This window comes from Reyranella sp., from assembly GCF_044224635.1.
GTDB lineage: Bacteria > Pseudomonadota > Alphaproteobacteria > Reyranellales > Reyranellaceae > Reyranella.
On record NZ_JBGAKA010000001.1, the window covers coordinates 169,143 to 224,916 of the forward strand.

53 protein-coding genes (2 of these 53 only partly in view) are annotated in these 55,774 nt (G+C 67.9%); 28 read left to right on the forward strand and 25 right to left on the reverse strand.

The genetic code is table 11. The features are described 5' to 3' along the window. From gpmI to ACILR9_RS00845, 3 genes are all read left to right on the forward strand, one after another. On the forward strand, positions 1-859 hold the 3' portion of the coding sequence (gpmI, locus tag ACILR9_RS00835) for a 2,3-bisphosphoglycerate-independent phosphoglycerate mutase (protein WP_395707974.1). It extends 731 nt beyond the left edge of the window; 859 of the gene's 1,590 nt are visible here — the last part of the coding sequence; its start codon lies beyond the left edge, outside the window; it ends in the stop codon at positions 857-859. A 191-nt stretch (positions 860-1,050) separates the two neighbouring features. Continuing rightward, positions 1,051-2,469, forward strand: coding sequence for a S41 family peptidase (locus tag ACILR9_RS00840; RefSeq protein WP_395708175.1), 1,419 nt, complete (start codon positions 1,051-1,053; stop codon positions 2,467-2,469). A gap of 223 nt (positions 2,470-2,692) precedes the next feature. Then, complete coding sequence (locus ACILR9_RS00845; RefSeq protein ID WP_395707975.1) at positions 2,693-3,193, forward strand: RNA pyrophosphohydrolase; 501 nt, start codon at positions 2,693-2,695, stop codon at positions 3,191-3,193. A gap of 83 nt (positions 3,194-3,276) precedes the next feature. Here the strand turns inward: ACILR9_RS00845 and ACILR9_RS00850 are convergent, their stop codons facing one another. From ACILR9_RS00850 to ACILR9_RS00880, 7 genes are all read right to left on the reverse strand, one after another. Further along, positions 3,277-4,095 carry a ferritin-like domain-containing protein gene (locus ACILR9_RS00850; RefSeq protein WP_395707976.1) on the reverse strand — a complete coding sequence of 273 codons (819 nt, stop codon included), beginning with the start codon at positions 4,093-4,095 and terminating at the stop codon, positions 3,277-3,279. A 362-nt stretch (positions 4,096-4,457) separates the two neighbouring features. Beyond that, positions 4,458-4,871, reverse strand: a complete 414-nt coding sequence (locus ACILR9_RS00855; protein ID WP_395707977.1) for a F0F1 ATP synthase subunit epsilon — start codon at positions 4,869-4,871, stop codon at positions 4,458-4,460. A 4-nt stretch (positions 4,872-4,875) separates the two neighbouring features. Next, positions 4,876-6,312 carry a F0F1 ATP synthase subunit beta gene (atpD, locus tag ACILR9_RS00860; RefSeq protein WP_395707978.1) on the reverse strand — a complete coding sequence of 479 codons (1,437 nt, stop codon included), beginning with the start codon at positions 6,310-6,312 and terminating at the stop codon, positions 4,876-4,878. Between the two features lie 36 nt (positions 6,313-6,348). Beyond that, the gene (locus ACILR9_RS00865; protein ID WP_395707979.1) at positions 6,349-7,236 is read right to left on the reverse strand and encodes a F0F1 ATP synthase subunit gamma; all 888 of its coding nucleotides are present in this window, start codon (positions 7,234-7,236) and stop codon (positions 6,349-6,351) included. A 16-nt stretch (positions 7,237-7,252) separates the two neighbouring features. Beyond that, positions 7,253-8,779, reverse strand: a complete 1,527-nt coding sequence (gene atpA, locus ACILR9_RS00870) for a F0F1 ATP synthase subunit alpha (protein WP_395707980.1) — start codon at positions 8,777-8,779, stop codon at positions 7,253-7,255. Continuing rightward, positions 8,780-9,343: a F0F1 ATP synthase subunit delta gene (locus tag ACILR9_RS00875; protein WP_395707981.1), complete on the reverse strand. Its 564-nt coding sequence runs from the start codon at positions 9,341-9,343 to the stop codon at positions 8,780-8,782. 185 nt (positions 9,344-9,528) lie between these two features. Next, positions 9,529-11,715: a primosomal protein N' gene (locus ACILR9_RS00880; RefSeq protein ID WP_395707982.1), complete on the reverse strand. Its 2,187-nt coding sequence runs from the start codon at positions 11,713-11,715 to the stop codon at positions 9,529-9,531. 124 nt (positions 11,716-11,839) lie between these two features. Here ACILR9_RS00880 and fsa point away from each other — a divergent pair, with 124 nt between their 5' ends. Genes fsa through ACILR9_RS00895 form a run of 3 tightly spaced genes read left to right on the forward strand, consistent with a single transcriptional unit; the run spans position 11,840 to position 14,223 of the window. After that, positions 11,840-12,496, forward strand: coding sequence for a fructose-6-phosphate aldolase (gene fsa / locus ACILR9_RS00885; protein WP_395707983.1), 657 nt, complete (start codon positions 11,840-11,842; stop codon positions 12,494-12,496). Positions 12,497-12,510: 14 nt separating this feature from the next. Next, positions 12,511-13,251 carry a DUF484 family protein gene (locus ACILR9_RS00890; RefSeq protein ID WP_395707984.1) on the forward strand — a complete coding sequence of 247 codons (741 nt, stop codon included), beginning with the start codon at positions 12,511-12,513 and terminating at the stop codon, positions 13,249-13,251. Positions 13,252-13,290: 39 nt separating this feature from the next. Then, positions 13,291-14,223 (forward strand): tyrosine recombinase XerC, encoded by a 933-nt coding sequence (locus ACILR9_RS00895; protein ID WP_395707985.1) that lies wholly within the window; start codon positions 13,291-13,293, stop codon positions 14,221-14,223. 324 nt (positions 14,224-14,547) lie between these two features. On the opposite strand, the gene ACILR9_RS00900 is transcribed toward ACILR9_RS00895, so the two are convergent. Together ACILR9_RS00900 and ACILR9_RS00905 are read right to left on the reverse strand one after the other, a co-directional pair. After that, positions 14,548-15,396, reverse strand: a complete 849-nt coding sequence (locus ACILR9_RS00900; protein WP_395707986.1) for a dienelactone hydrolase family protein — start codon at positions 15,394-15,396, stop codon at positions 14,548-14,550. A 41-nt stretch (positions 15,397-15,437) separates the two neighbouring features. After that, the gene (locus ACILR9_RS00905; RefSeq protein ID WP_395707987.1) at positions 15,438-16,325 is read right to left on the reverse strand and encodes an EamA family transporter; all 888 of its coding nucleotides are present in this window, start codon (positions 16,323-16,325) and stop codon (positions 15,438-15,440) included. A gap of 40 nt (positions 16,326-16,365) precedes the next feature. Here ACILR9_RS00905 and ACILR9_RS00910 point away from each other — a divergent pair, with 40 nt between their 5' ends. Next, on the forward strand, positions 16,366-17,223 hold the full coding sequence (locus ACILR9_RS00910) for a branched-chain amino acid aminotransferase (RefSeq protein WP_395708176.1): 858 nt from the start codon (positions 16,366-16,368) through the stop codon (positions 17,221-17,223). An 18-nt stretch (positions 17,224-17,241) separates the two neighbouring features. Here the strand turns inward: ACILR9_RS00910 and ACILR9_RS00915 are convergent, their stop codons facing one another. Both ACILR9_RS00915 and ACILR9_RS00920 read right to left on the reverse strand, forming a co-directional pair. After that, entirely contained in the window at positions 17,242-17,943 is a 702-nt protein-coding gene (locus tag ACILR9_RS00915; RefSeq protein ID WP_395707988.1) for a potassium channel family protein, read from the reverse strand. Between the two features lie 67 nt (positions 17,944-18,010). Then, positions 18,011-18,268 (reverse strand): hypothetical protein, encoded by a 258-nt coding sequence (locus ACILR9_RS00920; protein WP_395707989.1) that lies wholly within the window; start codon positions 18,266-18,268, stop codon positions 18,011-18,013. Between the two features lie 122 nt (positions 18,269-18,390). Here ACILR9_RS00920 and ACILR9_RS00925 point away from each other — a divergent pair, with 122 nt between their 5' ends. After that, positions 18,391-18,600 carry a bacteriocin gene (locus ACILR9_RS00925; RefSeq protein ID WP_395707990.1) on the forward strand — a complete coding sequence of 70 codons (210 nt, stop codon included), beginning with the start codon at positions 18,391-18,393 and terminating at the stop codon, positions 18,598-18,600. A 189-nt stretch (positions 18,601-18,789) separates the two neighbouring features. Here ACILR9_RS00925 and ACILR9_RS00930 read toward each other — a convergent pair whose 3' ends face one another. Beyond that, positions 18,790-19,704, reverse strand: a complete 915-nt coding sequence (locus ACILR9_RS00930; RefSeq protein WP_395707991.1) for a sterol desaturase family protein — start codon at positions 19,702-19,704, stop codon at positions 18,790-18,792. A gap of 153 nt (positions 19,705-19,857) precedes the next feature. On the opposite strand from ACILR9_RS00930, the gene ACILR9_RS00935 reads away from it, so the two are divergent. After that, a complete protein-coding gene (locus tag ACILR9_RS00935) occupies positions 19,858-20,436 on the forward strand; it encodes a TetR/AcrR family transcriptional regulator (protein ID WP_395707992.1) in 579 nt (192 codons plus the stop codon). A gap of 223 nt (positions 20,437-20,659) precedes the next feature. On the opposite strand, the gene ACILR9_RS00940 is transcribed toward ACILR9_RS00935, so the two are convergent. The 7 genes from ACILR9_RS00940 to ACILR9_RS00970 all read right to left on the reverse strand — a co-directional run bounded on the left by ACILR9_RS00940 (position 20,660) and on the right by ACILR9_RS00970 (position 28,760). Continuing rightward, positions 20,660-21,160 carry a MarR family winged helix-turn-helix transcriptional regulator gene (locus tag ACILR9_RS00940; RefSeq protein ID WP_395707993.1) on the reverse strand — a complete coding sequence of 167 codons (501 nt, stop codon included), beginning with the start codon at positions 21,158-21,160 and terminating at the stop codon, positions 20,660-20,662. Further along, a complete protein-coding gene (locus ACILR9_RS00945) occupies positions 21,157-22,317 on the reverse strand; it encodes an Acg family FMN-binding oxidoreductase (protein WP_395707994.1) in 1,161 nt (386 codons plus the stop codon). Before ACILR9_RS00945 ends, ACILR9_RS00940 begins: the two co-directional genes overlap by 4 nt. Before the next feature lie 391 nt (positions 22,318-22,708). Beyond that, on the reverse strand, positions 22,709-24,970 hold the full coding sequence (locus tag ACILR9_RS00950) for a xanthine dehydrogenase family protein molybdopterin-binding subunit (protein ID WP_395707995.1): 2,262 nt from the start codon (positions 24,968-24,970) through the stop codon (positions 22,709-22,711). Positions 24,971-24,978: 8 nt separating this feature from the next. Continuing rightward, positions 24,979-25,638: an ureidoglycolate lyase gene (locus ACILR9_RS00955; RefSeq protein ID WP_395707996.1), complete on the reverse strand. Its 660-nt coding sequence runs from the start codon at positions 25,636-25,638 to the stop codon at positions 24,979-24,981. Between the two features lie 42 nt (positions 25,639-25,680). Next, positions 25,681-26,439: a hypothetical protein gene (locus tag ACILR9_RS00960; protein ID WP_395707997.1), complete on the reverse strand. Its 759-nt coding sequence runs from the start codon at positions 26,437-26,439 to the stop codon at positions 25,681-25,683. Positions 26,440-26,837: 398 nt separating this feature from the next. Beyond that, complete coding sequence (locus ACILR9_RS00965; RefSeq protein ID WP_395707998.1) at positions 26,838-28,454, reverse strand: lysine--tRNA ligase; 1,617 nt, start codon at positions 28,452-28,454, stop codon at positions 26,838-26,840. Between the two features lie 66 nt (positions 28,455-28,520). Beyond that, entirely contained in the window at positions 28,521-28,760 is a 240-nt protein-coding gene (locus ACILR9_RS00970; RefSeq protein WP_395707999.1) for a hypothetical protein, read from the reverse strand. Between the two features lie 151 nt (positions 28,761-28,911). Here ACILR9_RS00970 and ACILR9_RS00975 point away from each other — a divergent pair, with 151 nt between their 5' ends. After that, complete coding sequence (locus ACILR9_RS00975) at positions 28,912-29,415, forward strand: NADAR family protein (protein WP_395708000.1); 504 nt, start codon at positions 28,912-28,914, stop codon at positions 29,413-29,415. Between the two features lie 159 nt (positions 29,416-29,574). Here ACILR9_RS00975 and ACILR9_RS00980 read toward each other — a convergent pair whose 3' ends face one another. Next, positions 29,575-30,297: an adenylate/guanylate cyclase domain-containing protein gene (locus tag ACILR9_RS00980; protein WP_395708001.1), complete on the reverse strand. Its 723-nt coding sequence runs from the start codon at positions 30,295-30,297 to the stop codon at positions 29,575-29,577. Between the two features lie 309 nt (positions 30,298-30,606). Between ACILR9_RS00980 and ACILR9_RS00985 the strand changes: the two genes are divergently transcribed. Together ACILR9_RS00985 and ACILR9_RS00990 are read left to right on the forward strand one after the other, a co-directional pair. Beyond that, complete coding sequence (locus ACILR9_RS00985) at positions 30,607-31,350, forward strand: SDR family NAD(P)-dependent oxidoreductase (RefSeq protein ID WP_395708002.1); 744 nt, start codon at positions 30,607-30,609, stop codon at positions 31,348-31,350. A 4-nt stretch (positions 31,351-31,354) separates the two neighbouring features. Next, positions 31,355-31,960, forward strand: a complete 606-nt coding sequence (locus ACILR9_RS00990) for a 2-hydroxychromene-2-carboxylate isomerase (RefSeq protein WP_395708003.1) — start codon at positions 31,355-31,357, stop codon at positions 31,958-31,960. Between the two features lie 205 nt (positions 31,961-32,165). On the opposite strand, the gene ACILR9_RS00995 is transcribed toward ACILR9_RS00990, so the two are convergent. Beyond that, positions 32,166-33,368, reverse strand: a complete 1,203-nt coding sequence (locus ACILR9_RS00995) for a CaiB/BaiF CoA transferase family protein (RefSeq protein ID WP_395708004.1) — start codon at positions 33,366-33,368, stop codon at positions 32,166-32,168. Between the two features lie 183 nt (positions 33,369-33,551). On the opposite strand from ACILR9_RS00995, the gene ACILR9_RS01000 reads away from it, so the two are divergent. The 5 genes from ACILR9_RS01000 to ACILR9_RS01020 all read left to right on the forward strand — a co-directional run bounded on the left by ACILR9_RS01000 (position 33,552) and on the right by ACILR9_RS01020 (position 37,715). Continuing rightward, entirely contained in the window at positions 33,552-34,058 is a 507-nt protein-coding gene (locus tag ACILR9_RS01000) for a winged helix-turn-helix transcriptional regulator (RefSeq protein ID WP_395708005.1), read from the forward strand. 297 nt (positions 34,059-34,355) lie between these two features. Continuing rightward, entirely contained in the window at positions 34,356-35,099 is a 744-nt protein-coding gene (locus ACILR9_RS01005) for an SDR family NAD(P)-dependent oxidoreductase (RefSeq protein WP_395708006.1), read from the forward strand. Between the two features lies 1 nt (position 35,100). Next, positions 35,101-35,772, forward strand: coding sequence for a glutathione S-transferase family protein (locus ACILR9_RS01010; RefSeq protein ID WP_395708007.1), 672 nt, complete (start codon positions 35,101-35,103; stop codon positions 35,770-35,772). Then, positions 35,765-36,553: a crotonase/enoyl-CoA hydratase family protein gene (locus ACILR9_RS01015; protein ID WP_395708008.1), complete on the forward strand. Its 789-nt coding sequence runs from the start codon at positions 35,765-35,767 to the stop codon at positions 36,551-36,553. The genes ACILR9_RS01010 and ACILR9_RS01015 overlap by 8 nt, the downstream gene beginning before the upstream one ends. A gap of 184 nt (positions 36,554-36,737) precedes the next feature. Beyond that, the gene (locus tag ACILR9_RS01020; protein WP_395708009.1) at positions 36,738-37,715 is read left to right on the forward strand and encodes an NAD(P)H-dependent flavin oxidoreductase; all 978 of its coding nucleotides are present in this window, start codon (positions 36,738-36,740) and stop codon (positions 37,713-37,715) included. Positions 37,716-37,967: 252 nt separating this feature from the next. On the opposite strand, the gene ACILR9_RS01025 is transcribed toward ACILR9_RS01020, so the two are convergent. Beyond that, positions 37,968-38,306 (reverse strand): hypothetical protein, encoded by a 339-nt coding sequence (locus ACILR9_RS01025; RefSeq protein ID WP_395708010.1) that lies wholly within the window; start codon positions 38,304-38,306, stop codon positions 37,968-37,970. 354 nt (positions 38,307-38,660) lie between these two features. Between ACILR9_RS01025 and ACILR9_RS01030 the strand changes: the two genes are divergently transcribed. The 7 genes from ACILR9_RS01030 (at position 38,661) to ACILR9_RS01060 (ending at position 48,366) form a co-directional block, all read left to right on the forward strand. Continuing rightward, positions 38,661-41,450, forward strand: coding sequence for an ATP-dependent DNA helicase (locus tag ACILR9_RS01030; RefSeq protein WP_395708011.1), 2,790 nt, complete (start codon positions 38,661-38,663; stop codon positions 41,448-41,450). Between the two features lie 578 nt (positions 41,451-42,028). After that, positions 42,029-43,216, forward strand: a complete 1,188-nt coding sequence (locus ACILR9_RS01035; RefSeq protein ID WP_395708012.1) for an FAD-dependent monooxygenase — start codon at positions 42,029-42,031, stop codon at positions 43,214-43,216. Positions 43,217-43,256: 40 nt separating this feature from the next. After that, complete coding sequence (locus ACILR9_RS01040; RefSeq protein ID WP_395708013.1) at positions 43,257-44,576, forward strand: SRPBCC family protein; 1,320 nt, start codon at positions 43,257-43,259, stop codon at positions 44,574-44,576. Then, positions 44,576-45,109 (forward strand): aromatic-ring-hydroxylating dioxygenase subunit beta, encoded by a 534-nt coding sequence (locus ACILR9_RS01045; protein WP_395708014.1) that lies wholly within the window; start codon positions 44,576-44,578, stop codon positions 45,107-45,109. The genes ACILR9_RS01040 and ACILR9_RS01045 overlap by 1 nt, the downstream gene beginning before the upstream one ends. A 14-nt stretch (positions 45,110-45,123) precedes the next feature. After that, on the forward strand, positions 45,124-46,047 hold the full coding sequence (locus ACILR9_RS01050; protein ID WP_395708015.1) for an aromatic ring-hydroxylating dioxygenase subunit alpha: 924 nt from the start codon (positions 45,124-45,126) through the stop codon (positions 46,045-46,047). Next, positions 46,047-47,006 carry an aldo/keto reductase gene (locus tag ACILR9_RS01055; RefSeq protein WP_395708016.1) on the forward strand — a complete coding sequence of 320 codons (960 nt, stop codon included), beginning with the start codon at positions 46,047-46,049 and terminating at the stop codon, positions 47,004-47,006. Before ACILR9_RS01050 ends, ACILR9_RS01055 begins: the two co-directional genes overlap by 1 nt. Positions 47,007-47,370: 364 nt before the next feature. After that, complete coding sequence (locus ACILR9_RS01060) at positions 47,371-48,366, forward strand: Bug family tripartite tricarboxylate transporter substrate binding protein (RefSeq protein ID WP_395708017.1); 996 nt, start codon at positions 47,371-47,373, stop codon at positions 48,364-48,366. A gap of 191 nt (positions 48,367-48,557) precedes the next feature. Here the strand turns inward: ACILR9_RS01060 and ACILR9_RS01065 are convergent, their stop codons facing one another. Further along, positions 48,558-49,607 (reverse strand): LLM class flavin-dependent oxidoreductase, encoded by a 1,050-nt coding sequence (locus tag ACILR9_RS01065; RefSeq protein ID WP_395708018.1) that lies wholly within the window; start codon positions 49,605-49,607, stop codon positions 48,558-48,560. A 109-nt stretch (positions 49,608-49,716) separates the two neighbouring features. On the opposite strand from ACILR9_RS01065, the gene ACILR9_RS01070 reads away from it, so the two are divergent. From ACILR9_RS01070 to ACILR9_RS01085, 4 genes are all read left to right on the forward strand, one after another. Beyond that, positions 49,717-50,808 carry an NAD-dependent epimerase/dehydratase family protein gene (locus tag ACILR9_RS01070; RefSeq protein ID WP_395708019.1) on the forward strand — a complete coding sequence of 364 codons (1,092 nt, stop codon included), beginning with the start codon at positions 49,717-49,719 and terminating at the stop codon, positions 50,806-50,808. Positions 50,809-50,984: 176 nt separating this feature from the next. Next, positions 50,985-52,583, forward strand: a complete 1,599-nt coding sequence (locus ACILR9_RS01075; RefSeq protein WP_395708020.1) for a GMC family oxidoreductase — start codon at positions 50,985-50,987, stop codon at positions 52,581-52,583. Positions 52,584-52,590: 7 nt separating this feature from the next. Continuing rightward, positions 52,591-53,043, forward strand: a complete 453-nt coding sequence (locus tag ACILR9_RS01080) for a hypothetical protein (protein ID WP_395708021.1) — start codon at positions 52,591-52,593, stop codon at positions 53,041-53,043. A gap of 29 nt (positions 53,044-53,072) precedes the next feature. Then, positions 53,073-53,576: a hypothetical protein gene (locus tag ACILR9_RS01085; RefSeq protein WP_395708022.1), complete on the forward strand. Its 504-nt coding sequence runs from the start codon at positions 53,073-53,075 to the stop codon at positions 53,574-53,576. Between the two features lie 384 nt (positions 53,577-53,960). On the opposite strand, the gene ACILR9_RS01090 is transcribed toward ACILR9_RS01085, so the two are convergent. Both ACILR9_RS01090 and ACILR9_RS01095 read right to left on the reverse strand, forming a co-directional pair. Beyond that, the gene (locus tag ACILR9_RS01090) at positions 53,961-55,046 is read right to left on the reverse strand and encodes a Zn-dependent alcohol dehydrogenase (RefSeq protein ID WP_395708023.1); all 1,086 of its coding nucleotides are present in this window, start codon (positions 55,044-55,046) and stop codon (positions 53,961-53,963) included. A gap of 96 nt (positions 55,047-55,142) precedes the next feature. After that, positions 55,143-55,774, reverse strand: partial view of a VWA domain-containing protein gene (locus ACILR9_RS01095; protein WP_395708024.1) — the 3' end only. Its footprint extends 3,940 nt past the window's final position; only the last 632 of its 4,572 coding nucleotides appear in the window; the start codon falls outside the window, past its right edge; its stop codon occupies positions 55,143-55,145.

The following is a 55,774-nucleotide window of genomic DNA, read 5'->3' on the forward strand; positions in this document are numbered from 1 at the left end:
GACGGACGGCGACGGCGTGCTTATGTTCAACTATCGCTCCGACCGGGCGCGCGAGATCCTGACGGCGCTGCTCGATCCGCGCTTCGACGGGTTCAACCGCGGGCGCGTCGTCAGGATCGCGACGGCGGTCGGCATGGCCGAATACTCGGCGGCGCTCAATCCGTTCCTGAAGACGCTGTTCCCGCCCGAGGCGATCAAGATGGGCCTCGGCGAGACCGTCGCCAAAGCCGGGCTGAAACAGCTGCGCATCGCCGAGACCGAGAAGTACGCGCACGTCACCTTCTTCTTCAACGGCGGCGAGGAGCGGCAGTTCGAGGGCGAGGACCGCATCCTGGTGCCCTCGCCCAAGGTCAAGACCTATGACCTGAAGCCCGAGATGAGCGCCGACGAGGTGACCGGAAGGCTGGTCGAGGCGATCGGCGCGGGGCGCTACGATCTGGTCGTCGTCAACTACGCCAACACCGACCAGGTCGGCCACTCCGGCGTCTACGATGCGGCGGTCAAGGCGGTCGAGGCGGTCGATGCCTGCCTGGGCCGGTTGATGGCGGCAGTCGAGCAGGCGGGCGGCGTGCTGCTGGTCACCGCCGACCACGGCAACGCGGAACTGATGTTCGACGAGAAGACCCATCAGAAGCACACCCAGCACACGTTGAACCGGGTGCCGGCGCTGCTGTTCAACGCCCCGGCCAACATCCGCTCGCTGGCCGACGGCAAGCTTGCCGACGTGGCGCCGACCATGCTGGCCCTGATGGGCGTGCGCCAGCCGGCCGAGATGACCGGCCATTCGCTGCTGTCCGAGCACGCCCGGCCGCACATCCTCGCGACGATACCAGGACAAGCCGCCGCAGCCTCGGCATGACCAGGAGATGTCCTCATGGCCGGGAGCGGACCCGGCGGCTCCCCATATCGTGAGAAGGTTCCCGAAGAGCCCCTGACAGCGCCTTGATAGTGCCAAAGACCGCCCTGTATCTTGCCCCCACGATCCGGAAACCCTGACCGTCCGGCCTGCCGGCCCGGCGATCCCACCTCGAAGGCTCGACAATGACCCGTATGCGTATCGCCTCCGCCGCCGCGATCATGGCTTTTCTTGCCGTGCCGGTCGGCATCACCGCCTGGTCGCAGGACAAGGCCGACCCCAAGGCGGGCGGCGACAAGAGCGAGCTTTACCAGCAGCTCAACCTGTTCGGCGACGTGCTCGAGCGGGTGCGCCGCGACTATGTCGAGCCGGTCGACGAGAAGACGCTGATCGAGAACGCCATCAACGGCATGCTGACCTCGCTCGACCCGCACTCGAGCTACATGAACCCCAAGACCTACAAGGACATGCAGGTCCAGACCAAGGGCGAGTTCGGCGGGCTCGGCATCGAGGTCACGATGGAGAACGGGGTCATCAAGGTGGTATCGCCGATCGACGACACGCCGGCCTCCAAGGCGGGCATCCAGTCGGGCGACCTGATCTTCGCGCTCGACGGCGAGCCGGTGCAGGGCCTTACCCTGCAGGAGGCGGTCGAGCGCATGCGCGGCAAGGTCGGCACGCCGATCAAGCTCTCCATCCGGCGCGGCGCCAAGGATCCGTTCGACGTCTCGCTGACCCGCGACACGATCAAGGTCAAGGCGGTGCGCTATCGCCTCGAGGGCGGCGACATCGGCTACATCCGCGTCACCTCGTTCACCGAGCAGACCACCTCGGGCGTGCTCGACGCGGTCGAGAAGCTCAAGAAGGAAGCCGGCAACAAGCTCAAGGGCTTCGTCATCGACCTGCGCAACAATCCGGGCGGCCTGCTCGACCAGGCGATCTCGATGTCCGACGCCTTCCTCGACAAGGGCGAGATCGTCTCGGTCAAGGCACGCAAGAGCGAGGACGTGCAGCGCTGGAACGCCAAGCCGGGCGACGTCGCGGGCGGCCTGCCGATCGTGGTGCTGATGAACGGCGGCTCGGCCTCGGCGTCGGAGATCGTCGCCGGCGCCCTGCAGGACCATCGCCGCGCCATCGTCCTGGGCACGCGCTCGTTCGGCAAAGGCTCGGTGCAGACCATCATGCAGGTGTCGGGTGGCGGCGCCATCCGGCTGACCACGGCGCTCTACTTCACGCCGTCGGGCCGCTCGATCCAGAAGGAAGGCATCAAGCCCGACATCGAGGTCGAGCCGGCCAAGATCGAGAACATCCAGGCCCGCAGCGGCTTCCGCGAGGAGAATCTGCGCCGCTCGATCACCAACCCCAATGACAAGCCGGCCGACAAGAAGGACGAGGCCAAGCCCGAGGCGAACAAGGCGCCGGAAGCGGGCAAGCCCGACGCCGGCAAGCCGGGCGACAAGCCGGCCACGAGCCAGACGACGCCGGGCCAGACGACGCCAGCCCAGCCGGGCGATCCGGACGAGCCGCCGAAGGAGGCCGTGGCCGATTACCAGCTGCTGCGCGCCGCCGACCTGATCCGCGGCATCTCACTCTACAGCAGCCGCGCCAACTGACCGCCCTCATGCCCTCCTCCCCGGCTCCGCCGGGCAGGGCCATTTGGCTGGGAGCGCGCCACTCATCGGCGCTAACGTACAAAGGGACCTCACTCTGAGGAGCGGCCCGGAGGGCCGAGTCTCGATTCGGGCGAAGTAGCGCATATGAGCGCGCCACTCCCGTGGCGCTCTTCTCGTTGATCACCGTTTCATGAGCGCCACAGGAGTGGCGCGCTCCCAGCGAATGACCCGCCCCATGACCGCCGCCCCCGCCTCTCTCTATCGGCCCAATGTCGGACTGATGCTGATCGCATCAGACCGGCGGGTGTTCGTCGGCCACCGGCCGGGGACTCCGGCGGACATGGCCTGGCAGATGCCGCAAGGCGGCATCGACGAGGGCGAGACCCCGGTCGAAGCGGCCTGCCGCGAGCTCGGCGAGGAAGTCGGCACGACCAAGGCGCTGCTGCTGCGCGAGAGCCGCGACTGGATCCGCTACGACGTGCCGTCCAGGGTGGCGCCGGGCTACTGGAAGGGCCGCTGGCGCGGCCAGACGCAGAAATGGTTCGCGCTCGCCTTCACCGGCCGCGACTCCGACATCGACATCGGAGCCCACGGCGACGAGTTCGACGCCTGGAAATGGGTACCCGCGCACGAGCTCGTCCAGCTCATCGTTGCTTTCAAGCGGCCCGTCTACGAGGCGGTGCTGGCCGAGTTCGCCGACCTGGTGGAGCATAAAGCGAAGTAGGCTGTCAGATCTTCCGGACCGCGGGCGTCCCGCTCGCCTGGAGTCATGAGCGAGCCGGGATGCCCACGGTCCGGAAGATCTGACTACGCCCCTTGGGCCGCGTACTTGGTCGCGCTGCGGCGCAGGAACCACAGGCCGGCGCGGGTCATCAGGCTGTTGAGGCGGCCCTGCGGCTGCAGGCCGATGGCCTTGAGCACCATTGCCATGGCGCGCTGGACGTGACTCTCGCGGTAGAGCGGATAGGCGCGGCGGGCGTAGGCGCGGGCATAGCGCTTGCGGTCGTAGACCGCCTCGGCCGGCTCGTTGGCGGCGAAGTAGGCGTAGGCGAGCTCGTCGTCCTCGCTCTCGGCCAGGCGACCCCAGCCGATGCGCAGGCGGGCGAAGCGGCTCAACCGGTCGCGCTCGAGGCAGCGCCGCAGATGATCGTAGAACAGCTTGTAGTGGCGGAACTCGTCGGCCGCGATCTTGGCGCAGATCTGCTTCAGCACCGGCTCGACGGTCGCATCCTTGAGCGCGCTGTAATAGGAGCTGGTGCCGGTCTCGACGATGCAGCGCGCCATCATCTCGCCGGCTTGGCTGCCGCGCACCGAGCCGGTCGAGTCGAGCGGCAGCTTGTAGCCGGCGCGAAAGCGCTCGAAGGCCTTGTCGAAGTTCCAGGTCGGGTCGGCCATCTCGGCCCAGCGGCCGAGCGCCATCCCGTGCTGCACCTCCTCGACCACCCAGGTCTTGACCGCCGCCATGAATGACGGATCGTCCGCGAAGACGCGGTCGAGATAGATGCCGTAGTCTCCCCCGTTCCGCTCCACCAAGGCGGCGGCCTTGATGTTGCGCAGGATCTCCGGATCGACTTTCGACGCGTCGAACCGATCCCACGAGATCGTTTCGAGAGTCCAGTTGCCCATGCTTCGAGCACCCTCGGCGACTTGTCGCTTTTGCGTAATAAAGCGGGCTCCGGGCCAGCTTGCAATGGGCCAGCCCGTGAACATCTCGAAAAATTACCTGAGCCGGATCGTGAAAATCAGCCAACGGCGCAGGCTTACAGCCCGGTCTTCAGCGGCCCGTTCAGCCGGTCGCCCCGATCACCGACAGGGCATTCACATGGCAAAGAACACCGTCATCCCGACCGAAGCCGAGCGTAGCGAGGCGCAGTGGAGGGACCTCTCTTGTCGTCGCATCGACAAGATAAGGTCCCTCCACTGCGCCGCCCTTCGGGCGGCTCCGCTCGGGGTGACGGACAAAAGTGGCATATGCGAACGCCCTTGGATCACCGGGTCGCGTAGTAGGCCTGGGCCCGGCGCAGGTCCTTGGCGACGGTGACGGCCTTCTCGGCCGCCGCCTTCTCGTGTTCGCCCTGGGCATCCACCAGCTCGCGCTCGGCCGCCCGTTCGCGCTCGGCGAGCTGCTCGGCCGTCACCTCTTCGAAGGGCACGGCCTCGTCCGCCAGCACGGTGCAGCGGTCCGGCGTCACCTCGGCGAAGCCGCCGGCCACCAGGTAGCGCTTGTCGACCTTGTTACCCTGCAGCACCTCGAGCACGCCCGGCCGGACGGTCGAGATCAGGGGCGCGTGGCCGTGCAGGACGCCGAAATCGCCCTCGCTGCCCGGCACGACGACCATGTCGACTTCGGTCGCGAGCAGCTCGCGCTCCGGCATGACCAGGCGGAAGGTAAGCTTGGCCATCGGCTCAGGCCGCCTCGGCCGCGAGCTTCTTCGCCTTGGCGACCGCCTCGTCGATCGTGCCGACCATGTAGAAGGCCGCCTCCGGCAGCTCGTCGTACTCGCCGGCGACGATGCCCTTGAACGCCTTGATGGTGTCCTCGAGCTTCACGAACACGCCCGGCGTGCCGGTGAACACCTCGGCGACGTGGAACGGCTGGCTCAGGAACTTCGCCATCTTGCGGGCGCGCGCCACCACCAGCTTGTCCTCCTCCGAGAGCTCGTCCATGCCCAGGATGGCGATGATGTCCTGCAGCGACTTGTACTGCTGCAGAACGCGCTGCACCGAGCGCGCGACCTGATAGTGCTCCTCGCCGACGACGCGCGGGTCGAGCATGCGCGAGGTCGAGTCGAGCGGGTCGACGGCCGGGAAGATCGCCTGCTCGGCGATCGAGCGGCTCAGCACGGTCGTGGCGTCCAAGTGGGCGAACGAGGTGGCAGGCGCCGGGTCGGTCAGGTCGTCGGCCGGCACGTAAATCGCCTGCACCGAGGTGATCGAGCCCTTCTTGGTCGAGGTGATGCGCTCCTGCAGGGCGCCCATGTCGGTCGACAGGGTCGGCTGATAGCCCACCGCCGACGGGATGCGGCCGAGCAGCGCCGACACTTCCGAGCCGGCCTGGGTGAAGCGGAAGATGTTGTCGACGAAGAACAGCACGTCCTGGCCTTCGGCGTCGCGGAAGTATTCGGCGACGGTCAGGCCCGACAGGCCGACGCGGGCGCGCGCGCCCGGCGGCTCGTTCATCTGGCCATAGACCAGGGCGACCTTCGAGCCCGTGGTCGAACCGTCATCGTTGAGCTTGATGACGTTGCCTTCGATCATCTCGTGATAGAGGTCGTTGCCTTCGCGGGTGCGCTCGCCGACGCCGGCGAACACCGACACGCCGCCATGCGCCTTGGCGACGTTGTTGATCAGCTCCATGATCGTCACGGTCTTGCCGACGCCGGCGCCGCCGAACAGGCCGATCTTGCCGCCCTTGGCGTAGGGCGCCAGCAGGTCGATGACCTTGATGCCGGTCACCAGGATCTCGGCCTCGGTCGACTGCTCGACGAATTCCGGGGCATTGCGATGGATCGGCAAGGTCTGCTTGTTGTTGACCGGCCCGCGCTCGTCGACCGGCTCGCCGATCACGTTGAGAATACGGCCGAGCGTCTCGGGGCCGACCGGCATGGCGATCGGACCGCCGGTGTCGACCGCCTTCTCGCCGCGCACCAAGCCGTCGGTGGTGTCCATGGCGATGGTGCGAACCTCCGACTCGCCGAGATGCTGCGCGACCTCGAGCACCAGCTTGCGGCCTCCGCTGGTGACGTGAAGAGCGTTCAGGATGTTCGGCAGGTCGGCGTCGAAGCGCACGTCGACGACCGCGCCCGTGATCTGGGTGATCGTGCCGATGTTGTTGGTGGCCATGACGGATCCCTTTCCTTCGATTGCGTGGCGGCCGGCCTAGAGGGCCTCGGCGCCGGAGATGATCTCGATGAGTTCCTTGGTGATCGTCGCCTGGCGCGAGCGGTTCATCTGCAAGGTCAGCTTCCTGATCACGTCGCCGGCGTTGCGCGCCGCATTGTCCATCGCCGTCATCTGCGAGCCGTAGAAGCTCGCCGCATTCTCCAGCAGGACACGGAAGATCTGGACGGTGAGGTTGCGCGGCAGCAGGTCGGTCAGGATCTCGCCCTCGTCAGGCTCGAACTCGTAGACCGCGCCGCCGGCGGTCGCCGGCGCCGCGTTCGCCGCCCCCTCGGGCGCCGGCGGCGGGATGAGCTGCTGGCGGGTGACGATCTGGGTCATCGCCGACTTGAAGCGGTTGAAGATCACCGTGGCGACGTCGAACTCGCCCGCCTCGAACATCTCCATGACGCGGTTGGCGACCTTCTGGGCGTCGCCATAGGACAGCCGCGGCCGGCCGAGATCGGTGATAGTCTCGACGATGTGGCCGGCGAAGTCGCGGCGCAGCTGGTCGCGGCCCTTGCGGCCGACCGCCAGCACCTTGACCGTCTTGCCCTCGGCCAGCAGCGCGCGGATGACCCGCCGCGCCTCGCGCACGATCGAGCTGTTGAAGGCACCGCACAGGCCGCGGTCGCCGGTGGCGACGATCACCAGATGGACCTTGTCGGACCCGGTGCCGGCCAGCAGGCGCGGGCCGGTGCCGCCCTTGAAGCTGGCGCCGAGCGAGGCCATCAGGCTGTCCATGGCTTCGGCATAGGGCCGCGCCGCCATGGCCTGCTCCTGGGCGCGCCGCAGCTTGGCCGCGGCGACCATCTTCATGGCCTTGGTGATCTTCTGCGTCGACTGGACGCTTCGGATCCTGAGGCGGAAGGTTTTGAGGCTGGGCATCTCGACCTGCGAAGGCTCAGGCGAACTTCTTGACGAAGTCGGCGAAGAACGCTTTCAGCTTGTCGTCGGTCTCCTTGACGATCTCGCGCTTGTCGCGGATCGACGCCAGCATCGAGCCTTCGGCGCGCAGCGCATCGAGCGACTGGCGCTCGAACTCGCCGACGCTCGACACCGGCAGGGTATCGAGGAAGCCACGGGTGCCGGCATAGATCGAGGCGACCTGCTCCTCGACCGGCATCGGGCTGAACTGACCCTGCTTCAGAAGCTCGGTGAGGCGCTGGCCGCGCGCCAGCAGGCGCTGGGTCGAGGCGTCGAGGTCGGAGGCGAACTGCGCGAACGCCGCCATCTCGCGATACTGCGCCAGCTCGAGCTTGATGGTGCCGGCGACCTGCTTCATCGCCTTGATCTGCGCGGCCGAGCCGACGCGGCTGACCGACAGGCCGACGTTGATCGCCGGACGGATGCCCTGGTAGAACAGCTCGGTCTCGAGGAAGATCTGGCCGTCGGTGATCGAGATGACGTTGGTCGGGATGTAGGCCGACACGTCGCCGGCCTGGGTCTCGATGACCGGCAGCGCCGTCAGCGAGCCCGAGCCGTTCTTCTCGTTGAGCTTGGCGGCGCGCTCGAGCAACCGCGAGTGGAGATAGAACACGTCGCCGGGATAGGCTTCGCGGCCCGGCGGGCGGCGCAGCAGCAGCGACATCTGGCGATAGGCGACGGCCTGCTTGGAGAGATCGTCGTACACGATCACGGCATGCATGCCGTTGTCGCGGAAGAACTCGCCCATGGCGCAGCCGGTGTACGGCGCCAGGAACTGCATCGGCGCCGGGTCGGAGGCGGTAGCGGCGACGACGATGGAGTATTCCATCGCGCCGTTGTCCTCGAGCGTCTTGACGATCTGGGCGACCGTCGAGCGCTTCTGGCCGACGGCGACGTAGACGCAGTAGAGCTTGCGGCTCTCGTCGGTGCCCTTGTTGATCGGCTTCTGGTTGAGGAAGGTGTCGATCGCGACGGCGGTCTTGCCGGTCTGGCGATCGCCGATGATCAGCTCGCGCTGGCCGCGTCCGATCGGCACCAGGCTGTCGATCGCCTTGAGGCCGGTCTGCATCGGCTCATTCACCGACTTGCGCGGGATGATGCCCGGCGCCTTGACCTCGACGAGGCGGCGCTCGGTGCTCTGGATCGGGCCCTTGCCGTCGATCGGATTGCCGAGACCGTCGACCACGCGGCCGAGCAGGCCCTTGCCGACCGGCACGTCGACGATGGCGCCGGTGCGCTTGACGGTGTCGCCTTCACGGATCGTGCGATCCTCGCCGAAGATCACGACGCCGACATTGTCGCTCTCGAGGTTGAGCGCCATGCCCTTGATGCCGCCGGGGAACTCGACCATCTCGCCAGCCTTGACGCTGTCGAGACCGTAGACGCGGGCGATACCGTCACCGACGGACAAGACCTGGCCGACTTCGGCGACCTCGGCCTCGGTGCCGAAATTGGCGATCTGCTGCTTGAGAATGGCCGAGATTTCGGCGGCACGGATATCCATTTAGGCAACCCCCTTCATGGCAAGCTGCAAGCGCTGCAGCTTGCTGCGGATGGACGAATCAAACAGGCGCGAGCCGACCTTGACAACGAGGCCGCCCAGGATATCGGGCTCGACCCGCGCATCGATGGAAACCTTGGCGCCGCCCAGCACGCCGCGCAGCGAATCGCTGAGCTGCTGGAGCTGGCCAGGCGTCAACGGCACGGCCGACGTGACGGTGGCGGTGGTCTCGCCGCGCCGGCTCGCCAGCTCGGCCAGGAAAGCCGAAGCCATGGCGACCAGGTCGCGCGCCCGCCCGTTGGCGGCAACGGTGCCGATGAAATTGCGCGTCAGGCCGGTGATGCCGGCAGCGTCGAGCACGGCGAGCAGGGCCTTGCCTTGGGCGTCGCGGCCGATCACCGGGCTCGCCAGCAGGCGGGCGAGCTCATGGCTTTCCCGGGCCATGGTGCGAAAGGTGGTGAGGTCCTGGGCGACCTGATCGAGTGACCTGGCATTGTCCGCCAGCTCGAACAGCGCACTGGCATAGCGACCAGCCACGACGGACGTGGCGGAGGTGGCGGAAGTCACTGTGAAAGCCTCTCCATTGCCGTTTTGTCCAGCCGGCAACGTACTGGTCCGGCAGGACTTTCCCAGGAGAACGTGCTGAGTGGCCCGTCGCCCCACCCCGGAAAAGCGCGCGTTGCTAGCATGCGGTCTGCCCTGGCGCAAGATTGTGAAAGCTCGATATTACCGCGGTTTTTCAGCGCGTTATGTCACAGGAAGGAATACGGATCGACGTCGATCTGCAGCCGCACTGAACCAGGCAGCCCGATCCGCTCCAGCCAGGCGCGCAAGAGCGGTTGCAGTGCGATATCGCGGCGCGTCTTGAGCAGGAAGCGGCGGCGATGGCGGCCGCGCAACAGCGCCAGCGGTGCCGTCGCGGGCCCGAGGGTCGTAATGCCGTCGCCCTGCGGCGCCCGCCGCGCCAACGCCGCACAGACATTATCCACAGCAGCCGGCTCGGGGCCGGAGATGACCAGCGCCGCCAGTCGGCCGAACGGCGGCATGCCGGCGGCGCGCCGGTCGGCCAGCTCGGCGGCGATGAAGCGCTGGCGATCGCCCGACACCAGGGCCTGCATCACCGTGTGCTCGGGCATGTGGGTCTGGACCAGCGCCCGGCCGGGCCGGTCCTGGCGTCCGGCCCTGCCGGCGACCTGGTACAGGAGCTGGAAGGTGCGTTCGGCGGCGCGCAGGTCGCCGCCGTTCAGGCCGAGATCGGCATCGACCACAGCGACCAGGGTGAGGTTGGGGAAATGGTGTCCCTTGGCCGCCATCTGGGTGCCGATCAGGATGTCGATCTCGCCTGCGATCATGCGCTCGACAGCAGCCGTCGCCTCGTCGCGGTTCATCAGGCTGTCCGAGGTGAAGAGTTCCAGGCGGGCTTCCGGGAACAGCGCCATGGCCTCCTCGGCGAGCCGCTCGACGCCGGGGCCGCAGGCGACGAGCTGGTCGACCGCGCCGCAATACTTGCAGGCCTGCTCCGGCGGCTCGGCGTAGCCGCAATGATGACAAATCAGGGAGCGGCGGAAGCGATGCTCGACCAGCCAGGCCGAGCATTGCGGGCACTCGATGCCGTGGCCGCAGGCGCGGCACAGGGTGAGCGGGGCGTAGCCGCGGCGATTGAGGAACAGAAGAGTCTGCTCGCCGGCCGCCAGGGTCTGCTTCATCGCCTCGACGACCGGTGGCGACAGCCAGCGCCCGCGCGCCGGCTGCTCGCGCCTGAGATCGACGGCGCGCAAGGTCGCGAGGTCACGCCCGCCGTGCCGTGCCGGCAGATGCACCGCGCCGTAGCGGCCGGACGAGACGTTGACCACGCTTTCGAGCGACGGCGTCGCCGAGGCGAGCACGACCGGCGCCGACACCAGGCGGGCGCGCACCACCGCCATGTCGCGCGCATTGTAGGTGACGCCGTCCTCCTGCTTGAACGAGCTGTCGTGCTCCTCGTCGACCACGATCAGGCCGAGGTTGGCGAACGGCAGGAACAGCGCCGAGCGCGCGCCGACCACGACTCCGACACGGCCCTCGGCAATGGCGCGCCACGTTTCGCGCCGTTCGAGCGAGGTCAGTCCCGAATGCCAGGCCGCCGGCGGTGCGCCGAAGCGATCCTCGAAGCGCTTCAGCCATTGCGCGGTGAGCGCGATCTCGGGCAGCAGCACCAGCACCTGGCGGCCCGCGGCGAGCGCCGCCGCGATCGCCTCGAAATAGACCTCGGTCTTGCCGGCGCCCGGCACGCCGTCAAGCAGCGTGGCGGAGAAGCCATGCGCCAGGACCTTGTCGACCAGCCCTTGCGCGGCGACCGCCTGCTCGGCCGACAGGGCCGGTCCCTCGCGCCGCCCGTCAGGCTGCGGGAAGTTCCTACGCATGACGCGCTCGACGCCGTCGATCAGGCCGATCGACGCCATGGTCTTGACCACCGACGTACCGACTCCCGCGAGCTGGGCCAGCTCGGCGAGCGGCAGCGCCGGTCCCTCCTTCAGCTGCTCCAGCACGCGACGACGCGCATTGGTGATCTTGAGCGCGGTGTCATCGCCCGCCGACGCGGCGCGATCATTGGCAGCAACCCGATAGACGATCTCGGTGCGCGGCGCGAGGAGCGCCGACGGCACGCTCATCGCCATGCGCAGCACGGCACCGGGCGGCGCCAGGGTGTAGGCGGCGACCCAGTCGACGAAGCGCCGCATGGCCTCGGCCATCGGCAGCGCCGGCAGCTGGCCCGTGATGTCGCGCAGCTTGTGCGTCGCCACGTCGCCCGTGCCTTCGCCCCACACAACGCCGACAATCTCGCGCTTGCCGAGTGGTACGACCACGAACGCGCCCGGCTCGAATGCCTGGCCTTCGGGCACGCTGTAGTCGTAGGCATCGGCCAGCGGCAACGGCAGCAGCACGCGCAGCGTTCTCACCGCGGCGTTTTCCACCGGCCCGACCACCGCTGGCGCGACCGCGTCGTCTTGTGGCTCCGACGCAGAATCGCTAGAAATTGTGGCAGACGCCGAGCCCGAACCACTGGCCATTGGAACAGTTTATATGAAGTTCTTCGTCGATACCGCCGATGTCGCCGAGATCAAGGACTTGGCCGCGTCCGGACTGCTCGATGGCGTGACCACCAACCCGTCCCTGATCATGAAGGCGGGACGGCCGATGCTTGACGTGATCAAGGAGATCTGCGGCATCGTCCCCGGCCCGGTCAGCGCCGAGACCGTGGCGACCGACCACAAGACGATGCTCGAGGAGGGCCGCAAGCTCGCCAAGCTCGCCCGCAATGTTGCGGTCAAGGTGCCGCTAACGCCGGACGGCCTCAAGACCTGCAAGATGCTGAGCTCGGAAGGCACCATGGTGAACGTCACGCTGTGCTTCTCGGCGGCGCAGGCGCTGCTCGCCGCCAAGGCCGGCGCCACCTTCATCTCGCCGTTCGTCGGCCGGCTCGATGATATCGGCCAGGACGGCATGCATCTGATCGGCGAGATCATGACGATCTACCGCCAGTATCCCCATTTCGGGACCGAGGTGCTGGTCGCCTCGGTGCGCCATTCGCAGCATGTCATCCAGGCCGCCAAGCTCGGCGCGCACGTCGCGACCCTGCCGCCCAACGTGCTGCGCCAGCTGTTCAAGCATGCCCTCACGGACAACGGCCTGAAGGCCTTCCTCGACGACTGGGCCAAGACCGGCCAGTCGATTCTCTGACAGGAGAGGCGCCGATGGACAGCCAACCGGGTGGCGGTACGGTCACGGCGCCTGACGGCTCGGGCCGCCAGGTCAAGGTGATCACGGCAGACGATGTGGTCGCCTACCTGAAGGCCCATCCGACCTTCTTCGAGGGTCATCCCGAACTCGTCGAGATGATGAGCATGGTGCCGCGCGTGCAGGGGCCGGGCGTCATCGACATGCAGCAGGCGATCCTGAAGCGCCTGCGCAACGAAATCGAGAAGCTGAAGAGCGAGCGCAGCGAGATCATCGCCAACTCGCAGCAGAACCAGATCGTGCAGAGCCGCATCCAGGCGGCGGTGATCAGCATCATCCAGGCGACGACGTTCGAGAAGATGATTCATGTCGTCACCCACGAGCTGCCCGAGCTGCTCGACGTCGATTTCATCACGCTGGCCATCGAGGCAAATGCCGACGCACCCAAACGCGTGCCGGTGCGCGGCGTCTACGTGCTGGCGCCGGGCGCCATCGACGCCGCCATCGGCCCCGACAAGCAGGCGCGGCTGCGCTCCGAGATCGTCGGCGAGGAGGCCTTCTTCGGCGACATCTCCCGCTTCGTGAAGTCGGACGTGCTGATGCGCCTGCGCGTGTCGAGCGGCTCGCCCGACGGCGTCATGTGCTTCGGCTCGCGCGACCCCATGGCCTTCGGCCCGGAGCAGGCAACCGAACTCCTGTTCTTCCTGGCCAAAGTGCTGGAGAACACCATCCGCGCCTGGCTCGACCTGCCGGAGTGACACCAATCGTAGGCGTTACCCCTCTGGAGTGATCCCCGCATGAGCCTCGACGCCGCGCGCGAGGCCTGGCGCGACTGGCTGAAGAGCGAGCGCCGGCTGGCCAGCCATACCCTGGTCGCCTACGAACACGACGTGGCCTCGTTCCTGGGCTTCATGACGACCTATCTCGGCGCGCCGCCGACGCTCGATTCGCTCGCAACGCTGAAACCGGCCGAGTTCCGCGCCTGGCTGGCCGAACGGGCGCGCGAGGGCATGGCGCGGACCTCGACGTCGCGCGCGTTCTCCTCGGTGCGCTCCTTCTTCCGCTTCCTCGACAAGCGTGGATTCGCCCACAATGCCAGCATCGGCGCGATCCAGACGCCCAAGCTGCCGCGCTCGGTGCCCAAGGCGCTCTCCGAAGGCGACATGGAGGAGATGCTCGACTCCGCACCCGAGCAGGAACGCGCCGCCTGGATCGATCTGCGCGACAACGCCGTCCTGCTGCTGCTCTACGGCGCCGGCCTGCGCATCGGCGAGGCGCTCGGCCTCACCAAGGCCACAGTCGAGGAGCTGCTGCGCGCCGGCCGCGACACGCTCACCGTCACCGGCAAAGGCAACAAGACGCGCCTGGTGCCGCTCTTGCCGCAGGCCCTCGAGGCGCTGCGGACCTATCGCGACGCCTGCCCGTTCATGGCCGCGCTCGCTCCGCGCGATGCGTTCTTCCTCGGTGCCCGTGGCGGCGCGCTCGATCCCGCCATCGTGCAGAAGCGCGTGCGCGACATCCGCAACAGCCTGGGCCTGCCCGACAGCGTGACGCCGCACGCGCTGCGCCATTCCTTCGCCACCCACCTCCTGGGCGCCGGCGGCGACCTGCGCACCATCCAGGAGCTTCTGGGCCACGCCTCACTGTCGACGACGCAACGCTACACCGATGTCGACTCCGCCCGCCTCGCCGCCGTCTACCGCGCCGCCCATCCGCGCGCGAAGGGGTGAGACTCGTTTCTTCCGGGCCGCGAGCGTCTCGCTCGCTCAAGCTCATGTGCCGGGAGCGCGCCACTCCGTGGCGCTCATGGGATGTGTGATCGACAAGAGGACTGGTGACCACGAACACGCGCTTGCCGGCGTGCGGCCACGGCGCCATGGCGCGCTCGATCTCGAAGGTCGCGCGGCCCATCACCACGGCATCGATGCTGGCATGAAAGGCGTCGATGTCGAAATCCTGCGACGGATACGGCATCAGCCAGTCGAACGAGCCGTCGGCGCGGCCGATCATGCCGTCGAGAGACATCGCGACATGGCAATGCCAGAGCGGGCCGCTCATGGCCGCGCCAACACCTTGGCGAGGAACGCCTTCACGTCGCCGACGAAGGCCTTCCAGGCTGCCTCGTTGGCGCCGTAGTGCGCGCCGCAGCAGCCGCCCGGCTTGCTGCGGTTGCCGACGCCGTCGAGATAGCGCACCGGCAGGCCGAGCGCGTCGAAGCTGTGATGCGCACCCTCGTAGGTCCGCGTCTCGACCAGGTCGCGGCCCTGCGCGATGCGATCCATCACCGCCTTGCACTGTGATATCGGCGTCCAGTCGTCGAGCGCCGCCAGGGCGAACAGAGTCGGCTGGCGCACGACGAGGCGCGGCCCCAGCGCATCGGCCAGCGCGCAATCGGGATAGACAAGGATGGCGGCGCGCGCCGGCGAAGCAGGCGCGTCCGCACGCGCCGATGATTTGGAGTCGTCGGCTTGCGCCGACAGGGCGCGCAGCAGCGCGACGCCACCGCCGTAGGAATAGCCCATGAAGGCGAGCCGCTTGGGATCGACGTTGCTCTGCTGGCCGAGCCAGGCCAGGGCCGCGTCGATGTCGTGCGCCCGCGCCTCGGCATCGGCCTGCGTCGGCCAGTTGCGGCCGCACACGTCCTTGAGGCCGCGGGCGGAAAAGCTGTCGACGACCAGCGCGGCGTAGCCCCAGGATGCCAGCAGCCCTGCCATGCGCGCCGTGTTTTGCCCCGGCCCGCCACAGCCATGGAAGATCGCCACCGCGGGGACGGCGCCGGCCGCATGGGCCGGACGGAAGAGTTGGGCGGCGAGCTGGAGCGTGCGACCGTTCTGGGTCACCGGCACGCGGACATTCTGCTGCGCCGCCGCCGGCACGGCGGCGAGCACGAGAAGCAGACTCACGACGCGCTTCAACATGCCGTCATGCAACACACCGGCCCTACCTATTGCAACAGCAACAACAGGATGACGCCCGCCACGCTGGTCAGCACGCCGAACAGGCCGACGATATGCAGGCGCTCCTCGCGCAGCAGCAGGTAGGAAAGCGCCACGGCAATCAGCGGGAACACCGCGACCAGGGGCGCCACCACGGTGATCGAGCCGAGGCCGAGCGCGGCGTAGAGCAAGAAGGTCGCGGTGCCGTTGCTCGCCCCCACGGCGAGGAACCACAACAGCCCGCGGCGATCGGGCGGACCGGCGCTGAGCGAGCGGCGGCCGACCAGCGACACGATCACCAGGGTGGAGAACGAGTAGCCGATCGCCGCCGCAGCCAGCGGCTCGGGCCACAGGGCAAGGCCGGTCTTGATCGCCGGCTGGATCGCGCCGCGCACCAGGGCGGCGGCGAGCGGCAGACCGAGCACCCAGACCGACCATTGCCGCCGCCCGGTTCCGCCGCGCAGCGCCATCAGCGCCACGCCGCCCACCACCAGCACCAGGGCGAGCGCCTGCCCCGGTCCGATGCGTTCGCCGAGAAACAGCACCGCGCCCAGCACGGCGAACAGCGGCGTAACGTTGCCCGCGGCGCCGGCGATGGCCGGCCCCAGCCGCTCGTTGGCGCGCACCGACAGGATCGAGACGACCACCGGAAAGATGCAGCCGACGCCGGCGAAGATCGCCCCGGCCCGCCAGTCGAAGCCGCGCCAGTCGACGAAGAGCAGCGCCGGCGGCCAGGCCATCACCGTGGAGCCGCCGATCGTGTAGAGCGGCGAACGCCACGACGGCACGGTGCGCAGCCCGTACTGGGTCACGATCAGCGCCAGGGCGAAACAGAATGCCGCACCCAGCGCCAGCAGGGGCGCCAGGCTGGAGGTCGGGATGGCCGCGCCGCTCACCGTCTGCTATGTCCGCCGGCTTTCGTGGCGGAGAGGAACTATGGACACGCTCACCTACTGGAACGGCACGTGGCACGAGGGCAACCCGGCGATCCTGGGCCCGCGCGATCACGCCTTCTGGCTGGGCTCGATCGTATTCGACGGCGGCCGCGCCTTCGAGGGCTGCGGCCCCGATCTCGACCTCCATGCGGAACGCGTGGTGCGCTCGGCGCGCGCCCTCGGCCTCGAGCCCAGCAAGACCGCGGAGGAGATCCTCGCGCTGATGCACGAAGCCGTCCGTCGCTTCGGCCCCAAGGCCGAGCTCTATGTCCGCCCGATGTTCTGGGCCGGCAAGGGCGGCGCCGGTCCGATCTCGGTCGACCCCGACTCGACCCAGTTCCTGCTCTGCGTCTATCACTCGCCGATGCGCGCCGGCACGCCGCTGACGCTCGGCCTGTGCCGCTCGATCCGCCGGCCAACGCCGGAGAGCGCGCCGACCGCCGCCAAGGCGAGCTGCCTCTATCCCAACTCCTCGCGCGGCGTCGCCGAGATGATGAAGCGCGGCTTCCAGAACGGCGTCGTGCTCGATGCGGCGGGCAACGTCGCCGAGACCTGCAGCTCCAACATCTTCATCGCCCGCGACGGCGTGGTCGCCACGCCGGTACCCAACGGCACCTTCCTGGCCGGCATCACGCGCTACCGCACGGTGAAGCTCCTGCGCAACGCCGGCATCACCGTCGAGGAGCGCACCGTGACCACGTCGGAGCTTGACGACGCCGACGAGATCTTCACCACAGGCAACGCCGGCAAGGTCCAGCCGGTCAGCCGCTACGAGAGCCGCGACCTGCAGCCCGGCCCGATCGCCCGCCAGGCGCACGACCTCTACATGGCCTATTCGCGCACCCAGCGCGTGATCTGATCGGGCTCCTGCCGCTCTTCACTTCCTGCCCATGCCGGAGCCGTTGTAAAGGTTGGCCAGGCGCGCGACCAGGAAGGCGACATACATCACGCCCAGCACCTGCTCGAGCACGATCAGGCTGCGCGTGAGCCCGGTGGCCGGCGTAATCTCGCCGAACCCGGTCGAGGTGAGAACGGTGAACGAGAAGTACATCATGTCGGACCAGCGCAGGTGTCCGGTAGGTCCTTTCTCGATCGTGTAGGCAAACGCCTTCGGGTCGAACAGCTCGACCAGGCTGAACACGCTGGCGAAGGTGAAGGCAATCAGCACATAGGCCGAGACCGCCCCGAACACCTTGTCGGCCGTGATCGGATGCCAGTCGAGCACATAGTGCAGCAGGGCAACGGTGACGACCGCCATGAAGATCGCAATCGAGGTGAAAACGACCGGCCGCAGCCAATGCTCCCCCATCTGGTCGATGGCGATCGCCTGGCCCGCGAACAGCGCCAGCACGGCGACAATCCACAGCATCACCCGCCGCACGCGCAGCGCCCACACGGCAAGAAGCAGGATGGCCATCGTGCCGAGGCCGACGAACCCGCCGGCGAGCGGGGTACCGCTGAGCAGGGGGGACGACAGGATGATCAGGCAGAGTATGGTCAACAGGGCGCTGCACCGGTTTCGCCGTACATAGGCGATGCGGCGCAGCAGCCGCCGCGGCAGCCGGGACGCTACGTCCATTCAGCAAATTCCACGGTGATGCCTTCCGGGTTCTCGAAGCGGTTCGGCACGGTCGGCAGGTCCGCGATCAACGGCCGAACAGGACGCCCATCGCCGCGGCGACGCCGAGCCCGATCAGGACCAGCACGACGAAGGCGCCGACCGCGATCAGGCCGCGCCGCAGATGGTGGCGGCTGGCGTCCACCAGATGGGCATGGCCAGCCGCCTGGGCCCGGCCGTGGTTGATCTTGAAATGAACGAGATGCCAGATCGCGCCGATGGCGGCGCCGAGCCCGAGGATCCAGAAGGGGGCGAACAGCAGCCAGATTTCGATGTCGTTGCTCATGCCGGCCGAGTGTCCCGTTCCGCCAGCGCAGAAGCAACCCCTCGGGTCACAACTTGGTCACCATTGTCGCACGCCTTTGCTTCGTATCTTAGAGGCAAGCAACTGACGGGGACCCCCTCACCATGGCCAAGTATTTCGCACTCGCCCTGATCCTGTTCGGCGCAACCGCTTGCGGCGACACCTGGGGCCAGCGCGCCGTCACCGGCGGCGGCATCGGCGCCGGTTCGGGCGCCCTGATCGGTGCCCTGACCCCGATCGGCCTGCTGCCGGGCGCCCTGGTCGGCGGCGCCGTCGGTGCCGGCCTCGGCGCCGCCACGGCGCCACGGTATTAGGGAATATCGCGAACCCCTTTTTTATATTCCTCCCCTGTCATACGGGGAAGGTGCCCCCGCATAGGGGGCGGAGGGGTCATGGGCAACACAAGTACCGCTTGAAATGAACGGACGCCTCGACTGAGGCTCTTGACCCCTCCGCCCCCTGCGGGGCACCTCCCCGCGCTTCGCGCAGGGAGGATGAGGGAGCTACGCCGCCACCGGCTCCCCCTCGGGTGCCGCTCCAATCCCCGCCCGGCGGCGCAGCTCGGCGCTCGTGAGTCCCGCCCCGTCCGGCCGCCAGCCCGGCGGGCCGAACAAGTACATCCACCTTTCACGGAAAGAACGCGCCGAGCGCAGGTCCTTGACCAGGCCGACCCATGGCAGGACGTTGAGGGCGACAGGGTTGCGCGAGGAGACTTCGGGCGCGACGAGACCGAAATCGCACGGGACTTCCTTGCGCTCCGCGACGTAGGTGCCGAACAGGCGGTCGAGCACGATCAGCACACCGCCGAAATTGGCGTCGAGATACTCGGGATTGCGGGCGTGATGCACGCGATGGCTCGACGGCGTGTTGAGCACGTATTCGAGCCAACCCAGCCTGGGGATCCAGTCGGCATGCAGCCAGAACTGGTAGAGCAGGTTGAGGAACAACGCCGTCAGCACCTCGGTCGGCGTGAAGCCCAGCAACACGAGCGGCGTGAAGAACAGCGACGTGCCGGTGAAGCGGCCGAACCAGCCCAGGCGATAGGCGGCCGACAGGTTCAGCTGGTTGGGCGAATGGTGCACCGAGTGCGCCGACCAGAACCAGCGCACGGTATGGCCGGCGCGATGATACCAGTAGTAGAAGAACTCCAGCCCGAGGAAGAGCAGCAGCACCGACCAGACATCGTCGAGCGACTGGGTGAAAAGGCGGTGCTGCCAGGCCCAGTCGAGCCAGGGTGCGGCCAGGGCATAGGGGATGAAGCCCAGCATGCGGCGGCCGGCGAGGTCGGCCAGCGAGCAGGCCGACGATTTCCAGTCGTAGGGCTCGGCCCGTTTGCGCGCGAGCCAGACGCCCTCGATCACGGCTGCGGCGAGCACCAGGGGCAGCAGGGTCAGGTAGAGGATGGCGAGATCTTCCACGGCAGGCCTTTCGGTGGTTGGCTCCCGCCAATATATGAGTGATGCTCATATTCTCTTACTCGCCTTCCAGGCTGCAGGATCGCCATGGCAAGCAAGCGCCAAGTCCCTGAAATAAAACGCCGAATCCCACGCCAGGCGCGCGCAGCGGAAACCGTGACGACGATTCTCGAGGCGGCGGCTCAGATTCTGGAGGCCGGCGGGCTCGCCGCCTTCACCACCAATGCGGTGGCCGAGCGCGCCGGGGTCAGCATCGGCACGCTCTACCAGTACTTCGTCGACAAGAACGCGCTGTTGATGGCGCTCGCCCGCCAGGAGATGGGCACCGCCCTGGTCGAGGTCGGCCGCGCCCTGTCCGGCGTCGACGATCCCACGCCCGAGAGCCGCGTGCGCGCCATGGTGCGGGCGATGGTGCACGCCTTCCGCGGCCGCTCGCGCGCGCGCAAGGCGGTGGTGCAAGCGATCCTGGCTCAGGGCCTCGGCATCGAGATGGTGGCGCCGATCAACAACTTCATCGCCAACATCGGCACGGCGATCGGCCAGGATGCCGAGCGATTGCCAGCGCTCGAGCGCGAGCAGGTGTTCGTGCTGTCGCGCGCGCTGCTGGGCGCCATTCGCGCCGCGGTGATGGAAGAGCAGCCGTTCCTGCAGAGCCGCCGCTTCGAGGACGAGCTGGTGCGGCTCGTCATGTCCTATATCGAGTCGATTGCACGGGCCGCCGGACGTCCCTTGTGAGCGGCATGACCGACGCGAACAGCGGCAGCAGCGCCGACCGGCCGAAGCGCGAGCTTTCGTTCCCGCCCTGCAGGCCAAGCTCGCGGCCGCAGTCGGGGTCGCCCCCGCGCCGGCACAACTTGCCGTCGCCCTCGCTGCCGTCGAAGGCGCGGTCGGGGAGATCCTGACCCAGGATCAGACGGCGCTCGGGCGGCTGAGACGGCGGCGGCGCTGGCGCGGCTCTTCACCTCGCTCGCCGGTCCCGAGAATCGTCCGTCGGATCGCGATCGCGATCGAACCATACCTTCAGGCGATCGAGCAGCGTGAACAGGGTCTGCTGGTCGCGCGCCGACCAGTCGGCGAAGGCGCGCGACAGGCTCGGCATCAGAACGGCGATCGCCGCGCGATGCCGGGCCTTGCCCGAGGCCGTCAACACCAGCAGCTTCGAGCGGCCGTCGCGGCCGTGGACGCGTTCGCCCAGCCAGCCCTTGTCGACCAGCTTCTGCACGGTCTTGGTGACGCCGGGTTGCGGCTGCTGCAGGGCGCGCGCGATGTCGGTCACCGTGCGCGCCTCCTCGGGCCGATGGCTGAAATGATTGAGCAGCACGAACTGCGGCAGGCCGAGGCCGAGCGGCTTCAGCAGGCGGTTGGCCTCGGTCGATGTCAGCTGATCGAGGATGCCGATCCAGTTGACGATGCGGAAGGCAAGCGGCGGGGCTGGCCCATCTTTCTCAGGATCGGTCACGCTCTCACGAAGCTGTCGATCGGCCGTCGTGGCGACGGGCCGGGATCGCCAGCATAGCCCAGGCGGAAGAACATCTGCAGCGTCTCGCCAGGTGTCGTGCCAGTTTGGGCCGTTCCGGTCTCGCGCTTCATCATCGCCTGCAGCTCGGCCATCTCGGGATATTCCTGCAGGGTCTGGCTGTGCGGCTGCAGGGCGACGCCTAGGCGCGTCGCGGCAAGCTGCAGGCGAACGTAGGCTCGGCCGGCGGCGACCTGGGTCGGGCGCGCGTTGTCCGGCGTCGCCAGCCAGCCGAAGGCGCGGGCACTGGCATAGCCGGCCAGCACGTAGTCGCGGCCGCCGTTCCACGCGACCGTGCCGGGCGTCATGGCATTTTCCGCCGTCATCAGGCCGGCCTGCCGCAGCGCCCAGACCACCGGCCCGGTGAGCGAGATGCCGTCGCGATGCGCGGCGATCGCGCCGGCGCCGATGCGCACGACGTCGATGCTCTCCTTGTGGGTGCGCGGCAGGTTCATCTCGAGCTCGCTGCCCGACACCGCTACGGCACGCAGGCGCGCGACGTGCGCGGGATCGTCGACGATCGACAGTCGGGCCAGGCTGGGCTCGAAGCTCGCGCGCAAGGCCTCCTGGTGCGCCGGGTCGAGCGGGCGATCGTCGAAGGCGCGCTTCACGGTCCGGCGGCGCGGCACCGCGTCGAACAGCGGCTCGGGCGTGAGGCCGACCGATCGGACGAAGCGGATCAGCGCGACCGGCCGATCGAGCCGCCAGTCGCCGGCCGGGAACAGCGTCGTCTCGGCGAGCCAGCCGTCGGCGGCGGCGGCCATCGACAGGATCTCCAGGAAGCAGCCATGCCCGATCAGGATCTGGCGCGACAGCGGATCGGTCTGCGGCAAGAGCCGCGCCCCGTCGACGAACAGCCGGATCGTGTCCGGCTCGGCGAGATCGACCGACCAGGATTGGAGATTGTGCGGGTTGGGCGCCAGCAGCGCCCAGGCGAGCGCGCGGCGGCGCGGATCGCGCTCTCCCGCCGCCGGCCCGCGCCATCCCTCGACCGCCTCGGCCGGCATGGCATCGAGCCGCGGCGCGGCGCTCGCCGCCCCCACCCCGACCACGACTCCGCCGCTCAGCACCCGCAAAAACGTCTTGCGTGACATCGCCATGGTCGATCTCCGTATCATTCCGTAGAATGTTTCTATATTCCATGGAATTAAATTGTGCAAGACCTTCGTTCGATCGTTCTCCGCTCCGATCACAGGGCATTCCCACATGGCAAAAAATCCCGTCATCCCGAGCGGAGCCGCCCAATCAGGCGCTGTCTACAGCGTCATTGGCGACGGTCGTGCTGCCGACGTACCAGTCCTTGGCAGTGACATCCTCGAAGACAACCCAGATGTCCTCTCACGCCGAGCCCATACATGACGTATTTCTGTCGTTCTGAGCGCAGCGAAGGACTTGGTCGCCGTCTACCACGAGTGTACTTTGGAACTTCTGGCGGTGAGATCCTTCGCTATGCTCAGGATGACAAGGGATGTGTGCTGCCTCTCAATACAATCACAGTCTCTGTGGAGCAGCTGCAGATCGCACCGCATCCTGAATGGCCTGCCAGACCCGCTCCGGCGTGGCGGGCATGTCGATGTGGGTGACGCCGAGATCGGCGAGCGCATCGACCACGGCGTTCATGATGACGCCCAGCGCCGGGGTGATGCCGCCTTCGCCCCCGCCACGGAAGCCGAGCGGATGGTTGGTCGACGGCACCTCGGAGAGCGCCGTCTCGAACATCGGGAAATCGTCGGCGCGCGGCATGGCGTAATCCATGAAGGTCGCCGACAGGAGCTGGCCCCGCGGATCGTAGACGCAGCGCTCCATCAGCGCCTGGCCGGCGCCCTGCACGATGCCGCCATGGGTCTGGCCGTGCAGGATCAGCGGATTGACCGCGCGGCCGACATCGTCGATCGCGGTGTAGCGCACGATCCGCACCGCGCCGGTCTCCTGGTCGACCTCGACCTCGCAGACGTGCCAGCCATAGGGATAGGAGCCGACCTTGCTGTCGACCTCGGCCTGGTCGGCGATCGGCCCGCGCTCGGCCGCCAGCTCGAGCAGGCCGATGCCGCGATCGGTCCCCTGGATGGCAAAGCGGCCGGCCTCGAACACGATGTCGGCTTCGGCTGCCTCGAGCACGTCGGCGGCGAGCTTGCGGCCCTTGGCGACGATGCCGAGCGAGGCCTGGCGGATGGTGGTCGCGGCGTGCCGCAGCGAGCGCCCGGAATGCGAGCCGCTGCCGACGCTCACGCGGTCGCTGTCGTCGGTCACCAGGCGGACGCGCTCGGGCGGCACGCCGAGCCATTCACTGGCGAGCTGGGCGAAACTGGTGGCATGGCCCTGCCCGGTCGACAGGGTGCCGATCACGATCTCGACGATGCCGCCGCCCTCGCCCAGCACGGTGACCTCGGCGCGCTCGACCGGCGCCCCGCTCTGCGATTCGACATAGCCGCCGAGCCCGATGCCGCGGCAGAGGCCACGCGCCGCGCTGCCGGCCCGGCGCGCCGCGAACCCATGCCAGTCGGCGAGCTCGAGAACTGCCTCGAAAGTGCCGAGATAGTCGCCGGTGTCGTAGGTGATGCCGAACGGATTGGTGTAGGGCGCCGCCGCCACCAGGTTGCGACGCCGGAGCGCGATGCGGTCGAAGCCGTGCGTGCGCGCCGCCAGGTCTATCAGCCGCTCGATCACGAACATCACCTCCGGCCGTCCGGCGCTGCGGTAGGGCGCGGTCGACTGCGTGTTGCTGAGCCTCCCGCACGCCTGCGCCATCGCCGGCAGGCGATAGAGGCTGGTCATCAGCTGCGTGCCCTTGGTCAGCGGCACGAACGAGGCCGTGTAGGCGCCGAGATTGCTGAAGCTGCCGGCGCGCAGGCCGACGAAGCCGCCGTCGGAATCGAGCGCCAGCTCCGAGATGATGTGGAAGTCGCGCCCGGCATAATCGCTGAGGAAGGCCTCGTGCCGATCGCCGATCCATTTCACCGGCCGCCCGACCCGGCGCGCCGCCCAGCACACCAGGGCGAACTCGGGGAAGAAATAGTTGCGGGTGCCGAAATTGCCGCCGATGTCGCGGGCGATGACGCGCACCTTCTCAGGCTCGATGCCGAGGATGATGGCGAGCTCGCGCTTGGGCCGCACGATCGCGCCCACGCCGGCGCGCAGCGTGTAGCGACCGGCCGCTCCATCGTATTCGCCGAGCGCGGCGCGTGGCTCCATCGGCACGCCGGTGACGCGCGGGATGACGGTGTCGAGCCTGACCGTGTGGCGCGCCCGCGCGAACCCCGCTTCGGTCCCCCTGATGTCGCCCACCAGGGCATCGACCGCCGTCTCGTCGATTGGCGGCAGCTCGTCGTAGGCGACGTGCAGCGCCTCGGCGGCGTCGCGCGCGGCGCCGAGCGACTCGGCAACCACGAACGCCACCGGCTCGCCGACGAAGCGCACGGTCTCGACGGCGAGGATTTGCGGCCGCACGATGCCGAGCGGCGTGCCGTCGACGTTGGCGAGCTTGATGTCGGGAGGGCTCTGCGCCACCGGCGCGTGCGGAATGGGTTGCAGCCCGTCCGCCAGGAGGTCGGCGCCGGTCAGCACGACCAGCACGCCGGGCATCGCTTTCGCCGCCTCGGCATCGATGCCGACGATGCGGGCATGGGCGCGCGGCGAGCGCACGACGCAGCCCCAGGCCTGGTCCGGCAACCGGAAATCGTCGCTGTAGCAGCCCTGCCCAGTGAGCAGGCGGGCATCCTCGAGCCGCGGCAGCGCGGTGCCGATGCCACTCATCGGCGCGTCTACAAGTCGTGCGGCAGCGGCACCGCCAGCAGCACGCCGTGCTCCTGCGCGAGATCGCAGCTCACCCGGGCATGGACCTTGCCTTGCTTGTCGAAGAAGCGGCCCGTCGGCGTCACCGGGAACACGCCCTCGTGCCAGATGCCGGGATGGATGTAGATGCCGGCGCTGCCGTCAGACCAGAAGCCGACGAACGCCTCGGGCCGGAGGTCGTCGCCCGGCAGCGCCGCCGGCACGACGAACGGCTTGCCGTCCAGTGGCCAGAAAAGCTGGCCGCCGTCGGGATGGTAGTTGCAATGCCAGAGCAGGACGCGGCCCTCGCCCAGCACCACGCCCGCCCGTCTCGCGAGTTCGGGCGGCTCGCGAAAGCCGATGACGTAATGGCCGCCGACCGCTTCGTTGCGGCCGAGCAGCTGGTTGCCGCGCCATTCGCAGGCGAAGATACCTTCGGTCGTACCGCCCTCGACCCCGGTCCCGGCATCGAGCCGGCGCCAGCCGCTCAACGGCCACGGCACGATCTCGACGCGATGCGCCCTGGGATCGCGCACGATCTCGCCGTAACCGGCGAGGGACTCCGGCGTCGCGCGCACCAGCGGCACGTCGATCAGCCGCACATCGGCGGGGATCGACGGGTTGAGATAGTCGATGACGACCTGGTCCATCGGCAAAGCATGCATGAGGCGGCACAACGCGGCAATCGGCCATCAAACCAGCGGGATCGTCTCCACCGTGCTGGAGCCGAGCACCAGGTCGTCGGTCGCCCCCAGCAGCCACAGGGCATCGAGCTGAACCTGCAGAAGGGGCCGATCCCACCAGCGCGCAATGAGGTCCGCGAGGACGGCCGCCTCGGCCGCGTCAAGATCGTCGACCAGATTGTAGACGCCGACGACATAGAGCAGGGTTTCGCTTCGCTCCATCACCTGCTGGATGCGACGGAACATGTTCATCCCATCGCGCTTCTCCGGATAGACGCGCAGGTACAGCCGGCCACGATTGACGTTGCCGGAGAAGAGGCCGCGCAACTCCACCGCGATCGGGCCGAGGGCGCGCAAGGCATCACGCCGAGTGTTGTCGAGCGAGGGCGGTTCGCCCACCGACAGCGAGCCGCAGATCGTGGCGTGCAGCTTGTGGCGTCGCCGCTCGACAATGTCCCAGGCGATCTTGGGCGCGAACACGGACGCCTTGAGCTCGGCCTCGAGCGCGACATAGGCCTCGGACCGTCGAAGCTGCTGATCGGCGACCGGCATCCCCACGGAATAGAGCGGTTCATGGCGGCCGTTGCGGTAGTGCCTGCCGTCGCGAAAGGCGATCACGCGGGGATGATCGGGCGCCACCAGGGGCAGGTGAGCCAGACGATAGGACTCATCCATGACCAGCCCCCGGCCTTGCTCGAAGGGCGTCCGGCTCGCCAGGTAGGCGAGCTCGTGATCGCCGCAGAGGGTCGGCCGGCTGTCATGGTCCATGGCTGACTCATGCAGCAGGCGTCCAGGGCGTTCAATTCATTCTCCTCCCCAGCTTCGCTGGGGAGACCGCCAGCACCACGATGCTGTGAAAATGGTAGCGCTCCGTGGCGGAAACTCATGGCCGGAAGCGCGCCACTCCGCGGCGCTCATCTCATACTCCCTCCTCCCCAGCCTTGCTGGGGAGGTGTCCGCGTAATCGCGGACGGAGGGGTCATGAGCAACTCCTCCTGTGCCCTTGACCCCTCCGTCGGCGAAGACGCCGACACCTCCCCAGCAAAGCTGGGGAGAAGAATGAGATGAGCGCCACGGAGTGGCGCGTTCCCGGCGATGACTCATGACCCCTCCGCCCCGTATGACGGGGCACCTCCCCAACTTCGTTGGGGAGGAGAAAGAGCGCCCTATGCCGCCTTGCCGAGATCCTCGCCGGCGAGCGCTCGCTCGATCAGGCGGATGACGTTGTCGCGGCCGTAGAGCTTGATGAAGGCGCCCATGCGCGGGCCCTGCTCGCTGCCGAGCAGCACTTCATAGAGCGTCTTGAACCACTGCCGCAGCTCCTCGCGCGAGAAGTGCCGCTTGCCGGCCTCGTAGACCTCGTTCTGGATGAACTCGGCGCTTTCGTCGTCGGGGATCCTGCGCAGCGTGTCGGCGAGATCCTGCAGCGCGACGCGTTCCTGCGGCGTGGGCAGGCGGAACTTCTTCGAGGACTTCACGAAATCCTCGTAGTAGGCGACCGCGCCCGACAGCAGCCGGTCGAGGTAGGGCGCATTCTCCGGCGTGGCGCCCGGCGCGTAGCGGCGCAGGTACTGCCACAGCACGTTCTTGTCCTCGGTGTGCGCTACGCCGGCGAGGTTCAGCAGCATGCCGAAGCTGACGCCGCCCGAATGATGGTCGACCGGCTTGCCGTCATGGATGTGCCAGGCCGGATTGTCGGCCGCCTTGGCGGGCTCCTCGGCCGGCATCTTCTCGACGCTCGCCAGATAATCGTCGATGGCGCGCGGGATCACGTCGAAATAGAGCCGGCGGGCGCGGCGCGGCGACTGGAACATGTAGTAGGCGAGCGACTCGGGCGTGCCGTAGCGCAGCCACTCCTCGACCGAGAGGCCGTTGCCCTTCGACTTGGAGATCTTCTTGCCCTCCTGGTCGAGGAACAGCTCGTAATTGAAGCCGTCCGGCGGACGCTTGCCCAGGATGCGCACGATCCTGGCGCTGAGCTCGGCCGACGGGATCAGATCCTTGCCGTACATCTCGTAGTCGGTGTCGAGCGCATACCAGTGGCCGGCCCAGTCGGCCTTCCATTGCAACTTGACGTTGCCGCCGGTCACCGGCGTCTCGACCAAGCTGCCGTCCTCGTCGCGATAGACGATGGTGCCGGCGTCGGGATCGGTCTTGACCACCGGCACCTGCAGCACGCGCCCGCTCTTGGGCGAGATCGGCAGGAAGATCGAGTAGGTCGCGCGCCGCTCCTCGCCGAGCGTCGGCAGCATGACGGCCTGCAGCTCGTCGTAGTGCTGCAGCATGGCGAGCAGCATCGGGTCGAAACGGCCCGACTTGTACCAGTCGGTCGACGACTGGAACTCGTACTCGAAGCCGAACGAATCGAGGAAGGCGCGCAGGCGTGCATTGTTGGCCGCGCCGAAGCTCGGATGCTCGCTGCCGAACGGCCCTTCATGGAAAGGGTCTGGCACCGAGGTCAGCGGCTTGCCGAGATGGGCGGCCAGCATTTCCTTGTTCGGCACGTTGTCGGGGACCTTGCGCAGCCCGTCCATGTCGTCGGAGAAGCAGAACAGCCGCGTCGGAACGTCCGACAGCCGGCGGAACGCCTGCCGCACCATGGTCGTGCGCACGACCTCGCCGAAGGTGCCGATATGCGGCAGGCCCGACGGTCCGTAGCCGGTCTCGAACAGCACGTAGCCTTTCGCCGGCACTTTGCCTTCGGTGCGGGCGATCAGCTTGCGGGCTTCTTCGAATGGCCACGCGCGCGCGGCCTCGGCGAGGGAACGATCGATCTGGGACATGGATCGGACAAACTATGAGCGCCGGCCAGCGCCGTCAATGCGACGGCCCGCGCGGTGAAAGGCCCACTATTTCCCAAATCTCCTGCCCAAGAAGGCAATAATGCGGCTGATCGCTACCGCCAGCATCACGAACAACCCGATCGTCTGCCACGTCGGACGATCCGGCGGCGCAGGCTGCAGCAGGAGGTAGGTGAAGGCCGCGCCGGCGACGACGGCGATGATGAACTCGACCACGTCGACGCGCGCCGGCTTGGGCGGCTCGTTGGGGCCTGACGGGCTCGGCCCGCTTCCGGATTGATTTGTCATGACGATTCACCTCGACGTTTGCACGCAGCGCCTCTCTTCCATGCCGCCTGCGCGGTCGGCAATGTCCGCCCATTGCCGGCGATTGCCGCTCATTGCCCGTGCCTGGTTTGACAACCTGGCGCGAAACATCAGGAATGGCACAGCAGCCTGCATGATCCCCATCCCCGCCGACAACCGAATCCTCTACTTCGCCCGTAACCGCGCGCAGTTCGGCTTCCTGTCGCATTTCCATCCCAGCCCGATCGTGCTCGACGGCGAGACGTGGCCGACCGTCGAGCATTTCTACCAGGCGCAGAAATCATCCGATCCGGAGTATCGCGCCGCGATTCGCGAGGCGATCCATCCCGGCCGGGCCAAGAGCCTGGCGGCGCAGCCGATGGCGCCGCGGCGCATCTCCCGGCATTCCTGGTTCAAGGCGCAGGGCCGGCTGCCGCGGCAGGACTGGCACGAGGTCAAGCTCGACATCATGCGCCGCGCCGACCGCGCCAAGTTCGAGCAGAACCCCGACCTCGGCGCCCTGCTGCGCGACACCGGCGACGCCCTGCTGGTCGAGGATTCGCCGACCGAGCCGTTCTGGGGCATCGGCCCGGATGGCAACGGTCCCAACTGGGCCGGCCGCGTGCTCATGGAGGTGAGGGGGCGGCTGCGGGGCTGAGGCGGTGGTGCTTTTTTCATTCTCCCCCCAGCTTCGCTGGGGAGGTGTCTCGGTAATCCGAGACGGAGGGGTCAAGAGCCTCAGTGGGGCTTTCGACCCCTCCGTCCGCGATTACGCGGACACCTCCCCAGCGAAGCTGGGGAGGAGAGTGAAAAGGGCTCACGCCTCGTACAGCGTCACCGGCGCGTCGAAGCCTTTGAGGTCGTACTCGGCGGCCCTGCCGGCACCGATCTCCGCCTGGGCCGCCTCGTACACGGCGCGGGTGACCAGGATCTGGCCCGGCTTTGCCGCGCCCTGCGAGCGAGCCGCCGTGTTCACGACAGGACCGATCGCGGTGAGGTCGCGATGCGAGCGGCCGTACTCGCCGAAGCTCAGCTTGCCCGTGTCGATGCCGATGCCGACCCCGAAAGCGCTGCCGGCGGCCGCGAGCTCGACCTGCTTGGCGACGAACCCCTCCTGCATCTCGCGGGCGGCGAGGATTGCCTGGCGCGCATGGTCGGCCTGGCGGATCGGGAAGTTGAACACCGCCATCACCGCATCGCCGATCGTCTTGTTGAGCAGGCCGTCGTGGCGCCAGATGGCGGCGGCGCAGGTGTCGTAGAACGCGTCGAGCAGATCGACCATGGCCTCCGACGACATCGACTGTGAGAGCTTGGTGTAGGACCGCAGGTCGGCGAACAGGATCGTCGCGTCGAGCTTGACCGAGCGCGCCTTCATCATGCGCTCGAACATGGTCTCGCAGATCGTGCAGAGATTGGGATTCATCTTGCTGCGCCGGATGCCGAAGGCGCGCAGCGGCGCGGCAAAGACGCCGCTCAGAGGCACCGGCATGTGCATCTGCTGCCAGCATCCCTTGCACAAGGTGGCGTAGCGGGCCGTCATCGGTCGCGATCATAGCGCGGCCCGCTGCGTGAAACGAATGCCCTTCCCGCAGTGGCGCTCTTTTCACACCTCCCCAGCTACGCTGGGGAGGTGTCTCGGTAGTCCGGGTCAGGCACGGCTCGCGAAGCGAACGCGCCGCAGGAGGGGTCATGAGTCACGTGAGGTGGCCTATGACCCCTCCGTCCGCGATTGCGCGGACACCTCCCCAGCAAAGCTGGGGAGGAGAGACGAAAGTTCGCGCCCCCAGCCATGACCTCGTGGCCGATTCACCGATTGACAAGTTCTAAAACAACACTGACTATCGCTGCCATGACTGAACGACACGCGACCGCGGCCGTCATCGGCGCCGGCAATTTCATCGGCGCGGCGATCGCCCGCAAATTTGCCGCCGAAGGCTTCACCGTGTTCGCCGGCCGGCGCAACGGCGACAAGCTGGCGCCGCTGGTCAGCGACATCGAGAAGGCGGGCGGCAAGGTCTCGGCGCGCTCGCTCGATGCGCGCAAGGAGGAGGACATCACCGCCTTCCTCAAGGAAGCCGACCAGCACGCGCCGCTCGAGGTCTGCATCTTCAACATCGGCGCCAACGTCAACTTCCCGATCCTCGACACCACCGAGCGGGTGTTCCGCAAGGTCTGGGAGATGGCCTGCTACTCGGGATTCCTGGCGGGGCGCGAGGCCGCCCGCCTGATGCTGCCGCACGGCAAGGGCAACATCTTCTTCACCGGCGCCACGGCGAGCCTGCGCGGTGGCGTGGGCTATGCCGCCTTCGCCGCCGCCAAGGCCGGCCTGCGCGCCGTCGCCCAGGCGGCCGCGCGCGAGCTCGGTCCCAAGAACATCCATGTCGCCCATCTCGTGATCGACTCGGGCGTCGACACGGCGTGGGTGCGCGAGCGCATCAAGGAGCGCGAAGGCGAAGCGGGGCTCGCCAATCTGGCTGCCGGCCGCCTGATGCGGCCGGAGGCGGTGGCCGAATCCTACTGGTCGCTCTACAACCAGCCGCGCGACGCCTGGACCTTCGAGCTCGAAATCCGTCCCTTCGGCGAGAAATGGTGATCCCGTGCCCAAAGTAGATTTCCTGTTCGATTTCGGCAGCCCCAACGCCTATCTCAGCCATCTGGTGATCCCCGAGATCGAGAAGCGGCAAGGCACCAAGTTCGAATACGTGCCGATCCTGCTGGGCGGCGTCTTCAAGCTGACCAACAACCGCTCGCCGGCCGAGACCAACGCCGGCATCAAGAACAAGGGGGCGTACCAGCAGCTCGAGACGCAGCGCTTCATCCGCCAGCACGGCATCACGCGCTTCAAGCCCAACCCGTTCTTCCCGGTCAATACGCTGATGATCATGCGCGGCGCCGTGGCGGCCAAGAAGCTCGGCATCTTCGAGCGCTACGTCGACGAGGTCTACAGGCACATGTGGGCCGAGCCGAAGAAGCTCGACGACCCGGCCGTGCTGAAGGCCGCGCTGCTCGAGTCCAGCCTGCCGGCCGACCGCCTGTTCGAGCTGGTGCAGACGCCGGAGGTCAAGGACACCCTGCTCGCCGAGACCCAGCGCGCCGTCGACCGCGGCACCTTCGGCTCGCCGACCTTCTTCGTCGGCGACGACATCTATTTCGGCAAGGACCGCCTGCGCGACGTCGAGGAGGCGATCACGGCGGCGAAGTGAGCGCTGCTCGGACCATCCCCCCCCCGCCTCCCCAGCTTCGCTGGGGAGGTGTCCGCGTCTACAGGCTTTTGGCCGCTCTGCGGCCAAAATGCCGACGCGGACGGAGGGGTCATAGGCAACGGGTCTGGGGCTCGTGACCCCTCCGTCGCCGTAAGACGGCGACACCTCCCCAGCAAAGCTGGGGAGGAGAAGACGACCCAGCAAATTACCCCTTCGCTTCCTTGACCACCTTCGTGGCGGCCAGCGCGTCGATCTCATCGGCGCCATAGCCCAACTCCCGCAGAATCTCGCGGCTGTGCTGGCCGATCTTCGGCGCGGCCGACGGCTCTCGGGCCAGCGTGGCGCTGAACCGGGCGGCGGGCCTGGGCTGGCGGACGCGGCCGACGCCGGGGTGGTCGTACTCGGCGATCAGCTGGCGCGCCACGACCTGCTCGTTGGTCAGCACCTCGGCACGGCGCAGCACCGGCGCACACGGCACGTCGCAGTCGTCGAGCCGCTTCAGCCAATCCGCCGTCGACCGCGTCGCCAGGATCGCGGCCATCAGGGTGACGCGCTGGGTGGCATTGGCCGCCCGCTTGCCCTGCGAGTCGAAGCGCTCGTCGTCCAGGAGATCCGACCGGTCGGTCGCCTTGCAAAAGCCCGCCCATTCGGAGTCGGAGATCGTGCCGGCGGTGATGTAGCCGTCGGTCGTCGGGAAGATCAGGTCGGGCCGGGAATTGTGATCGCCCGCCGGCGCCTCGCGCCCGACGACCACGTAGTTCGTCATCGCTTCCGGCCACAGGAAGGCGAGCATGGTATCGAGCATGGCCACCTTGACGTGCTGGCCAACGCCGGTCTTTTCGCGGGCGTAGAGCGCTGCCGTGATCGCCTGGGCCGTCATCACCGACGTCGTCTTGTCGGCGACGATGGTGCGGATCATCTGCGGCCGGCGCGTGCCGGCCTGGGCCTGCACGTCGGCGAAGCCCGACAGGCCCTGGATGATCGGGTCGTAGACCCGCTTCTCGGCATAGGGGCCGCTGTCGCCGACGCCGCTGATCGACACGTAGATCAGTCGCGGGTTCAAGGCACGCATCGCGGGCTCGCCGAGACCCAGCCGCTCCATGACCTGCGGGCGGAAGTTCTGCACCAGCACGTCGGAGCGGGCGATCAGCTTCTTTAGCGCCGCGACGCCCTCGGGCCGCTTGAGGTCGAGCGAGATCGAGCGCTTGCCGCGGTTGGTCGAGATGAACATGGGCGAGAACTGGCCACCGTCGTCGATCGGCGGCCGGGTGCGCCGGGTCATGTCGCCGCTGGGCGGCTCGACCTTGATCACGTCGGCGCCCTGGTCGGCCAGGAACATGGTGGCGAAGGGACCCGACACCACGCTGGTCAGGTCGATCACCCGCACGCCCGACAACGGTCCCGCCATCTCCGATCCTCCGGTTTCGTTTCAAAACGTATATCGGCACGATGATGGGGCGACAATGTCCGATGCCGCGCTTCGCCGTCGGAGAAATCATGCGCCTGCGACCAAAGCTAATCACGCCGGCGGCGAAATGGTTTTCTTTTTGAACGTGAGGTAGATTGGCCGCCGAGGTCTGGAGACGGAAGGATGCGCTGGAACAATCTGGACGACGAGGCCTGCTCGCTCGCCCGCACGGTGTCGGTGATCGGCGACCGCTGGACCCTGCTGATCCTGCGCGACTGCTTCCTGCGGGTGCGCCGCTTCGAGGATTTCCAGGCGCGGCTCGGCATCACCCGGCCGATCCTGGCCAGCCGGCTGCGCAAGCTGGTGAAGGAGTTCGTGCTCACCAAGGTGGCCTACCAGGAACGCCCGTTGCGCCACGAATACCGCCTGACCCAGAAGGGTCTCGACCTCTATCCCATCGTCATGTCGATCGTGCATTGGGGCGACGTCCACATGGCGGGCAAGAAAGGCCGGCCGCTGCTGCATCAGCACTTGGGTTGCGGCAAGACATTCGACCCGGTGATGACCTGCTCCGAATGCGGCGAGCCCTTGAGCCCACGCCAAGTCCACGTCCATCGCGGCCCCGGCGCCGCTGGCAACCGGCACCTGCCGCCGGCCCCGCCCGAGGCGGAGAAGCGGCGAAGGGCGTAGGTCTTATTCCTCCCCGGCTCCGCTGGGGAAGTGGCCGCACGGCCGCTCTTCTGTCGTCCTGAGCGCAGCGAAGGAGCTCATCGCCATCTGCCAAGAGTGTGCTTTGATACTTCTGGCGATGAGATCCTTCGCTGCGCTCAGGACGACAAGAAATGTGCGCAACTTTCAAACCGTCATAGTCTCCAGAGAGGCAGAATGGGCTTGCGCCTCGTCCTGTTCGGCGCAACACTCGTGGGTGTCAAAACAGCACTGACATGAGCTGTCGTCGCGGAGCGACGGCCAATGGGGAAGGAGCAAATGCCAACCAGCGGATCGGTCGCGCTGTTGGTCGGGGCCGGCGACGCCATCGGCGCAGCGGTGGCGCGGCGCGTGGCCGCCGGCGGCCTGAAGGTCTGCATCGCCCGGCGCGATGCCGCCAAGTCGCAGGCGGTCGTCGACGAGATCGCGGCCACAGGCGGCACGGCGCGCGCGTTCAGCGTCGATGCCCGCCAGGAAGGCCAGGTGCAGGACCTGTTTGCGACGGTCGAACGCGACGTCGGGCCGATCGGGCTCTGCCTGTTCAACGCCGGCTCCAATGTCAACACGCCGCTCACCGACACCTCGGCGAGCCTGTTCCAGAAGGCCTGGGAGCTCGCCTGCTACGCCGGCTTCCTCACCGGCCGCGAGGCGGCGCGCTACATGGTGCCGCGGGCCGCGGGCACGATCCTGTTCACCGGCGCCACCGCCAGCCTGCGCGGCGGACCGGGCTTCGCCGCCTTCGCCTCGGCCAAGTTCGGCCTGCGCGCGCTGGCGCAATCGATGGCGCGCGAGCTCGGACCGAAGAACATCCACGTGGCGCATTTGGTGATCGATGGCGGCGTTGACAGCGAGGCGATCCGCAAGCGCATGCGCGCGCGCATGGGCGATGCCGTCGACTCGCTGCCGGCCGACACCCTGATCAAGACCTCGTCGATCGCCGACATCTACTGGAGCCTGCATCGGCAGCCGCGCGATGCCTGGACCCATGAGCTCGATCTCCGCCCCGCCATCGAGAAGTGGTGACATGACCGACACCCCTACCCGCCTCGTCCTGTGGGGCGTCAGCACCAGCCGCACCCTGCGCGCCGCGTGGGCGCTGCACGAGCTCTCGCTCGACTACGACCTGCGGCCGATCCTGCCGCGCAGCGGCGAGACCAAGACGGCCGAGTACACGCGGCTCAATCCGCGGCAGAAGATCCCGCTGTTGCAGGACGGCGACTTCACGATCGGCGAAAGCGCGGCGATCATCGCCTACCTGTCCGACACCTACGGCAGCGACGCCAACCGCCTGGTGCCACTGGAGCCCAAGCCGCGCGCCCGCTGGCGCGAATGGTGCTTCTTCATCGCCATGGAGCTCGACGCGACGAGCCTTTACATCATGCGCCGCCATGGCGCGCTGAAGCACATCTACGGCGAGGCGCCGGCGGCGCTCGAAAGCGCCAGCCTCTATTTCCAGGGCCAGATGCGCCACGTCGAGGCGGCCCTCGGCGACGGGCGGCCTTATCTGATGGGCAACAGCTTCACCAGCGCCGATATGCTGCTCACGACCTGCGTGGTCTGGGCAATCGACTACAAGGTGCCGGTGCCGGCGTGCTGCCAGGACTACCTCGAACGCATCGTCGCCCGGCCGGCCTACCAATCGGCGCTGCGCGCCAACCTTCCCCGCGAACCCAAACAGGAGACGAGCCGTGGCTGAACCGGCAACGAGCGGCACCGTGCGGACGGAGACCGACGGGCGCCTCTTCAGGATCGTCGTCGACAACGTCGCCAAGAAGAATGCCTTCACGCCCGCCATGATGGCCGAGCTGTCGGACGCCTTCACCCGCTTCGACCGCGACGAGGCAAGCTGGGTTGCGGTGCTGAGCTTCGCCGGCAATGACACGACGGCCGGCCTCGACATGCCCAAGTTCTTCGGGCCGGCTCGCGAGGCGCGCGACAGCCCGGCCGGCAATATCGACCCGTTCGCCCTGAAGCGGCGCACCCTGAAGCCGGTGGTCGCCGCCGTGCAGGGACTCTGCCTCACCATCGGCATCGAGATGATGCTGGCGGCCGACATCGTGGTCGCCGCGGACGACACGCGGTTCTGCCAGATGGAATCCAAGCGCGGCATCGCGCCGTTGGGCGGCGCACATTTCCGCTTCCTCACCCGCACCGGCTGGGGCAATGCCATGTATCACCTGATGCTGTGCGACGAGTTCAGCGCCGAGCGCGCGCTGCAGTTAGGCTTGGTGCAGGAGGTCGTGCCGGCCGGCCAGCAGGTCGATCGCGCCATTGCGCTGGCGCAACAGATCGCCCGCAACGCACCGCTCGGGCTGCGCGCCATGAAAGAGGCGGCGCTGCGTTACATTGAAGCCGGCGAGGCGATGGCAATCGCCGCCATCCCGACCATCCACAACAGCGTCATGGGCACCGAGGACGCCAAGGAAGGCATCCGCTCCTTCGTCGAGCGCCGCGCGGCGCAGTTCCAGGGAAGGTGAATTTCATCGCGGGAGCGCCACCACTTCAGGTGGAGCGACCTCCGCCTGAAGTGGCGCGCTCCTGCGATGAAAGCCAGACCTCCCGGCGGCACATTCATGGGATGGCAGCCGCCTGACGACCTGATAAGGGTCTGTGACGGTCACCGACCCCAACGAAACCAGTACACCCAAGCGAGCGAGCGGCATGAAGACCAAGATCACCGAAATGTTCGGCATCGAGCATCCCATCATCCAGGGCGGCATGCATTTCGTCGGCTTCGCCGAGATGGCGGCCGCGGTCTCCAACGCCGGTGGCCTCGGCATCATCACCGGCCTGACGCAGCGCACGCCCGAGGCGCTGGCCAACGAGATCAAGCGCTGCCGCGAGATGACCAACAAGCCGTTCGGCGTGAACCTCACCTTCCTGCCCGCGGTCACGCCGCCCGACTATCCCGGCTACATCGACGCCATCGTCAAGGGCGGCATAAAGGTGGTCGAGACCGCCGGCAACAATCCACAGAAATGGCTGCCCGCGCTCAAGGATGCCGGCATCAAGGTGATCCACAAATGCACCTCGGTGCGCCATTCGCTGAAGGCCGAGTCGATCGGCTGCGATGCGGTGAGCGTCGACGGCTTCGAATGCGGCGGGCATCCCGGCGAGGACGACGTGCCCAACTTCATCCTGCTGCCGCGCGCCGCCGAGGAGCTCCGGATCCCCTTCGTCGCTTCCGGCGGCATGGCCGACGGCCGCTCGCTGGTCGCCGCGCTTTCGCTCGGCGCCGACGGCATGAACATGGGCACCCGCTTCATGGCGACCAAGGAAGCGCCGATCCACGACAACGTGAAGAAGGCCCTGGTCGCCGCCAGCGAGCTCGACACGCGCCTGGTCATGCGCCCGCTGCGCAACACCGAGCGCGTCCTGAAGAACGCCGCCGTCGACCGCCTGCTGCAGAAGGAAAAGGAGCTCGGCCCCAAGCTCGAGTTCAAGGACATCATCGCCGAGGTGGGCGGCGTCTACCCGCGCATCATGAAGGACGGCGACATGGATGCCGGCGCCTGGTCGTGCGGCATGGTCGCCGGCCTGATCCACGATGTCCCGACCGTCCAGGAGCTGATCGGACGCATCATGCGCGAAGCCGAGACGATCATCGAGCAACGGCTCGGCGGCTTCATGAAGAAATGACCGGCGGGACGCCGGCGCCGATAACGGCAGATGGCGCGCGCGCCAAAGCCCCCTGTCATCCAGGGCATTCGCCTATGGGCGCGCTGTTCATTCTCCCTCCCCAGCGAAGTTGCAGCGAAGCTGGGGAGGGGCGTGGGAGAGCGCGCTGCAAGCGAGGAGCCTTTCCTGCTGCTCAAAGATCCCTCGCTGCGCTTGGGGATGACAGCATTCTTGGCGCCTGCACTACGATCGGCGCTGGCTGGCTTACGGACGCTAGTGCGGCGTGAAGGCAAACTGCGGTGTGGGCGGGATGTCGGGCGCGGGTGGAATCGCCACCAGATTGTGCTCCAAGACCACGTCGAGCGTCTCGACACTGGCCACGAACTCGCCATTCTGGCATCGGTGCAGCGCCAGCTCGGCGCGCGCCCGCTGGCCGGTGTGATGGAACGTCGGATGGTGTCCATAGCGGTTCCACAGGCTGTAAAGCTTCACACAGTAGGCGAGCCACTGCGGTGCTGGTTCCGGATTCGCCGCATGTCCGGTGGATACGGAAACGGCGCAGATCAATGCCAAGGCCAGCAGACGTCCCGAGACACCGACGCAATCGGTCATGGCTTCCTCTCTTCACCCGATGTCTCGGGCGCTCCGCGGCGTTGCCATCGCTGGTCGCCTTCGAGGGCCCTAAAGTCGCGGAGGCGCAGTGGCCATCGGTTGATGTGAATCAAGCCCGGTATCGTCAGGACCGAAGTTTGCGTTTTGGTTAACCTGGGTGAACGCGTAGCGTTCACATTTGATAACGACCGATCATGGTTGCTTCCCGGCTCTGCTGGAGGCTGCCGGCGGTCATGGAGGGGCAGATCGCGGTTGCCGACCTGGACCGGCTGCGCGACCTGTCCGGCGCCCAAGGGCGGCGACACCGCCAGCCTCCGTCTGTCTCGCTGGCCATTTCATGCTATCCAGCCCGCAATGGCATCGTTCCCGGAGCACCGACCGGCCCTGATCGCCACGGCCCGTGGCGCGCTGTGGCGGAGCAGCGACGGCCGGATCGAGCGGCTGTCGGCGGCCGATGTCGCGTTGCGCGCATCGGCGACGCCACCGCTGGTCTGCCATGCGCCGGCGGTAGCGGCGCGGCTCGGCAGCGAGCGGCTGGTCGCGCGCGATCTCCTCGAGCTGTTCGCCTTCGTCCGCCCCGCCCGCTTCTGCCTGCCGACGCCGCGCGGCCTCTGCGAGATCCTCGATCTGCCGCTGCCGACGACATCCGAGGAGGAGGCCGAATCGCTGCCCGACATCGCGCGCCGCCTGATCGACGAGCTCGAGGACATGGCCGCCCTGGCCTCGCCCGAGATGAAGGCGACGGCGCTCGCCATGGCGCGCGGCAACTGGCCGTGGGCCGGCGACGTGCTGGCGGCGCTCGGCCTCGATGCGTCGGCGCACAAGCTGCGTGCGCTCGCCGGCCTCGACATCTGGAAGAGCCTGCCGCAATGGGAGGAGCCGCCGCCCCCGCCGCCACCCAGGAGCCTGCCGGTCGAGCCGCGCGAAGCGCGCCTGCGCCTGGGCCAGCTGATCGCGGCCGGCGCGCATCTTGCCGAAGCGCGGCCGAGCCAGGGCGACTATGCCTCGGCGGCGAGCCAGGCCTTTGCCCCGCGCGAGCAAGAGGAGCGGCCCAATGTCGTGCTGGTCGAGGCCGGCACCGGCGTCGGCAAGACGCTGGGCTATGTCGCACCGGCCTCGCTGTGGGCGGAGAAGAACGGCGCGCCGGTGTGGATCGCCACCTACACCCGCAACCTGCAGCGCCAGATCGACAACGAGCTCGACCGCCTGCACCGCGACAGCGCCGAGAAGCGCCGCCGCGTCGTCGTGCGCAAGGGCCGCGAGAACTACCTCTGCCTGCTGAATTACCAGGAGGCCGCCATGCGCACCGGCCTGGTGCCGGAGAATGCAGTCGGCCTCGGCCTGCTGGCGCGCTGGGCGCTGGCCAGCCGCGACGGCGACATCGTGGGCGGCGACCTGCCGGCCTGGCTGCTCGACCTGATCGGCCGCGGCCGCGTCAACCGCCTCGCCGACCGGCGCGGCGAATGCATCTACTCGGCGTGCGAGCACTACCGCAGATGCTTCGTCGAGCGCACCATCCGGCGCGCCCGCCAGGCCGACATCGTGATCGCCAACCATGCGCTGGTGATGATCCAGGCGGCGATGGGCGGTCTCGACGACGCGACTCGCCCGCTGCGCTACGTGTTCGACGAGGGCCATCACCTGTTCGACGCCGCCGACTCTGCCTTCGGCGCGCATCTGAGCGGTGTCGAGGCGTCCGACCTGCGACGCTGGCTGATGGGCGCCGAGGGGCGGCGCGGCAGCCGCGCGCGCGGGCTCGAGCGGCGTATCGCCGACCTGCTGGGCGAGGACCACGAAGCCCATCGCGCCTTGCGCCAGCTGCTCGAGGCGGCGCAGCTGCTGCCGGCCACCAACTGGCAGACCCGGCTGGCCGACGGCACCGTGCTCGGCCCGGCCGAGGAGTTCCTGGCGCTGGTGCGCCAGCAGGTGCGCGCGCGCTCATCGGGCGAGGACCAGGGCTTCGGCCAGGAATGCGACGTCCATCCGCTGACGCCCGGCCTGCTCGACGCGGCCGACCAGCTCGCCGAGATGCTGTCGCAGATGCTGGTGCCGGTGCGCCGCCTGCGCCAGGTGCTGCACGACAAGCTCCAGAGCGAAGCGGACAAGCTCGATCCGGCGCAACGCGCCCGCATCGAGGGCGTCGTGCGCTCGCTCACCAACCGCTGCGAACGCACGCTCGAGGCGTGGCGGGCGATGCTGCGCGGGCTGCACGGCGAGCCCGATCCGGCGTTCGTCGACTGGCTGGCGATCGAGAAGAGCCAGAATCGCGAGATCGATGTCGGCATGTTTCGTCATTACCTCGACCCGACCGAGCCGTTCGTGAATTCGGTGATCCGGCCGGCGCACGGCGCCGTCATCACCTCGGCGACCTTGCGCGATGCGCTGGACGTGCCGGTCGCCGCCAACGACGAGAAGCCGGAGGCGCTGGCCGACTGGGACGTCGCCGAGGCGCGCACCGGCACGCGCCATCTCGTGGCGCCCGCCGTGCGCGCGGCGATGGCCTCGCCGTTCGACTATCCCGACTCCACGCGCGTGCTGATCGTGCGCGACGTGCGGCGTGACGATGCCGAGCAGATCGCATCGGCCTACCGCGAGCTCTTCGTGGCGGCGGGCGGCGGCGCGCTCGGCCTGTTCACCGCCATCGGCCGGTTGCGCGCCGTGCACCAGCGCATCGCCCCGGCGATCGAGGCGGCCGGGCTGCCGCTCTACGCCCAGCATGTCGGCGGCATGGACGCGGCGACCCTGGTCGACATCTTCCGCGCCGAGGAGCATTCCTGCCTGCTCGGCACCGACGCGGTGCGCGACGGCGTCGACGTGCCGGGCCGCTCGCTGCGCCTGATCGTGTTCGACCGCGTGCCGTGGCCGCGCCCCGACATCCTCCATCGCGCCCGCAAGGAATCCTGGAAGAAGGCCGGCGCCGGCAACAACGCCTACGACGACATGCTGGCGCGTCTGCGCCTCAAGCAGGCCTACGGCCGCCTGATCCGCCGCGCCACCGACCGCGGCGTCTTCGTCATGCTCGATTCGCGCCTGCCCAGCCGCCTGCTTGGCGCCTTCCCGCCTGGCGTCCCGGTGGCGCGCGTCGGCTTGGCCGAGGCCGTGGCGCAGGTGCGGGCGTTCGTGGGGGTGGATACTGAACCATAGTCTTCCGGACCACGAGCGTCCCGCTCGCTCATGAGCTTGAGCGAGCGGGACGCTCGCGGTCCGGAAGAGCATGAGGACCTTCCATGCATGGCGGAAGCAAACGTCGACATCAGGCGCTGTCGAAAGGTCCCTCGCTGCGCTCGGGATGACATCGGGGCGTTGCCACAGTGGTGATGTCATCCCGAACGCAGCGAGGGATCTTTGCTCATGCTTCCTTGGTCACCAGTGGCGCGCTCCCGGCATGACCTACGTCGGATCCACGCGCGCCGGCTTCGTCTCGCCGGACACCTATCCCAGCGCCGGCACCCAGCGCGGCACGCTGCAGAAGCCGATCCCGATCGGCGACATCGCGCGCGTCAACGAGGCGCGCATCCTCGGCAATGCCCTTACCTTCCTCGAATCGTGGAACCAGGCGCCTGCCATGCTGCAGCCGGTCGGGGCATGGCGAGCATATGAGCCTCGTCACCGGCTGGCAGGAAGGCACCATGCAGTCGGCCCATTACACGGTCGGCCAGATTGCGGAACGGGTGAAGGCCGGCCGGTAGCGCAACCGGGCGGAAATGAGGCATCGTTCCGCCATGACCCTGCACAACATCGACATCGCCATCATCGGCGCCGGCATGGGCGGCCTCGCCGCCGCCGCGGCGCTCCGCCGCGTCGGCTTCGGCGTCACGGTTTACGAGCAGGCCAGGCAGTTCACCCGCCTCGGCGCCGGCATCCAGATCGGCTGCAACGCCATGCATGTGCTGCGCGGCCTCGGCCTGGAGCAGCGGCTGCGCGCCGACACCTTCTATCCGCGCTCGTGGAACAACCGCGACTGGCGCACCGGCGAGGTGCTGTTCGACATGGTGTTCGGCGAGCCGGCGGAAGAGAAGTACGGCGCGCCCTATCTGCTGGCCCATCGCGGCGACCTGCATGCCGCGCTGGCGAGCCTGGTGCCGGCCGAGTGCCTCAGGCTCGATCACCGGCTGGTCGGGCTGGAGGCGGCCGCCGGGGGCACCGGGCGGCTGGCCTTCGCCAACGGCGCGACGGCGGAGGCCGACGCGGTGATCGGCGCCGACGGCGTCAACTCGGTCGTCCGCAGCCTCCTGTTCGGCAACGTCGAGCCGCATTTCGCCGGGCGCATCGCCTATCGCACGACATTCCCGGCGCAGCTTCTCGCCGAGCACGGCGTCGTCATCGACGACTGCGTGAAATGGTGGGGCGAGGACCGCCACATCGTGATGTACCCGGTGAAGCCCGACCGCAGCGAGGTCTATTTCGTCACCAGCCAGCCCGAGCCGCAATTCACCGCCGAGTCGTGGTCGATGGAAGGCGACGTCGAGGTCCTGCGCGCAGCGTTCGAAGGCTTTCACCAGACGGTGCGTGGCGTGCTGGCGGCCTGCCCGTCGGTGCACAAGCGCGTCCTGCTCGACCGTGATCCGCTGGAGCAGTGGGGCGACGGCACGGTGACCCTGCTGGGCGATTCCTGCCATCCCATGACGCCCTACATGGCGCAGGGCGCGGCGATGGCGATCGAGGATGCCGCCATCCTGTCGCGTTGCCTCGACGGCGTCGACCGTGCCGGCATCGCCAACGCACTGCGCCGCTACGAGGCGACGCGCCAGGAACGCACGGCTCGGATCCAGCTCACGTCGCGGCAGAACAAGTGGGGCAAGGGCGCCACCGATCCCGACTGGGTGTACGGCTACAATGCCTGGACGGCACCGCTGGCAAACGAAGATGAAAGGTCCCTCGCTAAGACGCTTGCTTCGCAAGCGTCTTAGCGAGGGACCTTTTACTCACAAGCATCGGAGAGCCATCGCCATGACCTCAACCCCGCCCGACTACCGCGCGATGGTCGATGCAAACGCCGGCACGGTCGACCGGCGCATCTTCTCCGATGCCGGGATCTACCGCGTCGAGATGGAGCGTATCTTCGCGCGCTGCTGGAACTTCATGTGCCATGAGTCGCAGATCCCGGAGGCCGGCGACTTCTTCCTGAACTTCATCGGCGAGGACAGCGTCATCGCGGTGCGCGACCGCAAGGGCAAGGTCGGCGTGTTCCTGAACTCGTGCCGCCATCGCGGCAATGCGGTGTGCCGCGCCGAGTCGGGCCGCGTCAAATCCTTCCTGTGCACCTATCACGGCTGGACCTACGACCTCGAAGGCCGGCTGGCCGGCGTGCCGGGCTACAAGAGCTTCTATCACGAGGCGCTGGAGCGCGATAAATGGGGCCTGATCCCGGCCGCCAAGGTCGAGAGCTACAAGGGCTTCGTGTTCGCCACCATGGATCCCGAGGCGCCGGCGCTCGACGAGTATCTCGGCGAGGTCGGCCGCGTCGGCCTGTCTATGGCGGCGGCGCATGGCGACGTCGCGGTGGTCGACGGCGTTCAGAAGAACGTGCTCGCCTGCAACTGGAAGCTCGCGGTCGACAATCTGTTCGACTGGTACCATGTGCAGACCTCGCACGCCTCGGCACCGCTCTCGGGCTACCTACCCAAGCTGCCCTACAGCGACGACGACCAGATCGTCTCGCTGGGCGAGTACGGCCACGCCATCAGCGGTCCGCGCTCGACGCCCGAGATCCGCGCCGCGCTGGCCGCCACGACGAGCAAGGTGCCGCTGTTCGACGAGCGCTGGCGCGACACGCCGGAGGCTGCGGCGGCGCTGGGCCCGGTCGGCGTCGCCTCGCGCGGTCATCCCAACATCTTTCCCAACCTGTGGATCGCCTCGAGCGGCGTGCAGCTCTGCCTGCGCCTGCCGCGCGGGCCGTTTGCCACCGAGATCTGGTGGTTCACCCTGATCGACCGCAACATGCCGGCCGAGCAGCGCCGCGCCTCGGTGCAGCGCATGAACCACACGTTCGGTCCGGCCGGCATGCTCGAGCAGGACGACGGCGAGAACTGGAGCCAGAGCACGCTCGCCACGCGCAGCGCCGTGGCGCGCCGCCATCCGCTGAACTACGCGATGAATCTCGGGCGTGGCCGGATCAGCGAGGCGCAACAGCCCGGCCTGCCCAGCATCGAGACCAACATCAACGAGCACGCCCAGCTGTGGACCTACCGGGCGTGGGCCGACTGGATGGCGGCCGACGATTGGCCGGCGCTCAGGCGCCACCACGCCATCCCGAGCGGAGTCGTGTGATGCCCGATGCCGTCACGTCCGGCACGGCTTCCACCCTGGCGCTGCGGCTCGAGGTCGAGACCTTCTACTACGACGAGGCCGCCCTGCTCGACGCACGGCGCTTTCGCGAATGGCTCGACCTCCTCACCGAGGATATCCACTACTGGATGCCGGTGCGCCGCACCAGGATCTCCGCCCAGCTCGACAGCGAGTTCTCGAAGATCGGCGACATGGCCTTCTTCGACGACGACAAGAAGATGCTGGAGATGCGCGTGCGCCGGCTGGAGACCGGCTACGCCTGGGCCGAGGAGCCGCCGTCGCGCACCCGACATCTGGTGACCAACGTCCGCGTCGTCGGCGTCGACGGCGGGCGCATCACTGCCGAATCGAATTTCCATCTTCATCGCACACGGCTCAATTCGGACGAAAGCAACTGGCTCGGGCTGCGCCGCGACGAGCTGCGCCGTGAAGACGGCACGCTGCGCATCGCCCGGCGCCACATCTTCCTCGAGCAAACCGTGCTGCTGTCGCCCAACCTCAGCAACTTCTTCTGATACCATATCTTATGATGCCGGCCTGGCTCGACCCTGATCGGGACACGCTCGACCGCAGCGCCTTCAGCGATCCCGCGATCCATGCGCTGGAGCTCGATCGCCTGTTCGTGCCGTCGTGGCTGTTTGCGGGTCCCGCCAACTGGCTGGCGCAGCCGGGTGATTGGATCGCGGCGCGCCTCGGCGCCGAGCCGATCGTGGTATGGCGCGACGGTGCGGGCACGCTGCAGGGTTTTGTCGATCCCTGCCCGCGCTGCCAGCGGTCGCTCAGTCCGGGCGAGCGTGGATCGGCGACGACGATCGGCTGTCCGCGCCATCCGCCGGCGGCCCCCGCCCGCGTGCCGCAGATCGCAGAGCATCACGGACTGGTCTTCGCCACGCTCGATCCGAACGCCCTGCCGCTGCCCGAGCGGACTGCACTGGTCCCCGAGCCGATGATCGCGGTCGGCGAGCATCGTCTGCGCTGGACCTTCGCCGGCAACTGGAAGCTTGCGATGGAGCATTTCTGCGGCGCCATCGATTCGGGCGATTGGATCCATGCCGCATCGGAGCTGCCGCGCCGTACGGCAGCCACGCTGTTTCCCAACATGACGTTCGACCCCGCGACGTCGAGCCTGCAGGTCTGGCATCCGGTGGCGCCCGATCGCACCGACGTCGATACCTGGTGCATGGTGCCAGCCGAGGCGACGGCGGAGCAGCGCGACGCCGCGCGCCGCGCCACGACGCGCGCCTGGGGTCCGGGCGGCCTGCTGGCACAGGATCTCGCGCCGCATTGGCAATCCGTCACCCAGACATCGAAGGGCGCGCTGGCGCGCCGCTACCCGCTGCCGCTCAGGCAGGAGTCGGGGCAGCGCGCCTTCTACACCTGGTGGCATCATCGATTGACGGCCGCCAACACGCGGCTCCGGCATTCGATGCCGCTCCACCTGCGGGCCGGCTGATGCGCTACCACGGGCTCGGCACGACCGGCGTAAAGGTCTCCTGCATCGGGCTGGGAACGGCGACCTTCGGCGTGGCGCCGCTGGCCGCCGACGCCGACCGGCTGATCGGCCGCGCCCTCGATCTCGGCATCAACCTGATCGACACGGCCAACAGCTACGGCAACCAGGCGCGCTTCGATCGCGCCGGCGCGCCGCCCGCCGCGGAACGCGCTTCGGCAGAGGAGATCGTCGGGCGCGCGCTCGGGTCGCGTCGCCGTGAATTCGTGCTCTGCACCAAGGTGATGGAGCCGGTCGGCGAGGGCCCCAACGCACGCGGCCTGTCGCGCCGCCACCTGTTCGAGCAGGTCGAGATCAGCCTGCGCCGCCTTGGCACCGATCACGTCGACGTCTACTACGCCCATCATCCCGATCCGGCGACGCCGATCGAGCAGACCCTGCGCGCCTTCGACGATCTCGTGCGCCAGGGCAAGATCCTCTATGGCGCGCTGTCGACCTATCCGGCCTGGCAGATGACGGAAGCCCTCTGGCAGGCTGACCGGCTGGGCATCGCCGCGCCGGTCTGCAACCAGATCGCCTACAGCCTCGCCGACCGTGCGGCCGAGCAGGAGATGCTGCCAGCCTGCCGACGCTTCGGCATGGGCGTCACGGTGTTCGGCCCGCTGGCCGGCGGCTTGCTCGCCGGCCCGGCCGTCCGGGAGCGCGTGATCGCCGGCAGCCGGCGCTGGGGCGGCAGCGGCTTCACCGCCTCCCAGGTGGCGCTCGCCGAACGGCTGGAAGCCGTGTCGGCCGAGGCCGGCCATCCGCCAGCCGTGCTGGCGCTCGGCTGGCTGGTCGCGCAACCCGGCATTAGCGCCGCCCTGATCGGCCCGGAGACGATCGCCGAGTTGGAAACCAATGCGGCTGCCGGCGCAATCGACCTTCCGGCGGTGTTGCTGGAGCGTATAGAAGGGATCAACTGAATCCCCTAAATCATTGAAAATCGTGGCTCTATTCTTTCTGACCGGCTCCGATTGCCGATCTGCGTCAAACCAGCCTCGCACCATCCTTTCTGTCATCCTGAGCGCAGCGAAGGATCTCATGACCGCTACTTCGAGCGGACTTCGATACTTCTGGCGATGAGATCCTTCGCTGCGCTCAGGATGACAAGAAGAAGTGCGCCCTTGAGCCAGTTACTTTTCTGCAATGTCGAGTAAAGGTCGCTGCCATTCGGGACCGCGTAGATTTCCCGCCCCACCAGGGCCGTTTCGGTGCGCCTAGTAGCCCGTCGGCTCATTGCGTATAGAGTGCACCCAACAAGTAAGTGGTGTGTGGAGGACGCTTAGTATGACCAAGTTCATTCTGCCCCGCCGGCGGGTATTGCTGTTGTCCGGTGGCGCGCTGGCCGCGCCGATGCTGTCGGCGGGCGTCGCCCGCGCCGTCGACGATTGGCCCAACAAACCGGTCCGTTACATCAATATCTTTCCCGCCGGCGGGCCGACCGACACGCTGTCGCGCATCGTCTGCCACGAGCTGTCGCAGCTCAGCGGCCAGCAGTTCGTGGTCGAGAACAAGGCCGGCGCGGGCGGCAATGTCGGCGCTGACGCGATCGCCAAGTCGGCACCCGACGGCTACACGATCGGCCTCTACAGCATCGCCAGCCATGCCATCGCGCCGACGCTCTACACCAAGCTGCCGTTCGACGCGGAGAAGGACTTCACCGGCATCGCCATGCTGTGGTCGGTGCCCAACCTGCTGATGAGCCGGCTCGATTTTCCCGCAAAGACGGTGCCGGAGATCATCGCCCTGGCGCGAGACAATCCGGGCAAGTACTCCTTCGCCTCGTCCGGCGCCGGCACCTCGCCGCAGATCAGCGGCGAGCTGTTCAAGCAGCTCGCCAAGATTAACCTGCTGCACGTGCCCTATCGCGGCAGCGCGCCGGCCCACCAGGATCTGCTGGCCGGCCAGGTCGACATGATGTTCGACAACATCCCCGGCCCGCTCGGCCTGATGCGCTCGGGCAAGGTGCGCGGCTTCGCCGTGACCTCGCGCGAACGCCATCCCGCGGTGCCCGAGATCCCGACCATGGCGGAGTACCTGCCGGGCTTCGAGATCACCTCGTGGGGCGGCGTGTGCGGGCCGGCCGGGCTGCCCGCGCCGATGGTCGAGAAGCTGTCGGCCCTGACGAAGAAGGCGCTCGAGGGCGACGCCGTCAAGAAGGCGTTCGACCAGCAGGGCGCGACGCGCATCTGGATGAGCCCCGCCGACACCGCCGCCTACCGCGCCGCCGACGAGAAGCGGCTGGCGCCGGTAATCAAGCAGTCCGGCGCGAAGGTGGACTAAGCGTGATTTTCTTTGGTTGAAGCACCAAAGAAGACCTCACCCTGAGGGGCGGCCGCAGGCCGCGTCTCGAAGGGTCGGCAAAACACGTCCGTTGCCAACCCTTCGAGACGCCACGCTCCGCGTGGCTCCTCAGGGTGGGGTTTTCACTTCGTTCAGAACGACAGAAAAATCACTTCGCCCCCAGCGGGACCTCACTTGAACTTCGGCATGACCTCCTGGCAGAGCAGGCGAAGCGCCGTCATGACGCGGTCGTGCGGGATCAGGCTGCCGGGGTTGAGCTCGGCCAGGATGCCGTCGAGGCCGAGCGTGTCGCGCAGCTCGGTCAGGCGGTCGGTGACGCTGGCCGGAGTGCCGACGATCATGCGTTCGCGCAGCACCTCCTCGTAGTCGATCGACTGCATCTTCTCGCCGCGCGCGGCGCGGTTCTCGATCACCCGCGCGCCGCTCGCCGTCGCCGAGGCTGCGAGGCGATCGCCGATATAGCGCAGCAAATGCATGATGCTCTCGCGCGGCTCCTCGCGTGCCGCCTCCTCGGTGTTCGCGACATAGACGGGAACGCGCAGATAGACCTCGCCGTCACCCGGATGACCGGCTTCCTTCCAGGCTCGGCGGTAGGTCTTCACCAGCGGCGCCAGCTCGGACAGGTTGCCGGTGCGCGCGGCGATGAAGATCGGATGGCCCAGCGTCGCGACCTCGACATAGGTGTCGGGGCTCGCCGCGGCGATGCGGATCTCCGGCCACGGCGCGCGCCACGGCTTGGGCGCCAGCCGCACGTTCTCGTAATTGAAGTACTTGCCGTTCCACGAGAAGCGCTCCTCGGTGAAGGCGAGCTTGACGATCTGCAAGGTCTCGGCGAAGCGCTCGCGGCTTTCAGCGTAGTCCACGCCGTAGGTCCGGTAGGTATGGGCGAAGCCGCTGCGGCCGACGCCGAAGATCAGCCGGCCCTCGCTCAGCTGGTCGACCGTGGCGACCTCCTCGGCCAGGCGCAGCGGATGGCAGAGCGGCAGCACCTGCACGGCCGTGCCGATCTTCATCCGCTTGGTGCGCGTGGCGATGGCCGACGCCAGGATCAGCGGCGAGGACAGCACCGAGCGCTCGGGCGCGAAATGCAGCTCGGCCAGCCACATCGCATCGAGGCCCCAGCGCTCCGCCGCATCGACCTGGACGAACGAGTTGGCAAAGGACTGCGCCGAGCTTTCGCCAGGCAGCGCCTGAAACTCGTGGAACATGCCGAATTCCATCGGTCCTCCTCGTCCAGCGCCATTGGGCAGCGCCATTGGGCAGCGCGATCGGCCACTGCAAAGCTTACATTGCTCCGTCATAGTAGGCGGAGGGAAGAGCAAGAGTATCATGCCAAAGAAGGTTGTCGTCGCCGGTGCGACCGGTCTGGTCGGCTATGCAGCAATGAAGCATTTCGGCTCGCAGCCGGACTGCGAGGTGGTGGGCCTGTCGCGCCGCCGGCCCGACGAGACGTTCGGCGCGCGCTGGCTGCCCATCGATCTCGCCGACCAGGCGGCCGCCGCCGCGCTGGCGCCCGAGCTCGCCGGCACCACCCACCTCGTCTATGCCGCGCTCTACGAGCGGCCCGGCCTGGTCGCCGGCTGGCGGGAAGAGGAGCAGATCGAGACCAACGACCGCATGCTGCGCAACCTTCTGGGGCCGCTCGAGCAGGCCTCGCCGCAGCTCCGGCACGTCACCCTGCTGCAGGGCACCAAGGCCTATGGCGTGCACGTCCGGCCGTTGCAGGTGCCGGCGCGCGAGAACCGCTCGGAGATGCACGAGCAGCCCAATTTCTACTGGAACCAGGAGCGCTACCTGCGTGCGCTGCAGCAGGGCAAGGCCTGGAGCTGGTCGATCCTGCGGCCGGTGCTGATCGTGGGCGATTCGGTTGGCAGCGCCATGAACGTGATCCCCGCCCTCGGCGTCTATGCCGCCCTGATGCGCCACGCCGGCAAGGCGCGACTCGACTATCCGGGCGGAGGCGGCCGCGTGGCGCAGGCGGTCGACACCGACCTGCTGGCCCGCGCCATCACCTGGTCGGGCGAGGCGGCGACGGCGCGCAACGAGATCTTCAACGTCACCAACGGCGACGTGTTCGTGTGGCCCAACGTGTGGCCGGCGATCGCCGCCGCCCTGGGCTTCGAGGCGGGCGATGCCGTGCCGCTGTCGCTCGACCGCGAGATCCGCCCGCGCGAGGCCGACTGGGCCGAGGTCCGCGCGCAGTACGGCCTGAAGAGCGGCAGCCTGCGCGATTTCGTCGGGCTGTCGTTCGAGTACGCCGATTACACGATGGGCTACGGCCGCACCGCGCCCGGCCCGCCGGCGCTGGTCTCGACCATCAAGCTGATGCAGGCCGGCTTCCACGAGGTCATGGACACCGAGGCGATGTTCGCCAAGGCCTTCGCCGAGATGCAGGCGAAGAAGCTGCTGCCGCCGAGATGAATTGTCGTCATTCTCCTCCCCAGCTTTGCTGGGGAGGTGTCGCCGCCTTCGGCGACGGAGGGGTCATGAGCCTCAGGCCCAACCCTCTCCCATGACTCATGACCCCTCCGTCGCGTAAGACGCGACACCTCCCCAGCGAAGCTGGGGAGGTAAATGAAAGCGGGAGAAGAATCATCATGCTCGACAAAGTCGACGTCCTGATCATCGGCTCGGGCGCATCAGGCGCGGCGGTAGCGTGGAGCCTGACCGAGACGAAGATGCGCATCCTCTGCCTAGAGCAGGGCGACTGGGTGAAACCGACCGACTATCCTAGCAACGGCCGCGACTGGGAAGCGCGACTGTTCGGCGATTTCGCCACCAACCCCAACCGGCGCGCGCGGCCGACCGACTATCCGATCAACGACGACAACTCGCCGATCAAGGTGGTGAACTTCAACGGCGTCGGCGGCAGCACGATCATGTACACGGCGCACTATCCGCGCCTGCATCCGTCCGACTTCAAGGTGCGCACGCTCGACGGCGTGGCCGACGACTGGCCGGTCGATTACGCCACGCTGGAGCCGTTCTTCGCCGAGAACGACCGCATGACGGGTGTCTCGGGTTTGGCCGGCGATCCGGCCTACCCGCCCAAGCAGCCGCCGATGCCGCCGCTGCCGCTCGGCAAGTCGGGCGTGCGTCTGGGCAAGGCGATGAACAAGCTCGGCTGGCACTGGTGGCCGTCCGACAGCTCGATCGCCACGGTCGATTACGAGGGCCGCGCGCGCTGCATCAATCTCGGCCATTGCACGCCGGGCTGCGCGCAGGGCGCCAAGGCCAGCACCGACATCACCTACTGGCCGCTCGCGCTCCGGGCGGGTGTCGAGCTGCGCACGCTCTGCCGGGTGCGCGAGATCACCGTCGGCCCCGATGGCATGGCGTCGGGCGTCGTCTACTACGATGCCCAGGGCCAGGAGCAGTTCCAGCCGGCCGAGGTCGTGATCGTCGCCTGCAACGGCGTCGGCACGCCGCGCCTGCTGCTGAACTCGGTCTCCGGAAAATTTCCCAACGGCCTCGCCAACTCGAGCCGCCTGGTCGGCAAGAACCTGATGTTCCATCCCTATGCCTACAGCTACGGCTATGTCGACGAGCCGCTCGACGGCAATCACGGCCCGCCGCTCTGCCTATGGAGCCAGGAGTTCTACGAGACCGATCCCAAGCGCGACTTCGTGCGCGGCTACACCTTCCAGTTCAGCCGCGGCTACGGCGCCATCCTGGAGGCGATCACCAGCACCGCCGCCGGCCGCCTGCCGTGGGGCGACGATCATCATCGCGTCTATCGCCGCCTGCTCAACCATCGCGTCGGCCTGTCGGCGATCTGCGAGGACCTTCCGGAGGAGCACAACAGGGTCACCCTCGATCCGGTGCTGAAGGACAGCAGCGGCATCCCGGCGCCGCGAATCGACTACACGATCGGCGACAACAGCCGGCGCATGATCGCACACGGCCTCGCCCGGGCGCGCGAAATCCTGGAGGCCGCCGGCGCCCGCGACATCGCCGTCGAATGCCCGATCCTGAACGGCGGCTGGCATCTCTTGGGCACCGCCCGCATGGGGCTCGATCCCGAGCGCTCGGTGGTCAACCACTGGGGCCGCTGCCACGACGTGAAGAACATGTTCATCGTCGATGGCAGCATCTGGGTCACCTCGGGCGGCGTGAACCCGACCTCCACCATCCAGGCGCTGGCGCTCTACATCGCCGACAGCATCAAGCAGCGCCTCGCCACCCTGTTCGACTGAGGCGCCGATGACCGACTCCGACCTTTCAGCCGTCGAATCAGGCGACCTGCGCGCCCTCGCCGGCGCCATCATCCCCGCCAGCGCCCAATACGCCGTGCCGGGCGCCGACGATGACATCATCTTCGCCGACATCCTGGCGAGCCTCGGCCGCGACCGCGACGATGTCCGCACGGCCCTCGGCCGCCTGGCGGCATTGTCCGGCAGCAGCTTTGCCGATCTCACTGCGGCGCGCCGCGCCGAGGTGGCTGCCGCTCTGCGGACCGAGGGCGGCAGCGCGCTTGCCGCCCTCGTGCGCGTCGTTCTGCTCTGCTATTACCGGGACGATCGGGTGATGCGATCGCTCGGCCAGGAACCCCGCCCGCCCTTCCCCAAGGGTCACGTCGTCGAGCAGGGTGATTGGTCGCTGCTCGACCCGGTGCGTGCCCGCGAGCCGATCTGGCGTCGGGTGGATCGAGTCTGATATTCGAGTGTCGAAGACTGGAGGCAGAGATGGCCTATACGCTGGAGCAACTGAGCAGCGACATCCGTACGGCGCTGAACGCCAACCCCGGCCTCGCCGGCAAGCAGGCGGTGTGCGGGTTGGTTTCGAAGGCGCTGCAGGACAAGGAGTTTATCGCCAAGCACCTCGACCCCGACCAGTGCAAGCCGCGCAAGGTGCTGTACGAGGATCCCGAGCTGGGCTTCTGCGTGTGCGGCCATGTCTATGAGAAGCCGGCGCACGGCTCGCCGCACGATCACGGCTCGAGCTGGGCGATCTACGGCGTGGCGGTCGGCGATACCGAGATGACCGATTGGCGCATCGTGCAGCCGGGCTCGGACGGCAATCCCTCGCTGGTCGTGCCGGAAAAGACCTACGTGATGAAGCCGGGCGACGCCCATTTTTACGACGTCGGCGTCGTGCACTCGCCCAAGCGCGACACGCTCACCAAGCTGATCCGCATCGAGGGCGCCAACCTCGACCGCATCAAGCGCTCCAACATCAAGGCGGCGTAAGTTTCATGCTCCTCCCCAAGCGCAGCCTGGGGAGGTGTCGCCGTCTTACCTGACGGAGGGGGCATGGGTCTCATGGTTGGGACCGCGCCACTCCAGTGGCGCTCGTGGGCTCTGTGATCAACCGAGAACCGCCACGGAGAGCTTGTGAACTTATCGCTCGGATGCACATCTCTCATGTCATCCTGAGCGTAGCGAAGGATCTCATTGCCAGCAGTTTCAACGCGCACTCGTAGCAGGCGGCGATGAGGTCCTTCGCTGCGCTCAGGACGACAAGAATGCGCCACGTCGGCGGAGCTTACTCCGCCTTAAGTGGCGCGCTCACGGCTCATGACCCCTCCGTCGCGTATGACGCGACACCTCCCCAGCGAAGCTGGGGAGGAAAAGCTAGAACGCGATGACATTCCTTGCGATGACGCCGGTCTTGAGCTCGGCATAGGCATCGTTGATCTGGTCGAGACGGACGCGGCCGGAGATCATCAGATCGAGCTTGAGCAGGCCGCGCATGTAGAAGTCGACGAAGCGCGGCATGTCGGTGCGGAAGCGGTTGGAGCCCATGGCGCAACCCTGGATGCGTTTCTCGCCCAGGATCTCCGCGCCCGACAATTCGAAGCGCATGCCGACCGGCATCATGCCGATGACGGTGGCGGTGCCGCCGCGCTTGATGATGCGGAACGACTGCTCGACCGTCTGCTTCAGGCCGACGCATTCGAACGAATAATCGACGCCGCCGCCGGTCATCTCGCGGATCGCCTTGACCAGGTCGACCGACGAGGCGTCGACGAAGTCGGTAGCACCGAACTCGCGCGCCAGATTGGCCTTCGAGGCCACGCGATCGATGGCGACGATACGGCCTGCACCGGCGATCGCCGCGCCGTTGACGGCCGACAGGCCGATGCCGCCGAGCCCGATCACCGCCACCGTCGAGCCCGGTTCGACCTTGGCGGTGCGAAACACCGCGCCGACGCCGGTGGTGACGGCGCAGCCGATCAGCGCAGCGCGGTCGAGCGGCATGTCCGGGCGGATCTTCACCACGGCGTGCTCGTGCACCAGCAGGTGGTCGGCGAACGACGACAACGGCCCCTGGCTCGCCATCGGCACGCCATTCAGGCTCATGCGCTGCGGCCCCTTGGCCGGCCGCTGCGTTGCCGGGCTGACGCAGAGCGACATGCGGCCGCTCAGGCAGTACTCGCACTCGCCGCAGAACACCGAGACGCAGGTGATGACATGGTCGCCCGGCTTCACATAGGTTACGTCCGAGCCGACGGCGAGCACCACGCCCGACGATTCGTGGCCCAGCACGCAGGGGCAGGCGCGCGGGTAAAGCCCTTCCATGTAGTGGAGGTCGCTGTGGCAGACGCCGGCGAAGGCGGTTCGGATCAGCACCTCATTACGGGCCGGGGTATCGAGATCGATCTTCTCGATTGACAGCGGCTCGTGCGGCTTGTGCATGACCGCGGCGGTGGCTTTCATCGGGCTTCTCTCCCTGCCATTGCTTACCGCGAGCATAGGGACCGCCGCCGACCGCGACAATGCACGAGGCATCGGCGCGCAATCAGGCAGTGGCCGTCAGGGCAACAGGTCGGCGACCACGAGGTCGTGCGCGCGGGCGACGCCGACCAGGACCGACAGCGGATCGGCTGTCACCGCCTGCAGCAGGGTCCGCGCTTCTGCCCCGTCGTCCGCGGGTGTCCAGAGCGAGCCCAGCCGCTGCTGCTCCTGCACGTACTCGATGCTTACAGCGACCTTGCCCATCAGGGTCGTCATGTCCTTGCCTGCCGCCGTGTCCTGGGCGCCGCTCATGATATCGACCAGCACCGATCCGACGAACTTTCCGGATGCCAGCGTCTGCCGGACCTGCCCGGTCCAGTAGGCCAGCCCGCCGGAGTCCGACGAGCGGTTGAACAGGTTGTTGTAGACGCTGTCGATGAAGCTGGAGATCTGTGCGTCGCTCGCTCCGAACGGATTGACCAGGAACGGATAGAGCCCCTTTGCCTCGTTGCTGATGCCGAAGGAGCTGGCGATGTTGGCGAACAGCGGCGCCGGTCCTTGTACCGGCAACTCTCTCTGGAACTCGCCGACCCAGAACTGGAAGCCGCCGGCGTCGGCGCCTCGGCCGAAGAAAGCGGTGTAGGTCGCCGCGATCTGCTGTTCCGCGGTCAGGGCGACAAGCGCCAGCGTCGTGCTGGCGCCGACGTTTA

What these genes read in the sequence shown, in the direction of transcription:
- ACILR9_RS01055 (WP_395708016.1), top strand. Translation starts at nt 46,047, where the DNA reads ATGCGCTACCACGGGCTCGGCACGACCGGCGTAAAGGTCTCCTGCATC.
- ACILR9_RS00955 (WP_395707996.1), bottom strand. Translation starts at nt 25,638, where the DNA reads ATGGACCAGGTCGTCATCGACTATCTCAACCCGTCGATCCCCGCCGAT.
- ACILR9_RS00855 (WP_395707977.1), bottom strand. Translation starts at nt 4,871, where the DNA reads ATGGCCAAGCTTACCTTCCGCCTGGTCATGCCGGAGCGCGAGCTGCTC.
- ACILR9_RS00925 (WP_395707990.1), top strand. Translation starts at nt 18,391, where the DNA reads ATGGCCAAGTATTTCGCACTCGCCCTGATCCTGTTCGGCGCAACCGCT.
- ACILR9_RS00950 (WP_395707995.1), bottom strand. Translation starts at nt 24,970, where the DNA reads ATGAGTGGCATCGGCACCGCGCTGCCGCGGCTCGAGGATGCCCGCCTG.
- ACILR9_RS01010 (WP_395708007.1), top strand. Translation starts at nt 35,101, where the DNA reads ATGACCGACACCCCTACCCGCCTCGTCCTGTGGGGCGTCAGCACCAGC.
- ACILR9_RS00890 (WP_395707984.1), top strand. Translation starts at nt 12,511, where the DNA reads ATGGACAGCCAACCGGGTGGCGGTACGGTCACGGCGCCTGACGGCTCG.
- ACILR9_RS01090 (WP_395708023.1), bottom strand. Translation starts at nt 55,046, where the DNA reads ATGAAAGCCACCGCCGCGGTCATGCACAAGCCGCACGAGCCGCTGTCA.
- ACILR9_RS00850 (WP_395707976.1), bottom strand. Translation starts at nt 4,095, where the DNA reads ATGGGCAACTGGACTCTCGAAACGATCTCGTGGGATCGGTTCGACGCG.
- fsa (WP_395707983.1), top strand. Translation starts at nt 11,840, where the DNA reads ATGAAGTTCTTCGTCGATACCGCCGATGTCGCCGAGATCAAGGACTTG.
- ACILR9_RS01005 (WP_395708006.1), top strand. Translation starts at nt 34,356, where the DNA reads ATGCCAACCAGCGGATCGGTCGCGCTGTTGGTCGGGGCCGGCGACGCC.
- ACILR9_RS00895 (WP_395707985.1), top strand. Translation starts at nt 13,291, where the DNA reads ATGAGCCTCGACGCCGCGCGCGAGGCCTGGCGCGACTGGCTGAAGAGC.
- ACILR9_RS01000 (WP_395708005.1), top strand. Translation starts at nt 33,552, where the DNA reads ATGCGCTGGAACAATCTGGACGACGAGGCCTGCTCGCTCGCCCGCACG.
- ACILR9_RS00970 (WP_395707999.1), bottom strand. Translation starts at nt 28,760, where the DNA reads ATGACAAATCAATCCGGAAGCGGGCCGAGCCCGTCAGGCCCCAACGAG.
- ACILR9_RS01030 (WP_395708011.1), top strand. Translation starts at nt 38,661, where the DNA reads ATGGCATCGTTCCCGGAGCACCGACCGGCCCTGATCGCCACGGCCCGT.
- ACILR9_RS00975 (WP_395708000.1), top strand. Translation starts at nt 28,912, where the DNA reads ATGATCCCCATCCCCGCCGACAACCGAATCCTCTACTTCGCCCGTAAC.
- ACILR9_RS01085 (WP_395708022.1), top strand. Translation starts at nt 53,073, where the DNA reads ATGGCCTATACGCTGGAGCAACTGAGCAGCGACATCCGTACGGCGCTG.
- ACILR9_RS00920 (WP_395707989.1), bottom strand. Translation starts at nt 18,268, where the DNA reads ATGAGCAACGACATCGAAATCTGGCTGCTGTTCGCCCCCTTCTGGATC.
- ACILR9_RS01065 (WP_395708018.1), bottom strand. Translation starts at nt 49,607, where the DNA reads ATGGAATTCGGCATGTTCCACGAGTTTCAGGCGCTGCCTGGCGAAAGC.
- ACILR9_RS01075 (WP_395708020.1), top strand. Translation starts at nt 50,985, where the DNA reads ATGCTCGACAAAGTCGACGTCCTGATCATCGGCTCGGGCGCATCAGGC.
- ACILR9_RS00980 (WP_395708001.1), bottom strand. Translation starts at nt 30,297, where the DNA reads ATGACGGCCCGCTACGCCACCTTGTGCAAGGGATGCTGGCAGCAGATG.
- ACILR9_RS00915 (WP_395707988.1), bottom strand. Translation starts at nt 17,943, where the DNA reads ATGGACGTAGCGTCCCGGCTGCCGCGGCGGCTGCTGCGCCGCATCGCC.
- atpA (WP_395707980.1), bottom strand. Translation starts at nt 8,779, where the DNA reads ATGGATATCCGTGCCGCCGAAATCTCGGCCATTCTCAAGCAGCAGATC.
- ACILR9_RS01080 (WP_395708021.1), top strand. Translation starts at nt 52,591, where the DNA reads ATGACCGACTCCGACCTTTCAGCCGTCGAATCAGGCGACCTGCGCGCC.
- ACILR9_RS00840 (WP_395708175.1), top strand. Translation starts at nt 1,051, where the DNA reads ATGCGTATCGCCTCCGCCGCCGCGATCATGGCTTTTCTTGCCGTGCCG.
- ACILR9_RS01025 (WP_395708010.1), bottom strand. Translation starts at nt 38,306, where the DNA reads ATGACCGATTGCGTCGGTGTCTCGGGACGTCTGCTGGCCTTGGCATTG.
- ACILR9_RS00845 (WP_395707975.1), top strand. Translation starts at nt 2,693, where the DNA reads ATGACCCGCCCCATGACCGCCGCCCCCGCCTCTCTCTATCGGCCCAAT.
- ACILR9_RS01040 (WP_395708013.1), top strand. Translation starts at nt 43,257, where the DNA reads ATGACCTCAACCCCGCCCGACTACCGCGCGATGGTCGATGCAAACGCC.
- ACILR9_RS00965 (WP_395707998.1), bottom strand. Translation starts at nt 28,454, where the DNA reads ATGTCCCAGATCGATCGTTCCCTCGCCGAGGCCGCGCGCGCGTGGCCA.
- ACILR9_RS01070 (WP_395708019.1), top strand. Translation starts at nt 49,717, where the DNA reads ATGCCAAAGAAGGTTGTCGTCGCCGGTGCGACCGGTCTGGTCGGCTAT.
- ACILR9_RS00995 (WP_395708004.1), bottom strand. Translation starts at nt 33,368, where the DNA reads ATGGCGGGACCGTTGTCGGGCGTGCGGGTGATCGACCTGACCAGCGTG.
- atpD (WP_395707978.1), bottom strand. Translation starts at nt 6,312, where the DNA reads ATGGCCACCAACAACATCGGCACGATCACCCAGATCACGGGCGCGGTC.
- ACILR9_RS00865 (WP_395707979.1), bottom strand. Translation starts at nt 7,236, where the DNA reads ATGCCCAGCCTCAAAACCTTCCGCCTCAGGATCCGAAGCGTCCAGTCG.
- ACILR9_RS01035 (WP_395708012.1), top strand. Translation starts at nt 42,029, where the DNA reads ATGACCCTGCACAACATCGACATCGCCATCATCGGCGCCGGCATGGGC.
- ACILR9_RS00945 (WP_395707994.1), bottom strand. Translation starts at nt 22,317, where the DNA reads ATGGCGATGTCACGCAAGACGTTTTTGCGGGTGCTGAGCGGCGGAGTC.
- ACILR9_RS01020 (WP_395708009.1), top strand. Translation starts at nt 36,738, where the DNA reads ATGAAGACCAAGATCACCGAAATGTTCGGCATCGAGCATCCCATCATC.
- ACILR9_RS01060 (WP_395708017.1), top strand. Translation starts at nt 47,371, where the DNA reads ATGACCAAGTTCATTCTGCCCCGCCGGCGGGTATTGCTGTTGTCCGGT.
- ACILR9_RS01045 (WP_395708014.1), top strand. Translation starts at nt 44,576, where the DNA reads ATGCCCGATGCCGTCACGTCCGGCACGGCTTCCACCCTGGCGCTGCGG.
- ACILR9_RS00985 (WP_395708002.1), top strand. Translation starts at nt 30,607, where the DNA reads ATGACTGAACGACACGCGACCGCGGCCGTCATCGGCGCCGGCAATTTC.
- ACILR9_RS00910 (WP_395708176.1), top strand. Translation starts at nt 16,366, where the DNA reads ATGGACACGCTCACCTACTGGAACGGCACGTGGCACGAGGGCAACCCG.
- ACILR9_RS00960 (WP_395707997.1), bottom strand. Translation starts at nt 26,439, where the DNA reads ATGGACCATGACAGCCGGCCGACCCTCTGCGGCGATCACGAGCTCGCC.
- ACILR9_RS01050 (WP_395708015.1), top strand. Translation starts at nt 45,124, where the DNA reads ATGCCGGCCTGGCTCGACCCTGATCGGGACACGCTCGACCGCAGCGCC.